A 55,288-nucleotide genomic window follows, 5' to 3' on the forward strand; every position below is an offset into this window, starting at 1 on the left:
ATGAACGAACACCTCAAGGTCGAAGTCGTGGTTCGCGCTCACAACCGCGAGTCTTCCGTGCTCCAGGGCTGGATCAGCCAGGGGGATTACCACGCGCTGTGCGACGGCGCGGCGCCATTCGTGGTGCGCATGAATGCCTGCCAGTCCGACATGGCGCAGCTCGAGCGTCCGGAAGACATCTACGTGCGCAGTACCTACATCCTCAGCGTCGAGGTACTCGATCGCCTGCCCGCGCATCAGTCGGCCATGCCGCGGTAGACGTAGGTCATCGGCCGCGGGCCCGGCAGGTAGTCCTGAATCAGCTCGCGCAACTGGAAACCGCCGGATTCGATCAGCGCCGGCATGTCGCGGTCCAGGTGGCAGCCGCCGGCCAGCGGCTTCCACACCGGCGTCAACCGATGCTGCCACGCGCGCACGCCGGCGTCCGGCGCCAGGCCATGTTCACAGAACAGCAACTCGCCACCGGGCTTGAGCACCCGGCGCATCTCCTTCAACGCCGCCACCGCATCGGGGATGCTGCACAGGGTGAAGGTGCAGACGATGCTGTCGAAGCTGCCGGCGTCGGCACGAATCTGACCCAGCTCCAGCGCCACCATCTCCACCGGAATGCCAATCGCCTCGGCGCGGCTGCGGGCGAGCGTCTGCATCTGCGCCGCCGGGTCGACGCCAACGATTGTCGACACTTTCGCCGGGTCGTAGAAGGACAGGTTCAGGCCGGTGCCCATGCCGATCTCCAGCACGCGGCCATGTGCACGGGGGACCAGCAGCGAGCGCTGCTTCATCACATCGCCCATACCGCAGGCGAAGTCGATCAGTCGGGGCAGTGCGTGACGGTCATACCAGCCTCGAATCATGGTTCGCTCTCCAGCGCAGCAGGACCGCGCCTGCCCAATAAAGTAGCGTCGCCGACAGCAGCGGCAGCCAGCTCTGCCAGGCCACTTCCAGCGCCAGTTCCGCCGTCGTGTAGGTACTCCAACTGGCCACGCGGCTGTCGTAAAGACAAAGGTCTACCCAGAACCAGCCCAGCAGGGCAATTCCCGACGAAAGCGCGGTTTGCCAGGGCCATCCCGGCCGGCGTGGAAGTGCCGCCAGCGCAACGAGAATGCTGAAGAACAGCAACAACGGCAGCATTTCCGCCGACAGCGATTGGGAGCGGACATCCGCAGTCAGGTTGTCACGATAAGGGTGCATCGCCCACAGCCCCTGCGCCCAGCCGAGCAGCAGAAAGGCCGATACGCTGAACGCCCCGCGTCGTGCACGTCCTTGTAACACCATGACGGGATCATCCTAATTGCCGGTGTGTCCGGGCATTGTCACAGCAACGCCCTGGCCTGTCGCTCAGACATCGCCTTGGCGGCATAAGAATTCCGCCCCATTAGACGATTGTCGACAATTCATCAGGTTGCGATTGACCCAGGCGGTTTCCAGGGGTAGCTTTCGCCGCACATCAAGAAGATTGTCGACACCATGAGCGATAGCCTGATTCTGCCCACCCCTGCCAGCGACGACGGCGAGACCCTGTCGGAACACGTGTTCCGCAAGATCCAGTCGGCCATCGTCAAGGGCGAGATCGCCCCCGGCAGCAAGATTTCCGAGCCGGAGCTGGCGCGCACCTACGGCATCAGCCGGGGCCCGCTGCGCGAGGCGATCCACCGCCTGGAAGGCCAAAAACTGCTGGTGCGCGTACCGCACGTCGGTGCGCGGGTCGTTTCGCTCAGCCACGAGGAGCTGCTGGAGCTCTACGAGATCCGCGAATCGCTCGAAGGCATGGCCTGCCGCCTGGCCGCCGAACGCATGAGCCAGGCCGAGATCGACGAGCTGCGCCGGGTGCTCGACACCCACGAGCGCGACGAGGCCTTCCAGGCCGGCCGTGGCTACTACCAGCAGGAAGGCGACTACGACTTCCACTACCGAATCATCCAGGGCAGCGGCAACCGCACCCTCACCCGCATGCTCTGCGGCGAGCTGTACCAGCTCGTGCGCATGTACCGCCTGCAGTTCTCGGCGACGCCCAACCGCCCGCGCCAGGCCTTCTCCGAGCACCACCGGATTCTCGATGCCATCGCCGATCGTGACGGCGAGCTGGCCGAGTTGCTGATGCGCCGTCACATCGGCGCCTCGAAACGCAATATGGAGCGCCATTACCTGGACGCCCAAGCCAAGACAGCCAACGAACGAGGTGAACAATGAGCTACAAGACCGCCGGCCAACGTTTCCGTGAAGCCCTTGCCGAAGAAAAGCCGCTGCAGGTGATCGGCGCGATCAACGCCAACCACGCCCTGCTGGCCAAGCGCGCCGGCTTCAAGGCCATCTACCTCTCCGGTGGCGGCGTGGCGGCGGGCTCCCTCGGCCTTCCGGACCTGGGCATCAACACCCTGGACGACGTACTCACCGACGTGCGCCGCATCACCGACGTCTGCGACCTGCCGCTGCTGGTGGACATCGACACCGGCTTCGGCCCCAGCGCCTTCAACATCGAGCGCACCGTGAAGAGCCTGATCAAGGCCGGCGCCGCTGCTGCCCACATCGAGGACCAGGTCGGCGCCAAGCGCTGCGGCCACCGTCCGGGCAAGGAAATCGTCTCCGTCGACGAAATGGCTGACCGCGTGAAAGCCGCCGCCGATGCCAAGACCGACCCGAACTTCTTCCTGATCGCCCGCACCGACGCCATCCAGGCCGAAGGCGTGGACGCCGCCATCGAGCGCTGCCTGCGCTACGTCGAGGCCGGTGCCGATGCGATCTTCGCCGAAGCCGCCTACGACCTGCCGACCTACAAGCGCTTCGTCGATGCGCTGAACGTGCCGATCCTGGCCAACATCACCGAGTTCGGCGCCACCCCGCTGTTCACCCGCGACGAGCTGGCCTCGGTCGGCGTGGCCATCCAGCTGTATCCGCTGTCCGCCTTCCGCGCCGCCAACAAGGCCGCCGAAGCCGTTTACACCGCGATCCGCCAGGAAGGCCACCAGCAGAACGTGATCGAACTCATGCAGACCCGTGCCGAGCTGTACGACCGCATCGGTTACCACGCCTTCGAGCAGAAGCTCGACGCGCTGTTCGCTGCCGGCAAGAAGTGACCCGAGGCGAAAGCGGCGGATAACGCTTCGCGTTATTCGCCCTACGCCAGACCTGATACACCGTAGGGCGCATAACGCCACAGGCGTTATCCGCCAACCAGATTCGAACCGAAATCCCGGCCCGTGCCGGGGGACAAGAACAAGCAACCGGATTTGATGAGGAGACACGCGATGAGCGCTACCGCAGAAACCACCACCGCCTTCAAACCCAAGAAGTCCGTGGCCCTGAGTGGCACCGCCGCTGGCAACACCGCCCTGTGCACCGTCGGCCGTACCGGCAACGACCTGCACTACCGTGGCTATGACGTCCTGGACTTCGCCAACCGCTGCGAATTCGAGGAAATCGCCCACCTGCTGGTGCACGGCAAGCTGCCCAACGTCGCCGAGCTGGCCGGCTACAAGGCCAAGCTGAAAGCCCTGCGCGGCCTGCCGGCCGGCGTCAAGGCCGCCCTGGAAACCCTGCCGCCGTCGGCCCACCCGATGGACGTGATGCGCACCGCCGTGTCCGTGCTCGGCTGCCTGTCGCCGGAGAAGGACGACCACAACCACCCGGGCGCCCGTGACATCGCCGACAAGCTGATGGCCTCCCTGGGTTCCGCGCTGCTCTACTGGTACCACTTCAGCCACAACGGCAAGCGCATCGACGTCGAGACCGACGACGACTCCATCGGCGGCCACTTCCTGCACCTGCTGCACGGTCAGAAGCCGCGCGAGTCCTGGGTGCGCGCCATGCATACCTCGCTGAACCTGTACGCCGAGCACGAGTTCAACGCCTCGACCTTCACCTCCCGCGTGATCGCCGGCACCGGATCGGACATCTACTCCTGCATCGCCGGCGCCATCGGCGCGCTGCGCGGCCCGAAACACGGCGGCGCCAACGAGGTGGCCTTCGAGATTCAGAAGCGCTACGACAATCCGGACGAAGCCGAGGCCGACATCCGTGCCCGCGTTGAACGCAAGGAAGTGGTGATCGGCTTCGGCCACCCGGTCTACACCGTGTCCGACCCGCGCAACAAGGTCATCAAGGAAGTCGCCCACCAGCTGTCGAACGAGCAGTCCAACACCAAGATGTATGACATCGCCGAGCGCCTGGAAACCATCATGTGGGACATCAAGAAGATGTTCCCCAACCTCGATTGGTTCAGCGCCGTGAGCTACCACATGATGGGCGTGCCCACCGCGATGTTCACCCCGCTGTTCGTCATCGCCCGCACCGCCGGCTGGTCCGCCCACGTCATCGAACAACGCATCGACGGCAAGATCATCCGCCCGAGCGCCAACTACACAGGCCCTGAAGACCTGAAGTTCGTGCCGCTCAAGGACCGCAAATAGCCTTCCTGGATAACAAAATGACTACTTCCGTGAACAGCCAATACCGCAAGCGCCTGCCCGGCACCGCGCTGGATTACTTCGACGCCCGCGAGGCAGTCGAAGCGATCCAGGCCGGCGCCTGGGACAAGCTCCCCTACACCTCCCGCGTGCTGGCCGAACAGCTGGTGCGCCGCTGCGAGCCGGCGGACCTGACCGCTTCGCTGGAGCAACTGGTCTACCGCAAGCGCGACCTCGACTTCCCCTGGTACCCGGCGCGCGTGGTCTGCCACGACATCCTCGGCCAGACCGCGCTGGTCGACCTCGCCGGCCTGCGTGACGCCATCGCCGAGAAAGGCGGCGACCCGTCCAAGGTCAACCCGGTGGTGCCGACCCAGCTGATCGTCGACCACTCGCTGGCCGTGGAAGCGCCGGGCTTCGACCCGGACGCCTTCGAGAAGAACCGCGCCATCGAAGATCGCCGCAACGAGGATCGCTTCCACTTCATCGACTGGACCAAGACCGCGTTCAAGAACGTCGATGTGATCCCGGCCGGCAACGGCATCATGCACCAGATCAACCTGGAGAAAATGAGCCCGGTGATCCAGGCGCGCGGCGGCATCGCGTTCCCCGACACCTGCGTCGGAACCGACTCGCACACCCCGCACGTGGACGCCCTGGGCGTGATCGCCATCGGCGTCGGCGGCCTCGAGGCCGAGACCGTGATGCTCGGCCACCCGTCGATGATGCGCCTGCCCGACATTGTCGGCGTCGAGCTGACCGGCAAGCGCAAACCGGGTATCACTGCCACCGACATCGTCCTGGCGATCACCGAGTTCCTGCGCAAGGAACGCGTGGTCGGCGCCTACGTCGAGTTCTTCGGCGAGGGTGCGGACAGCCTGTCCATCGGCGACCGCGCGACCATCTCCAACATGTGCCCGGAATACGGCGCCACCGCCTCGATGTTCTACATCGACGGCCAGACCATCGACTACCTCAAGCTCACCGGCCGCGAGCCCGAGCAGGTGGAACTGGTGGAGAACTACGCCAAAACCCTCGGCCTGTGGAGCGATGCGCTCAAGACCGCCGAGTACGAGCGTGTACTGAGCTTCGACCTGGGCAGCGTGGTCCGCAACATGGCTGGCCCGTCCAACCCGCACCGCCGCCTGCCGACCTCGGCACTGGCTGAGCGCGGCATCGCCGACGAAGCCAAGCTGGAGTCCGGCCGCGTCGAAGAAGCCGAAGGACTGATGCCCGATGGCGCGGTGATCATCGCCGCCATCACCAGCTGCACCAACACCTCCAACCCGCGCAACGTCATCGCCGCCGGCCTGGTGGCGAAGAAGGCCAACGCGCTGGGCATGATCCGCAAGCCGTGGGTGAAGACCTCGTTCGCGCCCGGATCGAAAGTCGCCAAGCTGTACCTGGAAGAAGCCGGCCTGCTGCCGGAGCTGGAGAAGCTCGGCTTCGGCATCGTCGCCTACGCCTGCACTACCTGTAACGGCATGTCCGGCGCGCTGGACCCGGTGATCCAGAAAGAGATCATCGACCGCGACCTGTACGCCACCGCCGTACTCTCGGGCAACCGCAACTTCGACGGCCGTATCCACCCCTACGCCAAGCAGGCCTTCCTCGCCTCGCCGCCGCTGGTGGTCGCCTATGCCATCGCCGGCACCGTGCGCTTCGACATCGAGCAGGACCCGCTGGGCACCGACAGTCAAGGCAACCCGGTCACCCTGAAGGACCTCTGGCCGTCGGACGAAGAGATCGACGCCATCGTCGCCGCCAGCGTCAAGCCCGAGCAGTTCAAGCAGGTCTACATCCCGATGTTCGACCTGGGCAGCGTGCAGGAAGCGGAAAGCCCGCTGTACGACTGGCGCCCGATGTCCACCTACATCCGTCGTCCGCCGTACTGGGAAGGTGCCCTCGCTGGCGAGCGCACGCTCAAGGGCATGCTCCCGCTGGCGATCCTGCCGGACAACATCACCACCGATCACCTGTCGCCGTCCAACGCCATCCTGCTGGACAGCGCGGCCGGCGAATACCTGGCGAAAATGGGCCTGCCGGAGGAGGACTTCAACTCCTACGCCACCCACCGCGGCGACCACCTGACCGCCCAGCGCGCCACGTTCGCCAACCCGCAGCTGGTCAACGAAATGGCCGTGGTCAACGGCGAGGTGAAGAAGGGTTCGCTGGCTCGCGTGGAACCCGAAGGCAAGGTCATGCGCATGTGGGAAGCCATCGAAACCTACATGAACCGCAAGCAGAACCTGATCATCGTCGCCGGCGCCGACTACGGCCAGGGCTCGTCCCGCGACTGGGCGGCCAAGGGCGTTCGCCTGGCAGGCGTGGAAGTGATCGTCGCCGAAGGCTTCGAGCGCATCCACCGCACCAACCTGGTGGGCATGGGCGTACTGCCGGTGGAGTTCAAGCCAGGCACCACCCGCCTCACCCTGGGCCTGGACGGCACCGAGACCTACGACATCAAGGGCGACGTCTCGCCGCGCTGCGACCTGACCCTGTTGGTCAATCGCCGCAACGGTGACGTGGTCGAAGTCCCGGTCACCTGCCGCCTCGACACCGCCGCCGAAGTGAAGGTGTACAAGGCCGGTGGCGTGCTGCAGCGCTTCGCCAAGGACTTCCTGGAAGGCGCGGTAGCGTGATGTAACAGCCGGCCCGCCTGCATGGCGGGTCGGCACTAATCCTGTAGGAGCGAGCTTGCTCGCGAACAGCCTCGCAGCGGGGATGGGTTCGCGAGCAAGCTCGCTCCTACAAACAGCACTCAGGAACGTACCCCATGCCCCACGTACCCCAAGTGAAGATCCCCGCCACCTACATCCGCGGCGGCACCAGCAAGGGCGTGTTCTTCCGCCTGCAGGACCTGCCCGAGCGCTGCCAGGTGCCCGGCGCGGCTCGTGACCAGCTGTTCATGCGCGTGATCGGCAGCCCCGATCCGTACAGCGCGCACATCGACGGCATGGGCGGCGCAACCTCCAGCACCAGCAAGTGCGTGATCCTGTCGAAAAGCACCCAGCCCGAGCACGACGTCGACTACCTCTACGGGCAGATTTCCATCGACAAGGCCTTCGTCGACTGGAGCGGCAACTGCGGCAACCTCTCCACCGCCGCCGGCTCCTTCGCCATCCACGCCGGCCTGGTCGATCCCTCGCGCATTCCGGACAACGGCACCTGCGTGGTGCGCATCTGGCAGGCGAACATCCAGAAGACCATCATCGCCCACGTGCCGATCACCAACGGCCAGGTGCAGGAAACCGGTGACTTCGAACTGGACGGCGTGACCTTCCCCGCCGCCGAGATCGTGCTGGAGTTCCTCGACCCGTCCGACGATGGCGAAGATGGCGGCTCGATGTTCCCCACCGGCAACCTGGTGGACGATCTGGAAGTCCCCGGCATTGGCACCTTCAAGGCGACCATGATCACCGCCGGCATCCCGACCATCTTCGTCAACGCCCAGGACATCGGCTACACCGGCGCCGAGCTGCGCGACGCGATCAATGGCGACCCGGAGCAACTGGCGCGCTTCGAGAAGTTCCGCATCGCCGGCGCCCTGCGCATGGGCCTGATCAAGACCCCGGAAGAGGCCGCGACCCGCCAGCACACGCCGAAGATCGCCTTCGTCGCGCCGGCCAAGGACTACGTCACTTCCAGCGGCAAACAGGTGCAGGCCGGCGACATCGACCTGCTGGTGCGCGCGCTGTCCATGGGCAAGCTGCACCACGCCATGATGGGCACCGCCGCCGTGGCCATCGGCACCGCCGCCGCCATCCCCGGCACCCTGGTGAACCTCGCCGCCGGCGGTGGCGAACGCAGCGCCGTGCGCTTCGGCCACCCCTCCGGCACCCTGCGCGTGGGCGCCGAGGCCAAGCAGGTGAACGGCGAATGGACCGTGACCAAGGCCATCATGAGCCGCAGCTCACGCATCCTCATGGAAGGCTGGGTACGGGTGCCGGGCGATTCGTTCTGATCCTTCGCTGACGCCGTCAAAACACAAGGCCCGCGGATGCGGGCCTTGTCGTTTCCGATCACGCAGGAGCGGCTTCATCCGCGATAGTTTCGCGCAGCGGCGGGGCCAATCGTGGACGGAGTCCGCTCCCGCCGCACCGAAAGGCAATCCCTGTAGGAGCGAGCTTGCTCGCGAACAGAGTCAACCGGCGGTGACAAAGCTGGGCGGGTTCGCGAGCAAGCTCGCTCCTACAAAAAGCCGCTGCGTCAGGCGACGAAGTCGCCCTGGAGCTGCTCCAGCAGCACCTGGATGCGCGCCAGGCGCACGGTCGGGTCGTCCATCTCCAGCAGCACCTGCTTCTGGTCGCGCTCGAATGGCAGCAGGTAGGCGAGCTGGCAGGCCAGCGCCTGCTGGCCGTTGACCTCACCGCCCATTTCCAATGCGGAAACCATCGGGTGCATGGACAGCGCCTCCAGCAGAGCCGCCAGGTCGTCGTGTTCCTTGGTCAGCGGCTGGTCGGGCTGTTCGTCCAGCCACTCCACCTCAGCCACGGTCAGTTGATCCGGTTGCACATTGGCGGAGAGCACGCGGAAGCGCCGCCCGCCCTCGACACGAATGCCCAGCAGACCGTTGGGCCGCTGCTGCCAGTCACGGATGTACGCTTCGCAGCCGACCAGGCTGTAGCGCTCCGGCGCATCGCCGACTTCCTCACCCTCGACGATGGCCACCACGCCGAACCCGCCGTTCTGCTTCATGCAGCGGCCGATCATGTCCAGGTAGCGCGCCTCGAAGATCTGCAGGTCGAGACGGCAACCGGGGAACAGCACGGTATTGAGGGGGAAGAGCGGAAAACTCATGGGTACTCCCATTTTCGATCAGAGCCTGTTTACGATCGTGCGAGCTAGAGCCGTAGTAGGCGGCAAGCGCCCGAAGAGCGGAGTTTACTGCTGTAAATGAGCATCTGAGGGCGTTTGCCAACGCCCTACGGTCGACGCGCAGCAGATCGTCAACAGGCGGTCAGGCGATCAGTGCTACCGCCAACGGTAGCAGCACAGCGGTGGCCACGCCCATCAGGCTCATCGCCAGGGCGGCGAAGGCGCCGCATTCCTCGCCCTCCTGCAGGGCGCGGGAAGTGCCCACCGCGTGGGCGGTCATGCCCAGCGCCATACCTTGCGCGGCCGGGTGATGTACACCGAAGCGGCGCAACAGTTCCGGGCCGAGGATGGCGCCGAGCACGCCGGTGATCAGCACGAACACTGCCGCCAGCGCGGCGACGCCGCCAACCTGGCTTGCCACCAGCATGGCAATCGGCGAGGTCACCGACTTGGGCGCCAGGCTCATGAGAATCTCGTGATCGACGCCGAACAGCCAACCCAGGCCAATTCCCAGGGCCGTGGCGAAGAACCCGGCCACCACCAGCGTGATCAGCGTCGGCCAGAACAGCTGGCGGATCCGCTTGAGGTTGAGAAACAGCGGCACCGCCAGCGCGACGGTGGCGGGGCCGAGAAGGATGGTCAGTACCTTGGCGCTGTTGCTGTATTCGGCGTAGTCGATGCCGCACACCAGCAGCACCGCGATGACGATCAGCATCGACACCAGCACCGGCTGCAGGAACACCCAGCGGGTGCGCTCGTAGGCGGCCAGCGCCAACTGATAGGCACCCAGGGTGACGCCGACGCAGAACAGCGGATGGTGGATGACGGAGTCCAGCGCGCCTTGCCAGTCGAACATCACGCGCCCTCCTTCTGCCTGCGCTGGCGGTCGATGAGCTTCTGCATCAGCCAGCCGGCGAACACGAAGGACACCAGCAGCGACAGCGCCAGCGCCCCGGCGATTGCCCAGAAGTCCGCAGCGATCTGCTTCGCATAGGCCATCACCCCGACCGCTGCCGGCACCAGCAGCAACGGCAGGTAGCGCAGCAGCGAGGCGGCGGCCTCGTTCACCGGCTTGCTCACCTCACCGTTCCACACCAGGAAGGCGAACAGCAGCACCAGCCCAATGATGGGGCCGGGAATCATGTGCAGGATGAGAGCATTCAGGCCCGTGCCGAGCAGTTGGAACAGCACCAGCCAGGTCAGGCCGCGTAGCAACATCAGAAACATCTCCAGCGCAATATGCCGACATTATGCCCGCCCGGCGCCCGCTATGGCGCGGCATTCGCCCAAAGCATGAATGCTTGACCGCTCCAGGGCGCCATGCTGATCTACAGGCGGATTTCACGTAGGCCGTACTAGAAGAACAACGATATCCCCGGAGGAAACATGGCATTCGTACCCGTAAGCGCACTGAAGGACTACATCGGCAAGGACCTGGGCCATTCGCAGTGGATCACCGTCGATCAACAGCGCATCAACCAGTTCGCCGAGTGCACCGAGGACCACCAGTTCATCCACGTCGACCCGGAGAAGGCGAAGAAGACGCCCTTCGGCGGCACCATCGCCCACGGCTTCCTGTCGCTGTCGCTGATCCCCAAACTCTGCGAGGGCCTGCTGGTCCTGCCGGAGAACCCCAAGATGGTGGTCAACTACGGCCTGGACAGCGTGCGCTTCATTCAGCCGGTACCGGTGGATTCGCGCGTGCGCCTGCAGGTGACCATCACCGACATCACCGAGAAGAACCCCGGCCAGTGGCTGATCAAGGCGCGTTGCACCCTGGAGATCGAGGGCCTGCCCAAACCGGCCTACATCGCCGAATCCCTGAGCCTGTGCTTCGTCTGACGGCTCTGCCTCAGCGCTGAGAAAAAAGCCCGCGTCCGCGGGCTTTTTTACGTCACACTCACTCTGCGCCCCACCGCCGATTCGAGAGTCCAATGCCACGCCACCTCCTGCCCTTGAGCCTCGCCCTGCTGCTCGCCGCCTGTGGCGAAGGCGAACCGTTGACGCCCCCGGACGCCCGCCTGCCTGACGGCGCGCGCTACCGCGGCGAGGTGGTGAACGGCCAACTGCAGGGCCCCGGGCGACTGGATTACAGCAACGGCGCCTGGTACGAGGGCGGCTTCGACAAGGGCCTGCAGAGCGGCCAGGGCAAATGGAGCGACGGCAACGGCACGCGCTATGAAGGCGAGTTCCGCGACGGTCTGTTCGAAGGACGCGGCCGCCTGCAGTACGCCGACGGCAGCGTGTACGAGGGCCAGTTCAAGCGCGGCGAATTCGACGGCGAAGGCCGTCTTTCCCAGGGCGGCACTACCTACAGCGGCGGCTTCCGCAAGGGCCGCTACGAGGGCCTGGGCAGCCTCGAGCAGGCCGATGGCACCCGCCACCAGGGGGCCTTCGCCAAGGGCGAGGCCAACGGCGAGGGCGCCCGCCGGGACAGCCTCGGCAACCAATACAGCGGCACGTTCAAGAATGGCGTGCTCGAGGGCAAGGGCATCTTCCGCGATGACGCGGGGGACCAGTACAGCGGCGAATTCCGCAATGACCAGTTCGACGGCACCGGACGCTTCCAGAACGCTGACGGCGACGTCTGGTTCGGTCGCTTCAAGGCCGGCGCGCTGAGCGGGCCGGGCGAGTTCATTGGCGCCGATGGCAGCCGCTACAAAGGCGACTTCCGCTTCTGGCGCTTCGATGGCAAGGGCACGCTGAGCAAGTCTGACGGCCAGACCTACAGCGGCGGCTTCGCCCGCGGGGAATACTCGGGCGAAGGTACTCTCACCCGCCACGACGGCAGCGTGCAGAAGGGCATCTGGAGCGCTGGCCAGCTACGCCAGGACGCCGCCGGCAAACTGCTGCCCAATCCACTGGAAGTAGGCCTGCTGGAACAGGGGGCGATGCTGGAGAAGACGCTGGCGGCCATCCCGCAGTCCACCCCGGGGATCGAACTCTACGGCGTCAGCCTGGGCGGCGATGGCAAGCAGAGCGTGTTCCTGCGCGAAGCCGACTATGTCGCCAACCTGCTCGCCGAGCGCTTCGGCGCGCGCGGTGTGGTGCGCCTGGTGAACCACCGCGACCACCTCGCCGACCGCCCCATGGCCACCCGCGAAACCCTCGCCCGCACCCTGCGCACCATCGCCGAGCGCAGCGGCCCGGAAGACCTGGTGTTCATCTACCTGACCAGCCACGGCTCCCACGACCACCAGTTGGTGCTGGACATGCCAGGCCTGAAGCTCGACGACCTGCCGGCCAGCGAACTGGCCAGCCTGCTCGCCCCGCTCAAGGACCGCACCAAGGTGCTGGTGATCTCCGCCTGCTACAGCGGCGGCTTCATCCCCGCGCTCAAGGATGACAAGACCCTGATCATGACCGCCGCACGCAGCGACCGGGTGTCCTTCGGCTGTTCCGAGGAGGCGGACTTCACCTACTTCGGCGATGCACTGTTCGCCAAGGCCTTCCAGCAGACCGACGACCTGAAGCAGGCTTTCAAGCTGGCCAGCGACACGGTCGCCAAGCGCGAGAAGGAAGAGGAGTTCGAGCCATCGGAGCCGCAACTCTGGGCGCCGGAGGCGGTCATTACTCGCTGGCAGGCCCTGCGCGCGCAGCAGTCGCACGCGGAGCTGGCGCTCGGGAATGGCGACGCGCAGGCAAAACGACAGGGCGCCAACTAAGCTGGAAAGTGTGTCAGAGGGGAAACACAGATGTACTCGAAACCGACGAATATCCTGCTAGCTGGCGCCACCGGCCTGACCGGTGAGCATCTGCTCGACCGCATGCTCAACGAGCCCACGGTCAAGCGCGTCATCGCTCCGGCCCGAAGGAAGCTGGCGGAGCATCCACGCCTGGAAAACCCCATCGGCCCGCTGGCCGAGCTCATCCCGCACCTGGTCCAGCCGGTGGACACGGTGTTCTGCTGCCTGGGCACTACGCTCAAGGAGGCCGGCTCCGAGGAGGCTTTTCGCAGTGTCGACTACGACCTGCCGCTGGCCCTGGGCGAGCGCGGCCTGGCCCTGGGCGCACGGCACTACATCGTGGTCAGCGCGCTGGGCGCCGACAGCAAATCATCGATCTTCTACAGCCGGGTGAAGGGCGAGCTTGAGGATGCCCTGCGCCAGCAAGGCTGGCAGCAATTGACCATCGCCCGGCCGTCGCTGCTGCTGGGCCAGCGTGAGGAAGTCCGCCTCGCCGAACTGCTCGCCGCGCCCTTCTCGCGCATCCTGCCGGGCAAGCTGCACGGCATCGAAGCCATCGCCCTGGCCCGCGCGCTCTGGCGCCTGGCATTGGAAACCGGCAAGGGCACCCGCGTCGTCGAATCGGACGAGTTGCGCAAACTGGGCAAGTGACCGTCCGCTGAGCGACGCGGATAGCGGATGAATCCGCTCTTACCAGAGCAGCCCCGCCGGCGTATCCACGTCACGCAGCACGCCGGCGTCGGCAACGTCCAGGGTAATGCAGCGATCACGCTGCGCCTGCACCACCGTGCGCGCGCCTTCGTCGCCGCTCAGCTGCGTCAGCGCCGGCCAGAACTCGCGGCCGAATAGCACCGGATGGCCGCGCTGGCCATCGTGAATCGGGAACAGAATGGTCGAGGCGCCGGCGGCATCGGCCAGCACACGCAGTGTTGCGGGGGCAATCCAGGGCATGTCGCCGAGCAGGATGGCGACGGCCTTGGCGTCGGAACCCTGCAGCGAGGCCGCACCGGCAGCCAGGCTGTGACCCATGCCCAACGCCGCATCCGGGCTGTGGATAACGTGGCAGCCAGGCGGCAGACCGAAATCCTCTGCCCGCTCGCCATCGCGCAGTACCACCCGCACTTCATCGAACACCGCCAGCGCACGCTCGACACTATGGGCCAGCAGGCTGCGCCCGTCTGGCAGGGTCGCGCGGCGCTTGTCCGCGCCGAAGCGCGAGCCCTGGCCGGCGGCCAGCACCAGCGCCACGACCGTCACAGTGCCTCGCGGGCGATGCCGCTGCGGGTGCGCAGGATGTCGGCAAGTACGGCGAGGGCGATTTCCGCGGGGGTCTTGCTGCCCAGGTTGAGGCCGATGGGCGCATGCACGCGCGCCAGGTCCGCCTCGTTCAGGCCACCAATGCGGTGCAGGCGTTCGCGGCGCTTGTCGGAGGTGGTGCGCGAGCCCATCACGCCGATGTAGAAGGCTTCGGTGCGTACGGCTTCGAGCATCGCCAGATCGTCGATTTTCGGATCGTGGGTCAGGGCGACCACGGCGGTGTCCGCGTGGCAGCCGCCGTTGGCGATGAAGATCGACGGCAGTTCGCGACGGATTTCGATGCCGTCCAGCACCACGCCGTCCAGCGCCTCTTCGCGGGGATCACAGAGAATCACCTCGAAGCCCAGGCCCTTGCCGAACTCCGCGCAGAAATGCGCAACGCTGGAGTAGCCCGCCAGCAGCAAGCGCTGCGCAGCGCCGACGCGCAGACGCGCGTGGGCCTCGTCGCGCTCGACCCGTGGGCCGTGCTCGTGGTCGTCGCTCAGGCGGCGGCTGCCGTCCTGCAGGTTCACTTCGCGCAGCAGGCGGCGCTGGCCGAGCAGCGCCGATTCCAGTTCGCGCAGGTGGGCCTGCACATCGCAATCGGGCGCGAGGTTTTCCACCAGCACATCAAGGATGCCACCGCAGGGCAGGCGAATATTCGAGCGTGTGTCGCTGCCATCGCCGTAGCGCACGACAACTACCGGCTCGCTGAACTCGCCCGCGGCAACGCGTTCGAGGAAGTCATCCTCGACGCAACCGCCGGACAACGAGCCCACCCACTGGCCGCTGGCGTTGACCGCCAGCAGCGAGCCCGGCGCGCGGGGCGCCGAGCCATAGGTGAAAAGCACGCTGCACAGCCATACGCGCTGGCCAGCGGAGGACCACTGGAGCGCCTGGCGGACCACTTGCAGATCGAGATGCTGCACGAATCACTCCGACTTCAGCTGAGCAACCTGTTGTACGCCCAGATCGCCCGGCAGACCACCCCAGGCCTGACGCAGGTAGTTGATCAGATCCGTGAGTTGCTCGTCACTGAGCTTGTCGGCAAAGCCCGGCATCGGCTGCATGCGCTCGAAACCGGTGAACTGCTGCTCGCGGATGCCTTCGACGATGACCTTGGCCAGGTTGCGCGAATCGGCCAGGCGCAGGGTGGTGTTGCCCTGCATCGCCACGGCGATGTGCGGCTTGCCCTCGCCGTCGTTGCCGTGGCAGCCGGCGCAGACGTTGAGGTACTGCTGGCGGCCGCGCTTGGCGCTGTCGCTGAGCTTGTCCTCGGCCACCGCCTGCACGACCTTGGCCTGCGGCGGCTGCTCGCCGAGCAGGTAGGTGGACATGGCAGCCAGGTCCTCGTCACCCAGGTGCTGGGTGCTCAGGTGCATCACCGGGAACATCTCGTTGAACATGCTGCCCTGCGGGCTCATGCCGTGCTTGAGGAAGCCGGTGAGGTCAGCGGTGGTCCAGCCGCGCTCAGCCAGGTCCTGGGCCAGCAGGCTCGGCGCGCTGTAGCCGTTGAGCAGGCCGCCGGTGAGGCGCTTGTCCTGCTCCAGGGCACCGATCTGGTTGCGCGGGGTGTGGCACTCGCCGCAGTGGCCGAGCACTTCCACCAGGTACTGGCCGCGCTTGTAAGGCTCGCTCTTGCCCTCGGTGCTTTCCAGCTGGACGCTCTTGCCGTAGAGCATGTTCCAGCCGGTCAGGCCCAGGCGCACGTTGAACGGGAAGCTCAGGCTGGTTTCGGGAGCTGCGCGGTGCACCGGCGTCTGGCTCATCAGGTAGGCATAAAGGGCATCGCTGTCCTCGCGCTTGATGAGGTGGTACGAGGTGTAGGGCATGGCCGGGTAGAGATTGGCGCCGTCCTTGCGCTTGCCCTGCGTGAGGGCGGCGAAGAACTCGTCGGCGCTGTAGTTGCCGATGCCGAAGTCCTTGTCTGGGGTGATGTTGCTGCCGTAGATGGTGCCGAACGGCGAGTGGATCGGCAGGCCACCGGCGAACGGCGCGCCGCCCTCGGCGGTGTGGCAGGCCATGCAGTCGGCGGCGCGGGAAACGTACTCGCCGCGCTTGATCAGGTCCTGGTCAGCGGCATGTGCGCTGAGCGCTAGACCAAGGCCGACAGCCAGCGCGAGGCCGGAAAGAATGCGCTGCATGCTCAACCCTCCTTGACCAGGCCGAGATCGGTCAGCACTTCGCGGGTGGCGTCGTAGTAACGCACGTACCCGGTGCAGCGACAGATGTGGTGGCCGAGGCTCGCCTCGATGGTCGATTCCAGTTCGCTCTTCTTCAGCGGCTGGCGCTGGGCCTTTTCCACCAGCACGGTGGCGGCGTTGACGAAGCCCGGTGCGCAGTAGCTGCACTGGAAGGCGAAGCGGTCGACGAACTTCTGCTGGATCGGGTTCAGTTCCTTCACCGAACCGTCTTCCTCACGCTTGGCGTGGCCCTCGATGGTGCGCACCTTCTTGCCTTCGAAGTAGTGCGCGCCGGTGATGCAGGTGCGCACTTCCTCGCTGGTGCCGTCGGGGTTGTCGACGATCACCACGCAGGCATGGCAGATGCCCTGGCCGCAGCCCAGGCGCGAGCCGGTGAGGTTCTGGTATTCGTGCAGGTAGTCGATCATCGGCAGGTCCTCGGGAACCTCGACCGGACCGACGGTTTGACCATTGAGGGTCAGGTTGAGCGGACGGTTAGCCATTGAGGGCCTCCTTGATGCGAGCGGGGGTGATGGGCAGGTCGCGGACGCGCTTGCCGATGGCGTGGGCCACGGCGTTGCTGATGGCGCCGACCACCGGGATCATCACCACTTCGGCGATGCCCTTGGACGGGTCGCTGGGCGAGAGTGGCGGAAGGATTTCCGAGCTCTGCTGCCAGACGGCCACGTCTTTCGCCTTCGGGAGACGGTAGCGGTTGAAGTTCCAGTCGCCCTCCCCCGGGCCACCCTCGTACAGCGGCATGTCTTCCAGCAGAGCATGGCCGATGCCCATCGCGGTGCCGCCCTCGATCTGGCCTTTCACCAGTTCCGGCACCAGCACGCGGCCGCACTCGATCCAGCTGTGGTGGTTGAGCACGCTGACTTCACCGTTGCCCTTGTTCACCTTCAGCTCGACGATGGTCGCTACCGGGCTGTAGTAGGTCACGGCGGCGTTGTTCAGTTGCACCGGCGGATAGGCCACGTTCTGGCGATCCAGCAGGTGGAAGCCGGCGCTGTTCATCTGCGCCTTCTTCACGCCCGGCGCGCCCTCTCCGTATTTCACGGCCAGGGCGTCCAGCGGCAGGCGATCGCGCACGCCGTCGATGACGTAGTCGCACTCCGCCCAGCTCCAGCGGTTGAAGCCGTGGACGGTGGCACCGGTGACCAGGCCTTTTTCGTGAGCGACCTGCGCCAGCTCGGCGAACGACAGCGGCTGCAGGCCATTGGCGGTCAGCTTGCCGTCCACCCAGTGGGCGTCTTCGCGGCGCACCACCAGCGGGTTGGCCGCACCGTTGAACGGACCACGGCGCCAGATTTCCAGGGCCGCCGGCCACAGGCCGTGGTTGAACAGCACACGGGCCGCTTCACGGGTGGCGTGGCTGAAGTAGTAGGCCGAGTTGGTCGCCGACGACGCCGAGGCGTACTTGCCGACCCAGCGCGGGTTGCGCAGCTTCTCGTCCTGGGTCGGCTGGCTCATGGTGTAGGGGTCTTCGCCGCTGAGCAGCTGAAGTTCCGGCCACTCGGTTTCGGCGGTCTTCATTTCATCCGCCGGCTTGCCGAGGAAGTCGGCCACCACCAGTGCCTGGGAAGTGGACATGCCGGTGCCGATCTCGATGCCGATATGGCGCATATGCACCTTGCCGGTGGCATCGAATTCGATGCTCGCCATCGGCGCTTCGGAGCCAGTGCCGAAGTCCTTCTGGCAGATGGCGAAGCCAACGCCGTACCAGTGGTCCGGGTCCTTGGCGTCCATCTCTTTCTTGCGCGCGTCGCGGGTCTTCCACCACTCGTGGGCGGCGGCCTTGTCGAGGATCTCGTGCAGGCGCAGCGCGCCAGCGGGGATCGCGCCCTGGGTGTTCTTCATGCCCGATTTCAGCGCGTTGACGCGGCGCAGCTCGATGGCGTCGACGCCCAGGCGACCGGCGATCTCGTCCACCATCATCTCGGTGGCGGCCATGCTCTGCAGGGTGCCGTAGCCACGCATGGAACCGGCCTCGACGGCGCGGGAATGGTAGGCCGTCACCTGCAGGTCATTCTGCGGCATGTAGTAGATCGACTGCGCGGCGGTGGCGCCCACGGCAGCCACGGACGGGCTGTAGTTGATGCGGCCGCCGCCGTCCACGCTCATCTCGGTGCGGAAGATCTTGAAGGTCATGTCCTTCTTGTCCACCGCCAGTTGGTAACGGATGTCGAACGGGTGGCGCTTGATGCCGCTCTGGAACTGCTCGTAGCGGTCATTGGCCAGGCGCACCGGTACACCGTTGCCGTACAGCGCAGCCAGGGCCGCGTAGTAGACGAAGATGTTGTGGTCCTTGGAACCGTAACCCACGGTGTAGCCGGGGTGCATGTTCAGCTTGGCCAGGCCGAAGCGCGACGGGGCGATCATGTGCGCCGTCTCGTAGGCCGCTTCGAACGGGCACTGGGTGGCGACCACGAAGTGCAGGGTCTTGCTTGCCGGGTCGTACCAGCCGTTGCCGTTGTCCGGCTCCAGGGCGGCCGGCTCGATGGACGGAGTCTTGTAGCGCTCGTCGAAGACCAGCCAGTTCTCCGGCGGGTTTTCGATCTGCTCCTTGATCTTCTGCGCGTAGAACAGGCCCTGCTCGGTGAGGTCGCCGTGCTGGTTGGGCTGCTGGTTCCACACCGGTTTGCGCTCGCGGATCATCGGGAACAGGATCGAGTCCTTGAGGCTGGAGAACTCGTCCGGATCGGCCGAAGTCGCGCCGCCGACGCGCACGTAGCGGAAGCTGCCGTAGGGATCGCCCTGGTACAGCGGCGCCTGCGCGCCATAGCGGATCGCCTTGTCGTTGAACTTCATCTTCAGCTTGGCCTGACGGAAGCGCTCGAAGTCGTTCCAGATCAGGATGGCCACCGGGTGGCCGATGAACATCGGCACCTTGCCGCGCGGCAGCAGCGGGTCCGGGGCGTGGGCTTCGGGGAAGACGATGCCGTCCTTGTCCAGGTCCTCGGCGGTGACGATACGATCGGGCTGCAGCTCGGCGCCCAGCCAGGCGAGGTCGATGCCGTCGAAGATGCGGTCGGCCTTGATGGTCTTGAGCAGCATGGCGTGGCCCTGCTGCTGCGGCCAGCCGGGCATGTCCTTGGAGCGGATGTCGCGGGCGAACACCTTGTTGCCGCAGACCTTGGACAGCGCGTCGTTACGGAAACGCGCCTTGCCGTCATGGCCCATCCACTGCTGGGGGGAGACGGTGACGGAGTTTTCCATCAGGGCAGCGAAGGCCCGGCTGCCAAGCGGCGCCATGGTCACGCTGACACCGGCAATCAGCCCGCCTTGCAGGAAGGCGCGCCGGGAAATATCACGGTTGGACATGGTTCATCCTCTGGACGGTGGAGGCCCGCCCATGTGGTTTTTTTCGGTGCTGGAGAGAGTTCGGAGGCCGCGGAATCGCGGGCGTCTCGGGGATGGCGCCGGAGGAAAGATCCTGCAGGAAAACCTGACTCTTCTGTCAACTTTAACGCACCTCAATAGTGCGAAGCAAAGTCAATCGGGCAGCTTGTCGCGCCAGCGCAAATTTTAGTCGACGGGTCGCGACTATTCGCCAATTGCGGAATCCACTGGCGACAAGCGGAAAAGTGTTACACCGTGCTACGCTGCCCAGCCCTTGCTTAGCCTCCTAACAAAGTCCCTTTCATGACCGCCGAAGCCACGTCCCTGCTGCGTCACCGCCCCTTCCTCGCCTTCTGGCTGGCCCGTGTCTGCACCGCCAGCGCCTTCCAGATGATTACCGTGGCCATCGGCTGGCATATCTACGAGCTGACCCACAACGTGCTCGACCTCGGCCTGGTGGGTTTGGTGGAATTCACCCCGCGCGTGCTGTTCATGCTGCACACCGGCCACGTCGCCGACCGCTACGACCGCCGGCGCATCGCCTCGCTGTGCCAAGTCGCCCAGGGCCTGATCGCCGTCGCGCTGGTGGTGGGCGCCAGTACCGACAACGTGACCCGCGAGATGATCTTCGTGATGGCCTTCCTGCTCGGTACCGCGCGGGCCTTCGAGATGCCGACCACCCAGGCGCTGCTGCCGAACATCGTGCCTACCGCGCTATTCCCCCGTGCCGTGGCGGCCTCCGCCTCGGCGATGCAGGCGGCGACCATCGCGGCGCCGGCCTTCGGCGGCTTCCTCTATGCCTTCGGCGCCTTCTGGGTCTACACGCCCACCGCGGTGCTGTATTTCATTGCCTGCATCCTGGTGCTCACCCTGCCCTCGCGCCAGGCGCCGGCTGCGCAAGGCAAGGCCACGCTGGAATCGCTGCTGGCCGGCATCCGCTTCATCCGTAGCCGTCCGGACATCTTCGGCGCCATCTCGCTGGACCTGTTCGCCGTGCTGCTGGGCGGTGCCACTGCGCTGCTGCCGGTGTTCGCCAAGGACATCCTGCTCACTGGCCCCTGGGGCCTGGGCCTGCTGCGCTCAGCCCCGGCAGTGGGCGCGCTGCTGATGTCGTTCTGGCTGGCGCGCTTCCCCATCGAGCGCAATGTCGGGCGGATCATGTTCACTGCCGTGGGCGTGTTCGGCGTCACCACCATCGCCTTCGGCCTGTCGACGTCCTTCTGGTTCTCCCTGGCGGTGCTGGTGGTACTGGGTGCGGCGGACATGATCAGCATGGTGATCCGCGGCGCCTTCGTGCAGCTGGAAACCCCGGACGAGATGCGCGGCCGGGTCAGCGCGGTGAACGGCCTGTTCATCGGCGCCTCGAACCAGCTGGGCGAGTTCGAATCCGGCGTCACCGCCCACTGGCTCGGCACCGTGCCGGCGGTGGTGCTCGGCGGTGTCGGCACGTTGGTCGTGACTGGTGTGTGGATGAAGCTGTTCCCCACCCTGGCCAAGCGCGACAAGCTGCACTGAGTTCGCCGTTTCTGTAGGAGCGAGCTTGCTCGCGAACGAGGTCACCGGAAACTTCGGCGTCAGGCAGGTTCGCGAGCATGCTCGCTCCTACAAAAAGCTCTCCCCTGCATGCCCAGGCAAAAAAATCCCCCGCTGGAAGCACCAGCGAGGGATGTGGGAACGGACGCTGCGAACAGCGCCCGGATGGGATCGTTTACCGTGCGGCTAGTGCGGCGTGCCCAGCCCCGCCGCGCTCATGAACAGGCGCATCAGCCATGCCGCGACGCCCAGGCCGGCCACGCTCAGCGCCCAGATCAGCACCAGCCAGCCCAGCCGCTTGCGCAGCGGCGCCTTTTCCTGCTCCTCATGGGTCATGGTCCGCACCTCTAGTGGTAGCCGTCGCCGTGCTTCACCTTGCCGCGGAACACGTAATAGCTCCACGCGGTGTAGACGAGGATGAAGGGGATGATGAACAGTGCGCCCACCAGCATGAAGCCCAGGCTCTGTGGCGGCGCCGCGGCGTCCCAGATCGACATCGACGGCGGGATGATGTTCGGCCACAGGCTGATGCCCAGCCCGCTGTAGCCGAGGAAGATCAGCGCCAGGGTGAGCAGGAACGGCTTCACGTGGTCATTACGCGCCACCGAGCGCAGCAGGCCGTAGAAGGTCAGCAGCACCAGCAGTGGCACCGGCAGGAACCAGAACAGGTTCGGCAGGCTGAACCAGCGCTGGGCGATTTCCTCGTGGGCCAGCGGCGTCCACAGGCTGACGATGCCGATCACCGCCAGCAGTACCAGCGCCAGCGGACGCGCCAGGTCGTGCATGCGCTGCTGCAGCTTGCCCTCGGTTTTCATGATCAGCCAGGTGCAGCCCAGCAGTGTGTAAGCCACCACCAGGCCGACGCCGCAGAACAGCGGGAACGGCGCCAGCCAGTCCAGCGCGCCGCCGGCGAAGGCGCGGTTTTCCACCGGGATGCCCTCGATGAACGCACCCAACGCCACACCCTGGAAGAAGGTCGCCACCAGCGAGCCGACGATGAACGACTTGTCCCACAGGTGCCGCTTGTTGGCCCGCGCCTTGAAGCGGAACTCGAAAGCTACGCCACGGAAGATCAGCCCGACGAGCATCAGCATCAGCGGCAGGTAAAGCGCCGAGAGCACGGCGGAATAAGCCACCGGGAAGGCACCGAACAACGCCGCGCCGCCCAGCACCAGCCAGGTCTCGTTGCCGTCCCAGACCGGCGCCACGGTGTTCATCATCACGTCACGGTCGCCCTCGTCCTGGCAGAACGGATAGAGCATGCCGATCCCCAGGTCGAAGCCGTCCATCACCACATACATCATCACGCCGAAGATGATGATGATCGCCCAGATCAGCGGAAGGTCGATGCCCATGCTCAGTTCCTCCCTGCCGGACTGTCGGTTTCATCGTCGTCGAGGCCCTCGGCGGTAGCCGACAGCGGCCGCGCCGCTGTGCGCTGCTGACCGGCGCCACCCTGGCTGGTTTCACGCCCTTCATGGGTGATCGGGCCCTTGCGTACCAGGCGCATCATGTAGCCGATGCCCACGCCGAACAGCGAGAAGTACACCACCACGAACATCACCAGGGTGATGCTCATCTGCGTCACGCTGTGGTTGGACACCGCATCGGCGGTACGCATCAGGCCGTAGACGACCCAGGGCTGGCGGCCGATTTCGGTGGTGAACCAGCCGGCGAGGATCGCGATCAGGCCGGACGGTCCCATCCACAACACCAGATGGAGGAAGGCGCGGCTCTCGAACAGGCGCTTGCGCCAGCGCAGCCAGGCACTCCACAGGCCGACGAAGATCATCAGCATGCCCAGGCCGGCCATGATGCGGAACGACCAGAAGACCACGGTGGAATTGGGCCTGTCAGCTTTCGGGAAGTCCTTCAGTGCCGGGATCGGTTCCGTGGTGCTGTGATTCAGGATCAGGCTGCCGAGCACCGGGATCTCGATCTTGAAGCGGGTTTCCTCACGCTCCATGTCCGGCCAGCCGAACAGGATCAACGGAGTCGGGCCGCCCTCGCTGTTGTCCCAGTGGCCCTCCATCGCGGCGATCTTCGCCGGCTGGTGCTTGAGGGTATTCAAGCCATGGGCATCACCCACCATGGCCTGGATCGGCGCGACGATCAGCGCCATCCACATGGCCATCGAGAGCATCTTGCGAATCGCCGCGTTGTCGCGGCCACGCAGCAGGTGCCAGGCCGCCGAGGCGCCAACGAAGAAGGCGGTGGCAACGAACGAGGCGATCGCCATGTGCAGCAGGCGATAGGGGAAGGACGGGTTGAAGATGATCGCCAGCCAGTCCACCGGCACCACGACGCCATTGACGATCTCGTGGCCCTGCGGAGTCTGCATCCAGCTGTTGGACGCGAGGATCCAGAAGGTGGAGATCAGCGTGCCGATGGCCACCATCACCGTGGCGAAGAAGTGCAGGCCCGGGCCGACGCGGTGCCAGCCGAAGAGCATGACGCCGAGGAAGCCGGCTTCAAGGAAGAAGGCAGTCAGTACCTCATAGGTCAGCAACGGGCCGGTGATACTGCCGGCGAAGGCCGAGAAGGCGCTCCAGTTGGTGCCGAACTGATAGGCCATGACGAGGCCGGAGACCACGCCCATGCCGAAATTGACGGCGAATATCTTTGACCAGAAGTGATAGAGGTCGCGGTAGACCTCCTCGTTGGTCTTCAGCCACAGACCTTCGAGCACGGCCAGGTAACTGGCGAGACCAATGGTGATGGCGGGGAAGATGATGTGGAAGGACACGGTAAAGGCGAACTGGATCCGGGCCAGGTCGAGCGCCTCTAATCCGAACATGACGATTCCTCTTCAGGCTGACGCCAACCCCACGGAAGGGCCGGGCACCGTACCTTGCGCATGCGCAGGGCGTTCTTGCGTGATATCTGACTTTTCTGACTCAGTTTCGAGCCACCGATCTGACGTCGGTTCGGGTTCTTTTAGCCGCTCAATCAGAATGGACCACCATCTGCATTGACGCCGCTCAAGAAACTGCACCGATCTTACGCGCCCCGGGGGCCTGGCCTGGAGTGGTGGGTTGCCGCGCGACGGCGTGTCGCGCGACAGCTTGTCTCAGGGCACGACCTGCCCTTTCATATGAACAAAATCGAATATGAAAATGAAAAATTAATATTTTATTGGAATAAAAAAGGCGGGTAACTTTCGCTGCAACCGCTGCCGAGTGAGCCGCGGAAAAAGAATCCACCGCCCGTACGAAGGCCCCATCCCGGCCGGCCCGGACGCCAGCGGTCATCTGCCCCACAAGGACATCGCAATGAAAAAGCTGCTGCTTCTGACCGCCCTCGCCGCTGCCTTCACCACCTCCGCCTTCGCCAACGAGAAGCTTGTCGTTGCCGCCACCCCGATCCCCCATGCCGAGATCCTCGAGCTGATCAAGCCGACCCTGGCCAAGGAAGGCGTGGACCTGGAGATCAAGGTCTTCACCGACTACGTGCAGCCCAATGTGCAGGTCGCCGAGAAGCGCCTGGACGCCAACTACTTCCAGACCAAGCCGTACCTGGACAACTTCAACTCCGGCAAGGGCACCAACCTGGTCACCGTGACCGGCGTGCACGTCGAGCCCTTCGGCGGCTACTCGAAGAAGTACAAGTCCATCGACCAGCTGCCTGACGGCGCCACCGTCGCCATCCCCAACGAAGGCAGCAACAGCGGCCGCGCCCTGCTCCTGCTGCAGAAGGCCGGTGTGATCAAGCTCAAGGACCCGAGCAACGCCCTGGCCACCCCGAAAGACATCGCCGAGAACCCCAAGCACCTGAAGTTCAAGGAACTGGAATCGGCACTGCTGCCGCGCGTGCTGGACCAGGTCGACCTGGACCTGATCAACACCAACTACGCGCTGGAAGCCAAGCTCAACCCGGTGAAGGACGCACTGATCCTCGAAGACCGCAACTCGCCCTACGTGAACTACCTGGTGGCGCGCCCGGACAACAAGGACAGCGATGCGCTGAAGAAACTCTCCGCCGCCCTGACCAGCCCAGAAGTCAAAGCCTTCATCGAGAAGAAGTACAACGGCGCCGTGGTGCCGGCCTTCTGATCCGTCGCCCGGCCGAGCGCCGGGCGCAACGACTCCCACGCTGGGCGCGCTTTCGGCGCACCCGCTTTGACGCCGGTGGGCAGGTTCCACCGGCGTTTTTCTTTCCCAAGGACTTGCCATGAGCGACCACGCCAAAGGCCCCTCCACCCGCGCCGTCCATGCCGGCCACGATGTCGACCGGCGCATGGTCACCCGCGCCAAGAGCCTGCCGATCTACCAGAGTTCGGTGTTCGTCTACGACTCCCTGGAGCAGGTCGACGACTTCCTCGCCGGCAACCCCGACAACTACATGTACACGCGCATCGGCAACCCCAACCACAGCGCCGTGGAAGAGTTGCTGCGCGAACTGGAAGGCGGCGAGGACGCGCTGTTCTCCGCCTCCGGCATGGCAGCCATCTCCGCCGCGCTGCTGGGCGTGCTGGGTGCCGGTGATCACCTGATCGCCAGTCGCGAGCTGTACGGCACCACCCAGAGCCTGATCGAGAAGGAACTGACGCGCTTCGGCATCGCCTCCACCCTGCTCGACCTCAACGACCTGGCAGCGGTGGAAGCGGCGATCACCCCGACCACCCGGCTGATCTACACCGAGACCGCCTCCAATCCGCTGGTGCGCGTCAGCAACATTCCGGCGCTGGCTGACCTCGCCCATCGCCACGACCTCAAGCTGCTGGTGGACAACACCTTCCTCTCGCCGGTGCTCTACCAGCCGCTACGCGATGGCGCCGACCTGGTGATCCACAGCACCACCAAGTACCTCAATGGCCACAGCGATGCCATGGGTGGCGCGCTGGTCGGTGATGCACGGTGGATCGCCGCTGCGCGGCGCTTCCAGATCAATGCCGGTGGCAGCGCCAGCCCCTTCGAGAGCTGGCTGAATTTCCGCGGCGCCAAGACCCTGGCCCTGCGCATGCGCGCGCATTCGCAGAACGCCCAGGCGCTGGCCGAAGCCCTCGAAGCGCATCCGCAGGTGGCCCGCGTGTTCTACCCCGGTCTGCCCTCGCACCCGGACCACGAGCTGGCGCAGCGGCTGTTCCGCAAGGGGCATTCGGGCATGTTGAGCTTCACCCTGAAGGGTGGCCTCGATCAGGTCGACACGCTGATCGGCGAGCTGCAATTGGCCGCCTTCGCGCCGTCGCTGGCGGGCGTCGCCAGCAGCATCACCCACCCCGGCAAGACCTCGCACCGCGCGCTGTCCGCCGAGGCCCTGACCGCGCTGGACATCCACGATGGCACCATCCGTGTCTCGGTGGGCATCGAGGACAGCGAGGACATCGTCCGCGACTTCCTGCAGGCGCTGGACGCGCTGTAAGAGCAGAAGGAGATTCCCCATGAACGCACCCCACGCGCCGCTACCGCTGCTGACCTTCCCCGACGCCGACAAGAGCCCGCTGAGCATCCGCGCCAAGGCGCTGGTGTTCTTCGACCCGCGCTCCCATGAAGTGCGTGACGAGGTGGAGCGCCTGGCGCCGTTGCCGCAGCCGGTGCTGATCCACGGCGAGACCGGTACCGGCAAGGAGCTGCTGGCCCGCCACATCCACCGCGCCAGTGAACGCCCCGGCCTGTTCGTCGCGGTCAGTTGCAGCGCGCTGAGCCGCAACTATGCCGATGCCGAGCTGTTCGGCTACGCACCCGGCGCGCACAACGGCCCGGTGGGCAGCCGTGCAGGCTGGTTCGGCTCGGCCAATGGCGGCACCCTGTACCTGGACGAGATCGCCGACCTGCCGCTGTCGCTGCAGCAGAAGCTGCTGCGCGTGCTACAGGAGCGCGAGGTACTGCGCGTCGGCGCACGCGAACCGGTGCCGGTGGATGTGCGACTGGTCGCCGCCACCAGCATCGATCTGGGGCAGGCGGTGAAAGCGGGGAAATTCCTCGAAGGGCTGCAGCAATACCTGCACGACGGCAACCTCACGCTGCCGCCGCTGCGTGAACGCATCGGCGATATCCAGCCGCTGGCCGAGTACTTCCTCGGCGTGCATGCGCAACGCCTGGAACTGCCGGTGCCGCAGATCGCCACGGATACGCAGCGTGCGCTGGAGGGCTATTCGTGGCCGGGCAATATCCGCGAGCTGGAAAACGTCATCCACTTCGCCCTGCTGGTCAGCCCGGGCGAGGAGATTCGCCCGGAGCACCTGAACTTTTCAGGGGGTGTAGCCGGGTCTGCGAGCGCGACCGGGCCAGGCCTCCTGGCGGGATCAGGCGGCGAAACGGACATTAGCGATGAGACGCTTGAGCGCCTGGTTCGCCAGCCCGGCGTCGAGGCGCAGTTGCGTGCGCTGCTGCAACGCCTGGAGCACGAGCGCGGCTGATGCCGCGCCGTAGTCGCCAGCGCGACCCGAAGGGCCGCGCACGGGCGACAGAGCAGTCTTACTTGGTAGCGGTGTTCGAGTGAGCGACCACCGGAGTGCAAGACGGGTTGGTCAGCTTGGCCGGATCGGTCAGCAGGCCCGGCATCATGCGCGAGGTGCAGTTGAACACGCGGCCTTTGGTAGTGGTGGCGACGTAGGAGAGTTCCTGGCCACCCAGGGCGTCCGGCTGACCGGCTTTGACGTCGCTGACGACCAGCTCGTCGGAAGAAGCCAGACCAATCATCTGGGCGGTAGCGGCTTGCAGCGGAACGATGGCCTGGTTGGTGGTCATGGTCTGGCAGCCGGCGAGCGAAGCGAAGAATGCAGCGGCAATTGCGGTACGAACGGCGGTACGTTTGAAGTCCATCTCGTGATGCTCCCTAATTGGTGGTTTTTTGTCCTGCCGGGGGAGACTAACGGAATCGGCAAGTCAATCGCCATAGCCGTTTCACAAGTTTTTCACGAAATATTGCACACCCGTTCAAATTTCCAGGCTCGGATACGCTCTAGTGCGGGAACTGTGCTAAGGGAAAAACTGTTTCTTGCCGGTAACAGCCGTTTATCGCTTCAAAGCCAGAGCCGGCGCTGAAACGCTTCACCTTTGGCGACGAATGGTCGCAGTGAAAGGCCGTGCCGACTCACAGGTCGGCAGGAGGGAATCCTGAGCAGGAAGTCAAAATCAGGACTATTTACCGCCGATACCAAACAAAGCAGTCCCATCGACCAGATCAATACCGCTCATCAAGACCATTCACTTCTTTTTGTCACAATCTTCAGGGAAAATGGCTATCAGGCGGTCGGGACCCATTTTCCCCGGCGCCATTGGAGACTACCGTGACCAGCTTTGCCGCTCTTGCCAACTTCTTCGCCGCCACCGCTTTCCTGACTGCGCCCGCAAAGGCCGACCCGGAACGCCGTGAGATCCGTGAGGCGAAAAAGAACCGCCGCAAGTAAGCAGTACCCGCTCCGCTCGGCCCTTTTGACAGGGCCGGCGGCGGGACCATCGGTCCCGCCGATTGGCTTTCCAGGGCCTTCCCGTGTTTTCATTGAATGCTTGTTCAAGGAAAATTTCGAGGGACCCCGCCCGTTTTGTCCGCTGCACAATCGCCCCCGTCCGTAACACCCTCCTCCGCCATGCGCATGAACCCACCGGTCTTCTACGGTGCGGCCGCGCTGATTCTTCTCTTCTCCCTGATCGTCATCAGCCAGCCCCAACGGGCCGGTGAATGGCTGCTCGCCGCGCAGTCCTGGGCCGCCGATACCGTCGGTTGGTACTACCTGCTGGCGATGACGCTGTACCTGATCTTCGTGGTGGTCACCGCGCTTTCCGGCTATGGAAAGATCAAGCTCGGTGCCGACCACGACGAGCCGGAATTCAGCTACCTGTCCTGGGCCGGCATGCTGTTCGCCGCCGGTATCAGCATCACCCTGTTCTTCTTCTGCGTCTCCGAACCGCTGACCCACTTTGCCCAGCCGCCGCAAGGCGAGGCCGGCACTCCGGAAGCGGCGCGCCAGGCCATGCAGCTGCTGTTCCTGCACTGGGGCCTGCACGGCTGGGGCGTGTTCGCCCTGGTAGCGATGGCGCTGGCCTACTTCGCCTACCGTCACAACCTGCCGCTGGCGCTGCGCTCGGCGCTCTACCCGCTGATCGGCAAGCGCATCAACGGCCCGATCGGCTACACCGTGGACTGCTTCGGCATCATCGCCACGGTGTTCGGCCTGGGCGCGGACATGGGCTTCGGCGTGCTGCAACTCAATGCCGGGCTGGATTTCCTGTTCGGCATCGCCCACAGCCATCCGGTGCAGATGACGTTGATCGCGCTGATGATGGGTGCGGCGATCCTGGTCGCCGTGTCCGGCGTCGACAAGGGCATCCGCCTGCTCTCGGACATCAACATGCTGCTGGCCTGCGCACTGCTGCTTTTCGTGCTCTTCGCCGGCCCCACCCAGCATCTGCTCAACACCCTGGTGCAGAACATCGGCGATTACCTCGGCAGCCTGCCGACCAAGAGCTTCGACCTCTACGCCTATGGCAAGGACGGCAGCGACTGGCTGGGCGGCTGGACAGTGTTCTACTGGGCCTGGTGGATCGCCTGGGCACCCTTCGTCGGGCTGTTCATCGCGCGCATCTCGCGCGGGCGGACGATCCGCGAGTTCGTCTTCGGTGTGCTGTTCATCCCACTGGGCTTCACCCTGGCGTGGATGTCGATCTTCGGCAACAGCGCCCTGGACCAGGTGCTCAATCATGGTTTCAGCGAGCTGGGCCGCGTGGCCATCGCCGATCCGTCCATGGCGCTCTACCAGATGCTGCAGAACTACCCGGCCAGCCGCGTGGTGATCACGGTGACAGTGCTGGTCAGCTTCGTCTTCTTCGTCACCTCGGCGGACTCCGGCACCGTGGTGCTCTCCACCCTCTCCGCCCACGGCGGCAGCGCCGATGACGACGGCCCGAAGTGGCTGCGTGTGTTCTGGGGCGCAGCCACCGCGCTGGTGACCGGCGGCCTGCTGTTCGCCGGCAGCATCGATGCGCTGAAATCAGCGGTGGTGCTGACCTCGCTGCCGTTCTCGCTGATCCTGCTGCTGATGATGTGGGGCCTGCACAAGGCGTTCTACCTCGAATCCCAGCGTCAGCGTGCGCGCACTCACTCGCTGGCGCCGCCGCCCTCGGCCAAGCCTGGCGGCTGGAAGCGACGCATCTCCCAGGCCGTGCACTTCCCCACGCGGGATGAGGTGTACCGCTACATGGTCGACGTGGTCAGCCCGGCGATCGCCGAGGTCTCCGAGGTGTTCCGCGAGAAGGGTCTGCAGGTGGATTCCGACCTGGACCTGAGCAACCTGGAGATCGGCCTGGAGATCGGCCACGGCGCGCAGCATCCGTTCCTCTACCAGGTCTCGATGCGCGGCTACTTCACCCCCTCCTTCGCCCGTGCCGGCATGGGCGGCCTGCACCTGAAGAACCGCCGTTACTTCCGCGCCGAGGTGCACCTTTCCGAAGGCAGCCAGGACTACGACCTGATGGGCTACAGCAAGGAGCAGATCATCAACGACATGCTCGACCAGTACGAACGGCACCTGCAGTTCCTGCATCTGGTGCGCTAGGTTCAGACTTGCGCATGCCCTTGTCGGAGCGAGGGGGACACCTGGTTCTTGCTCGCGAACCGCCCAACACGGGCGCTGCCGGTGAATCCGTTCGCGAGCAAGCTCGCTCCTACAGACTGCGCATCTCACGGTACGAGGAGCAGATAATGAAAAAGGCGCCCGAAGGCGCCTTTTTCACATCGCGGCGAAGGATCAGCCGCGGGTGCCGCTCAGCACCTTGCGATAGAACAGCACGCAGATCGCCACGAAGACCACCAATCCCAGCCACTGCGCGGTGTCCTCGAAACTCCCCCCGACCAGGGCCAGGGGCGAGGCAGAACCAGTGGCGCCGATGATGGCGGCGAGCAGGATGCCCATCAGGCTCTCGCCGACGATCAGGCCGGAAGCCAGCAGCACGCCCCGGCGCCTGGGCTCGTCGGAGAATTTCTCCGCGTCGACACCGGCTGCTGCAGCGCGCTTGGCCAGCGCGGTCTCCAGCAGCCAGCCGATCACCGCGCCGACCACCAGGGTCATGCCGATGGTCGGTGGCAGGTAGATGCCCAGACCTACGGCGAGCACCGGCAGGCTGGCCTTGCCGGTGCGGCGCAGCAGCACGTCCACCAGAATCAGCGCAATGCCCAGCGCCACGCCGATCAGGATCATGTTCCAGTTCAGCGCATTGTGGAAAATCCCACTGGCGATGGCCGTCATCAACGTCGCCTGCGGTGCCGCCAGCGCGGCGTTCGGGTCCATCGCTTCACGCGGCAGCGCGCCGGTGAAGCCGTAGGCGTTGTACAGCAGCTCCAGCACCGGCGGGATCACCAGCGCACCGACCAGGCAGCCGACGATCAGCGCGACCTGCTGGCGCCAAGGCGTCGCGCCGACCAGATAGCCGGTCTTCAGGTCCTGCAGGTTGTCATTGGAAATCGCCGCAATGGCGATCACCACGGAGGTGGTGAACAACGCCAGGGCGATGGCCAGTTTGCCGCCCTGCTGGTCGAGGAAGCCGGTTTCCAGCGAACCGATGCCGAGGATCAGCAGCGACACCAGGATCACTGCGATGATGCCGATACCGGAAATCGGGCTGCTCGAGGAGCCCACCAGGCCGGCCATGTAGCCGCAGGCAGCGGCGATCAGGAAGCCGAAGAAGAAGGCGAAGATCACGCAGACCGCCACCAGGCCCCAGAAGCCGAAGCCCTTCAGGTCCGGCGCGGCGTCGCCGACGAAGTAGGAGAACACCACGAACAGCGCCACCAGCAGGAAGCCGGCAATGGCGACGATCCACTTGGCGGAGAGGTCCTGCTCGGTGCGCAGGTCGCTCACTTCGCCACGACCACGCACCGCGCTGAGCGACGACCAGACGCCCTGGACCATGGGCTTGAACAGGGTCGCCAGGGTCCACAACGCGGCGATGCCAATGGTGCCGGCGCCGAGGAAGCGCACCTGGCTGCTCCACAGCTTGGTGGCCAGCTCCGGCAGGCTCTGCCCGGCCGCCAGCACGCTGTTCACCGAGAGCAGCGGCACGGCCACGCCCCAGGCGATGACCACACCGATCAGGATGGCGATGCCGGCGGTAATGCCCATCAGGTAGCCGGCGCCGACCAGCGCCAGGGAGAAGCCGGTGGACAGGCGGAACGCCGCCTGCCCGGCGGTGATCCAGAAGCTGAAGCCCTCGGCGAGCACCTTGAAGCCGCTGCTGAGCAGGCTGAACGCAGCGGCGACCACACCACCGGCGAGGATATCGCGCAGGCCCGGAGCGCCGGCTTTCGCGGGCTTGCCGGCCTTTTCCTGTTCCTCGTCCTGGCTGCCGACACGGAGGATTTCCGCGGCCGCCACGCCTTCGGGGTATGGCAGGCTGCTCTGTACGACCATCACGCGGCGCAGCGGGATGGTGTAGAGCACGCCGAGAATGCCGCCGATGGAGCAGATGGCCGCCGTCTGCCAGAACGGAAAACCGCTCCAGTAGCCGATCATCAAGAGGCCGGGAAGGATGAAGATGATCGAGGACAAGGTGCCGGCCGCTGAGGCCTGGGTCTGCACCATGTTGTTCTCGAGGATGTTGGAGCCGGAGAAGTAGCGCAGCACGGCCATGGAAATGACCGCCGCGGGGATCGACGAGGCGAAGGTCAGGCCGACCTTCAGGCCGAGGTAGACGTTGGAAGCGGTGAACACCACGGTGATCAGCGCGCCGAGAATCAGGCCGCGAACCGTCAGCTCGGCGAGGTTGGACTCGTCGGGAATCCGTTCTTGCATGTAGGCAGTCTCTTCATAAAGCGGAACTGCCAAAGCGTAGGACAGTGAGCCAGCCACCGCGACCCAGAATGGCGACGAATGCGGTCTGCGGTGCGGCTTTGTTGCCGCAAGTCATGGGGATGACGGTAATTTCCGAGTCACCGCGCCGTCTGTAGGAGCGAGCTTGCTCGCGAACGGATTCCAGGATGACTCCGGAGTTATGCGGTTCGCGAGCAAGCTCGCTCCTACGAACAGCCTGTCAGTCCCGTAGGGCGCAGGATTTGGACGCTGGAGAAGTCAGAACGGCTTGTCCCCCAGAATCGTCGCACGGTGCATCACGCGGCGCTGCGGACGGTAATCGTCCACCGCGTAGTGCTGGGTCACGCGGTTGTCCCAGAAGGCCACGTCGTTCTCCTTCCAGCGCCAGCGCACGGTGAATTCCGGGCGTGCGAAGTGGGCAAACAGCAGGTCGAGGATGGCACGGCTTTCCGCCGGCTCCAGCTCGTTGATGCGGGTGGTGAAGCCGTCGCTGACGAACAGCGCCTTGCGCCCGGTGACCGGGTGCGTACGGATCACCGGATGGCTGCGCGGTGGGTTCTTCCTGCGCGCTTCTTCCAGCCGCGCCAGGTCCGCGTCGGTGGCGCCGAAGCGCTCCTGGGGGAAGGACTTGCTGATGTCGTGGGTCGCGGTGAGTCCGTCGAGCAACTGCTGCAATGGTTTCGACAGCGCCTCGAACGCCGCGATGCCACTGGCCCACAGCGTGTCGCCGCCGTAGGGCGGCAGTTGCTTGGCGGCCAGCACGGCGCCGAGGGCCGGGGTTTCCAGGAAGGTCACGTCGGTGTGCCAGATGGCGTTGTCGCGCACGTCGGTAACGGCGGTATCGAGGACGATGACTTCGCGTTGCTCCGGCGAGCTGGGGTAGATCGGGTGGATATGCAGGTCGCCGAAGCGCGCGGCGAAGGTCGCCTGCTGGTTCGGCGTCAGCGGCTGGTCGCGGAAGAACAGCACGTGGTGATCGAGCAGGGCCTGTTCGATCTGGCGCTGCGCCACGTCGTCCAGCGGGTCGGCCAGGCGCACGCCGGAAACGATGGCGCCCAGGGCAGGGCTGATGGGTTCGATGCTCAGGGTGGTCATGTTCGTGTTCTCTCGTGAGGTTCACCGGAAGAGCCGTGCTCTCCCCTGCCCTCGCCGGCTTGGCGAGGGTGTCGAATCGGTAGGGTCATTCCCAGGAAGCGAAGCGCTTCTGCAGCCAGCGCAGCCCCAGCTCGAAGCTCAGCGCGATGGCCGCGATCAGCAGGATCCCCAGCACCACCACGTCGGTGGCGAGGAACTGCGCGGCAGACTGCACCATGAAACCCAGGCCGCGGTTGGCGGCGATCAGCTCGGCGGCGACCAGGGTCGACCAGCCCACGCCCAGGGCGATGCGCAGGCCGGTCAGGACTTCCGGCAGCGCGCTGGGCAGGATCACATGGCGCACCACCTGCAGGCGGCTGGCACCCAGGCAGCGCACGGCCTGGATGCGCGATTTGTCCACACGGCGCACGCCGGCGGCGGTGGCGATCAACAACGGGGCGAACAGCGCGAGGTAGATCAGCAGCACCTTGGACAACTCGCCGATGCCGAACCAGATGACGATCAGCGGCAGATAGGCCAGCGGCGGTACCGGGCGGTAGAACTCCACCAGCGGATCGAAGGCGGCGCTGACCAGCGGATTAAGGCCCATCAGGATGCCCAGCGGAATGGCGGTCAGTACCGCAGCGCCCAGCGCCAGCAGCACGCGCAGCAGGCTGGTACCGACGTGTTGCCACAACGACGCATCGACGTAGCCCTCGGCGAGCAGACGCTGGAAAGCTTCCACCAGTTGTTCCGGTGCCGGCAGGAACAGCGTGTCGACCCAGCCCAGGTGCGTGGCCAGCCACCAGAGCACGAAGACGCCACCGATGCTGCCGGCGGCGGCCCAGCGGCGGTAATCGCCCGGCACGCTGCGGGCTTTCGGCGCAGCGGCGGGTAGTTTGGCGGCGAGGGTTTCAGTGGGCATGCTCGGCCTCCGGTTCTTCGAGGAACTCATCGAGAAGCAGTTGGCGCAAACGCGCGAATTCCGGGTCGGACTTGATGCTGCGCACCGGCTCGCCTGCGGCGTAGCGGCGGGCGAAGTCCAGCGGCAAGCGCTTGACGATGCGCGCCGGCGGGCCGTCCATTACCACCAGGTCGGTGGCAAGGAACAACGCTTCATCGACGCTGTGGGTAATCAGGAACAGGCCCTTGCCGGTCTTGCGCCACAGGTCGAGGGTCAGCACTTGCATGCGCTCACGGGTCAGTGCGTCGAGGGCGCCGAAGGGTTCGTCGAGCAGCAGGAAATCCGGTTCCACCGCCAGCGCGCGGGCCAGCCCCAGGCGTTGCCGTTGCCCGCCAGAGAGTTGCGAAACACGGTAGTCGGCGTGTTCGCCCAGGCCTACCAGCTTGAGCACTTCATGGGCACGAGCGTTGCGCTCGGCAGCGCCAACGCCGCGGATGCGCAGGCCCAGCGCGACGTTGTCCAGGGCGTTGAGCCAGGGCATCAGCGCGTCATCCTGGAACACCACACCGCGTTCGCCACCGGGGCCCTCAAGGGTCCGGCCATCGATCTGTACACGGCCGCTATCCGGTGCCTGGAAGCCCGCCAGCACGTTGAGCAGGCTGGACTTGCCGCAGCCCGACGGGCCGAGCACCACCAGGGATTCGCCCTTGGCCAGGCTGAGAGTGAGGTCCTGCAGCACGACGCGCTCGCGTCCGCGCTGCTGGAATGTGAGGCTGACTGCCTCGGCCGTCAGACGGCTCATGTTCTGCCCTCCGTAGGGTAAGAAGAAATGCGTGGCGCTTTTCTGTAGGAGCGAGCTTGCTCGCGAACCCGCTGAGCTTCAGAGCAAGCTGGGGTTCGCGAGCAAGCTCGCTCCTACGAAGAGCAGGTACTCAGCGCTGCCCGACCTGCACGCTCTCCGCCTGGCGCACGTATTCGGCGCTGACGTAGGGCGAGTAGTCCTTGAGTACCGACGGCACACGCTTCTGCTCTTTCAGGAAGGCAGCGGTACCGGCGATGTCCTTGGCGGTGCCGCCGCCCAGCAGCGCGGAAGAGAGCTGCGCCTGGGACTCGGGGAACGCCGAACCGGCGAGCAGCTCGGGCACGTCCTGCGGATCGGCGCCGGTCAGCTTGGCGATCTTTTTCACCTGCTCGGAATCGGCGGTCCACTGCGCCTTGTGGGCGTTGTAGTCGGCGAAGGAATCCAGGCTCACCCTGGCGAACTTGGCGATGATTTCCGGGTGCTTCTCGGCGAAGTCCTTGCGAGCCACCCAGACCTCGAAGGTCGGTGCGCCCCACTGGCCAACTTCTGCGGCGTCGGTCAGTACCTTGCCGGACTTCTTGATCTCGCCCAGGGCGGGCGACCAGACAAAAGCGCCATCGATGTCGCCACGGCGCCAGGCGGCGGCGATCTCGGTGGGGTTGAGGTTGACGATCTTCACCTTGGTGGGGTCGATCTTCCAGTGCTTGAGCGCGCCCAGCAGGCTGTAGTGCGAGGTCGACACGAAGGGCGTGGCGATGGTCTTGCCGATCAGATCCTCGGGCTTCTCGATCTTGCTGCCGTTACGCACCACCAGGGCCTCGGCGGCGTTGATCTGCGCGGAGACGATGAAGGCAACGATCGGCAGACCGCGCGAAGTGGCAGCGGCCAGCGGGCTGGAACCGAGGTTGCCCAGTTGCACGTCGCCCGAGGCGATGGCGGTGACGACTTCCGGGCCACTGTTGAAGCGGCGCCAGTCGAGCTTCTCGCCGATGACTTTTTCGTAGGTGCCGTCGGCCTGCGGGACCTTGGTCGGGTCGATGCCGGTCTGGTAGCCGAGGACGATGTCGGCCTGGGCGGCGCCTGCGACGCCGGCCAGGGCGAGCGCGGCCAGCAGGCGGCGCGTTGCACTGATGTGTTTCATGTGAAGCTCCTGGAAATGCGTACAGAGGCGGCCGGCCGGGCCGTGACGGGCCGCTCCAGGGGAGCGGCGGGAACGATTGATCAGTTGCTCGCCACATCCGGCTGCCAGACCGGCACCGCGCGGGCGTCCACCGGTTTGGGCAGCAGGCCCTGGGCATAGAACGCATCGGCGATGCGCTGCTGCTCGTCGAGGCCGTCCTTGCGCACCGGCTGCACGTCATAGCTGCGGCGGGCGTTGGCCTGTTCGACGGTGGCGACATCGAGGTTGCCCCACAGCGGGCCGAGCACCTTGGCGGCGTCAGTGGGGTGTTCCTTCACCCAGCGACCGGTCTTCTGCAGTTCGGCAAAGACCTGCTTGAGCACTTCCGGGTGGGCCTTGGCGTACGCGGTGGACGCCAGGTAGTAGCGCTGGTAACTGGCCAGGCCCTTGCCATCGACAAGCACGCGGGCGTTCTGCTGGCGCTGGGCGCTGGCGACGTACGGGTCCCAGGTCACCCAGGCATCGATCTTGTGGTTTTCGAAGGCGGCGCGACCGTCGGCGGGGGTCAGGTACGCCGGCTGGATATCGGAGAACTTCAGGCCGGCCTTCTGCAGGGCAGCGATCAGCAGGTAATGGCTGCCGGCGGCTTTGGTCACGGCCACGCGCTTGCCCTTGAGGTCAGCCAGCGAATTGAGCGGCGAGTCCTGGGGCACCAGGATCGACTGCGCCGTGGGCGACGGGGTTTCGCGGGCGAAGTAGGTCAGTTGCGCCGGCGGCCTGGGCGAAGACCGGCACGGTATCGGCCACGTCAGCGGACAGGTCGACATTGCCGACGTTGAGCGATTCGAGCAGCGGAAGACCGCTGGGGAACTCATGCCAAGTCACCTTGATGCCTTGCTTGCCCAGTTCGCGCTCCAGGCTGCCTTGCGCCTTGACGATGGTCAGCAGGGTGGAAGACTTCTGGAAGCCGATGCGCAGGGTCTCTTCGGCGTGCGCGGTCAGCGCGCCGAGCAGTGCGACCGAGGCGCTCAGGCCAACGGCGAAACGGCGCAGGAAAAGGCTGCGGGACATGGGTACGGCTCCTCGGGTACGGGTTGGCCGCCCGCAGAGCGAGGGCGGACCACTGGACAGGTCAGGTGGTGCTGGATGAGTCCGGTGGTCCGGTAGAGCGAAGATTACAGGTATAAAAAATCCAAAATAAATAATTTTTAGTTCTTAACTAATGCCGGACGGATTTAGCGCAGATCAGTGCGCAGCCCCCAGCAGCCGGGCCCTCAGGCCCTCCGCACGGAGACTCGATTGCGCCGCCTCGCGGGCGACCGCCAGCGCCTGGATCGCCAGGTTGGAAAAGTAGCTGCTGCGGCTGAAACTCAGGGCCGCGCCCGCTTCGATGTCCTCGTCCAGCTGTGCGGCAGCCTGCTCGCTGAGCACCAGGGCGAGCCCCAGCAGCCGAGACAGCGCCGAGCTCTCGGATAACTCCAGGCGCTGCGCCGCATGCAGCGCCAGTCCCAGGGCGACGTTGGCCTCCAGCAGCAGAGCCAGGCCATCGCACAGCGATCGACGAGGTGTGATCGCCAGGCCGGGAGGCAGAAGGATGTCTTCGGGGTGCAGACGCAGTTCGTGGCATTGCGCACCCGCGCGCAACACCAGCCCCGCGCGGGTCGCGGGCAGAGCGGCAAGCAGGTAGTCACGGCCCGGCTCGTACCAGGCACGCAGCACCAGCCAGTCGGCAGCCTCGACGGTAAAGACATCCAGTTCCAGGCCATTGACGCGAAAGCCACCGCGCACATGCTCGGCCGCCTGCAGCGACGGGCCGTCCCCCAGCGCGCCCCACAGCGGTTCACGCAGCAGCGTCAGGTTCAGCAGACGCTGCACCTGCTCCCGGCTGCCCAACAGGCTAACGCGAGCAAGTTGCAGGTGATGCACGGCGAACAGCCGAGCCAGGCCGCCATCGAGCTCGCAGAGGTCGCGCAACGTCTGCAGGATGTCGCGCCAGGGGCTGCCACTGCCGCCCAGTTGAGCAGGCAGGGACAGCCGCAGCAGGCCGGACTCGCGCAAAGCGCGGGCCCAGATGCCGGCAGTGCTGGGAACAGGTGGAGCGACCGGCCGGGCCGCGGCCAGCCGGAACGGAACAACGCTCATGAACACCTCTGGAAAGACGGGAGGATCAGTAGCCTGGGCGTTGCGCGCGCGGGTGGACTAAAGCGGAAACAGAGCTGGTAACGGCCCGTTGCACGTCGGAAGAGAGCCGGCGGCCGGGGCGGCACTTAGAACCATATCCAAGCACCGCCGCGAGGTTAAATAACCTTTTTGCCTTAGCTGAGAACCCGACAATCAGTGGAATGAGGTGGCGAAGGACGTATCGATCACGCTGGAGGTATCAAAAGCCTTGGGCAATGCGCCGGTCTGCAAGAGGAAATCGGCGGTGCCCTGGTAATCGGCGGCGGCCTGTTTATCCACCGGGCCAACGCTCATGGCGGCCTGGCCGATCCAGTGGCGCGAGACGGACTGATCGAGGTTGGCCTTCTTCGCCCAGATGTCTGCGTACTGCTCCTTGTGCGCTTCGACCCAGGCGCGGGCCTTCTGCAGACGGCCGAGGAAGTCGGCGATCTGCTCGCGCTTGGGATCGATGGAGTTGGCGTTGGCAGCGATGCTCGACAGCCCCGGCATCAGGTCACGGGCGGTGAGGATCGGGCGCGCGCCGGAGAACACGATCTGCTGCGAGATGTACGGCTCCCATACCGGGAAGGCATCGATGCTGCCACGCGGCAGGGCAGCGGCGGCGTCGATGGGCATCAGTTTGACGAATTCCACGTAGTCGCTGGGCAGGCCGGCCTTTTCCAGCGCGCGCAGGGTCAATTGCTGACTCCAGGCGCCGGGCCAGTAGGCGACCTTCTTGCCCTTGAGGTCGGCGATGGTCTTCACCGGCGAGTCCTTGGGTACCAGCAGCGCGATGGTGTCGGGATTCTGCCGGGAGATGCCGATCAGCTTCACCGGCGCGCCCTTGGCGGCGAGGAAGATGAAGCCCGAATCACCGAGGAAACCCAGGTCCAGCGCGCCGGCCTGCAGTCCTTCCGCCACCGGCGCTGCGGACTGGAAGTGCTTCCAGTCAACGGTGTAGGGCGCGCCTTCAAGCACGCCGGACGCTTCCATCGATGCGCGCACGTTGTAGTAGTTCTGGTCGCCCACCCGCAAGGTCGGCAGGTCGGCGGCCTGGGCCAGGGGCGCCCCCAGGATCAGCGCGGCGAACGTGGCGCGCAGGCGTTGCTTCAGGTTCATCGAAAAGCTCCTCAGCCGACGCGCCGCAATTGCGGCAGGCGGGCGATATGGTCATGGATGGCAGGAATCAGGCCCTGGCCGTAGCGCACGGCATCGCCGAGCGGGTCGAAGCCACGGATCAGGAAGGTGGAAACACCCAGGCGGTAGTACTCACCCAGCGCAGCGGCAACCTGCTCGGGCGTGCCGACCAGTGCGGTGGAGTTCCAGCGCGCACCGGTGAGCCGGGCCACACCGGTCCACAAGCGGGTATCGAGCACTTCGCCCTGCTGCGCGGCAGCCAACAGGCGCTGCGAGCCGACGTTCTCCGGCTGGTGATCATTGAGCGGCAGGCCCAGGCGGGTGCGGTTCTCGCGCACCTGCTCGAGTACTTCGGCGGCACGCTTCCACGCAGCCTCCTCGGTGTCGGCGACGATGGGACGGAAGGACACCGAGAAGCGCGGATCGCGTCCCTGCGCGTTGGCGACGGCCCGCACGCGGCGGATGTGCCCGTCGACGGCGGCCAACGGCTCCCCCCAGAGCATGTAGGTATCGGCGTACTTCGCCGCGACCTCGATGGCAGCATCGGAGGAGCCGCTGAAGTAGATCGGAATATGCGGCTGTTGCCGCGGGCGCACGGCGGGCGAGGCGCCCTGGAAGCGGTAGAACTCGCCGTCGAAATCCACCGGGCCGTTGGCGGTCCATATCTCGCGCAGGGCCTGCAGGTATTCGTCAGTGCGGGCGTAGCGGCGATCGTGTTCGAGGTAGTCGCCGTCGCGCGCGAGGTCCTCATCGTTGCCGCCGCTGACCACATTGAGAGCCAGGCGACCGTCGCTGAACTGGTCGAGGGTGGCAAGTTGGCGAGCAGCCAGGGGCGGCGCGATCACGCCGGGCCGGTAGGCCAGCAGGATGCCCAGCCGGCGGGTGGCGGCGGCGACGAAGGAACTGACCACCGCACCCTCGGCGGCATTGCTGAAGTAACCCACCAGTACGCGGTCAAAACCGGCGTCCTCATGGGCCTGGGCGAATCGCCGGACGAAGCCGGCGTCTACCGCGTCCCCCAGCGGCTGATCCACCTCGGAACTCGGGGTGGCGGTGATCATGCCGAGAATTTCCACGCTCACTGTGTTGCCCTCGCCTGGGCCGCTGCATAAGGTCGGCGGCTTTCGTTATAAGAAAAACATCGGTTTCGATGTTGTTCTTAGAAGCTATAGGCAAGAACTTCATGATGGAAATTCATTTTTGTCATATTCTAATATGCGAATTGAGCATATTCAGCCACACCCAAGTTGCGCGCTGAGCTTTTCGCTCTTCGTAGGAGCGAGCTTGCTCGCGAACGGTGCCGCACGGCGCCATTCGGCTGAACCAATGAGCGAAGGGGGTTCGCGAGCAAGCTCGCTCCTACACGGGGGGCCGAGTGGCGGCAGGACCGTAGGGCGCATAACGCGCCAGGCGTTATCCGCCGCGAGGTAAATCGGCTCATAACTTTCGCTCTTTGTAGGAGCGAGCTTGCTCGCGAACGCTGCCGCACGGCGCCATTCGGCTGAACCAATGAGCGAAGGGGGTTCGCGAGCAAGCTCGCTCCTACAAGGGGGGCCGAGCGGCGGTAGGACCGTAGGGCGCATAGCGCGCCAGCGTTATCCGCCGCTAGGTAAATCGGCGCATAACTTTCGCTCTTCGTAGGAGCGAGCTTGCTCGCGAACGGTGCCGCACGGCGCCATTCGGCTGAACCAATGAGCGAAGGGGCTTCGCGAGCAAGCTCGCTCCTACAAGGGCGGGCCGAGGGGCGTGCAGGCCGGATTCAGTCCGGCGAAATATCCAGCCCCCGGGCCACCGCCGCGCCGAACAGCCGCGCCGGCGTTTCCAGGTTGCCCAGCAGGCGAGGCCGAACCAGCCACAGCTGGATCAACGGCTGGAAGTCCTCCAGCTCCAATATCCGCAGCTGGTCACGGTAGCGGCTACGTGCAAGGGCTGGCGCGGGCACCAGCCCCAGGCCACGGCCTTCGGCCACGAGGCCGAGCTGCAGCTCGCTGCCGAAGGTTTCCAGGTTCAATTGCAGCGCCAGCCCCTGATCGGCCAGGGCCCGCTGCAGGCCGGCACGGAAGCCACAGCCATCCGGGTTGAGCACCCAGCCATGCTGGTAGCAATCGAGCAAACGACGGGCCCGCACGTCGCTGTCTTTCGACGCGACTACGCAGAGTTCGACCCGGCCCAGTGGCGTAGCGCCGAGGTCATCGGGGAATACCTTGCTGGGCGGGAACAGCACCACCGCCGCGTCGAGATCGGCGTTCTCCAGCCGCGCGAGCAGATGGCTGCCCCAGCCGCTGCTGACCTGCGCGCGCAATTCCGGGTATTCACCGGCCAGTTGCCGCAGGGCTTCCAGCAACACCACTTCGCCGATGCTCTGCGGCACTCCGAGGCGCAGTATGCCGCTAGGCGTCGTGTCGCTGGCCACCAGCTCCCGCAGGCCATCCACCTCGCGCAGCACCCGCAGGCACTGCTCGAACACCCGGCGGCCAGCGGCGGTGGGCTTGAGCGGCTTGGTGTTGCGGTCCAGCAGCTCCACCCCGAGGGACTCCTCCAGGCTCTGCACCCGCCGGGTGATGGCTGACTGGGTCAGGCCAAGGCTCTCGGCGGCCTGGCTGAGGGAGGCATTGCGGATCACTGCGACGAAGGCATCGATGTCGTCGATCTTCATGAGGCTGGCACCAATTGCGTTTCTCGCATATTAGCTTAGATTCAAAATGCATTTCAGGAATAAAAATGCGTTTGCTACCGTAGCGCCAGAACCTTCCGGAGTGAATCCCCCGCATGTCAGCTCCCCTTCGCCTCGACCGCCTGCGCCAGTTCATCGGTGACCTCGCGGCGCTGATCGACACGGCTCCCGACGAAGCCACGCTGCTCGCCAAAGCCAGCCCGCTGCTGGCCGAACTGGTGCGCCATGACGATTGGCTGCCCGAGGACTACGCCCGTCCCGATCCCCAGCGCTACCAGCAATACCTGCTGCACGCCGATTCGCGACAGCGCTTCTCGGTGGTCAGCTTCGTCTGGGGGCCGGGCCAGCGCACGCCGGTTCATGACCACCGAGTCTGGGGCCTGATCGGCATGCTGCGCGGCGCCGAGTATTCGCAGCCGTTCGCCTTCGCCGCCGACGGTAGCCTGCAGCCCGAGGGCGACCCGCATCGTCTGGAGCCGGGAGAAGTCGAAGCCGTATCGCCACGCATCGGCGACATCCACCAGGTCAGTAACGCCTTCGCCGACCAGCCCTCCATCAGCATCCACGTCTACGGCGCCAACATCGGCGCGGTGCGACGTGCCGTCTTCAGTGCCGAAGGTGAAGAGAAGCTCTTCATCTCCGGCTATTCCAACAGCCAGTTGCCCAACATCTGGGACCTGTCGAAAGAGAACCTTGCATGAGCCAGATCAGCCGCCGCTCCTTCCACGACATCCGCGCCGCCCTCCTCGCCCGTCAGGAGCTGGCCCTGCTGGACGTGCGCGAGGAAGACCCATTCGCCCAGGAACACCCGCTGTTCGCCGCCAACGTCCCGCTGTCCAAGCTGGAGCTGGAGATCTACGCCCGCGTGCCGCGCCGCGACACGCCCGTCACCGTCTATGACGACGGCGAAGGCCTGGCGCAGAGTGCAGCGCAGCGCCTGCTGGAGCTGGGTTACAGCGACGTGGCCGTGCTCGACGGCGGGCTCGCCGGCTGGCGTGAAGCTGGCGGCGAGCTGTTCAAGGACGTCAACGTGCCGAGCAAGTCGTTCGGCGAACTGGTGGAGGCCGAGCGCCACACCCCATCGCTGGCCGCCGAGGAAGTGAAGGCGCTGCTCGATTCCCGGGCCGACGTGGTGGTGCTCGACGCCCGCCGCTTCGACGAATACCAGACCATGAGCATTCCCAGTGGCGTCAGCGTGCCCGGCGCCGAACTGGTGCTGCGCGTCGCCGAGCTGGCGCCGAACCCGGCCACCCGCGTCATCGTCAACTGCGCCGGGCGCACCCGCAGCATCATCGGCACCCAATCGCTGGTGAACGCCGGCATCCCCAACCCGGTGTCGGCACTGCGCAACGGCACCATCGGCTGGACCCTGGCCGGCCAGCAACTGGAGCACGGGCAGGCACGACGCTTCGCCGAAGTATCCGCGGCCACCCGCGAGTCCGCCGCCCAGCGCGCCCGCGCCGTGGCCGACCGCGCGAAGGTCGCGCGCATCGACCTCGCCGGCCTGCGCCAGTGGCAGGCCGAAGCCGAGCGCACCACCTACCTGTTCGACGTACGCACCCCCGAAGAGTACGAAGCCGGCCATCTGCCAGGCTCGCGCTCCACCCCCGGTGGCCAGCTGGTGCAGGAAACCGACCACGTCGCCAGCGTGCGTGGCGCGCGCCTGGTACTGGTTGATAGCGACGGCGTGCGCGCCAACATGAGCGCTTCCTGGCTGGCCCAGATGGGCTGGCAGGTGGCCGTGCTCGACGGGCTCTCCGCTGCCGACTTCAGCGAACAGGGCGCGTGGAATGCGCCGCTGCCGCCCAAACCACAGGCCGAAACCATCAGCCCGCAGACCCTGGCCGACTGGCTGCGCGAACCAGGCACTGCCGTGCTCGACTTCACCGCCAGCGCCAACTACGTGAAGCGCCACATACCCGGCGCCGCCTGGGCCCTGCGCAGCCAGCTCCAGCAGGCAGTGGCGCAACTGGGTAATGCCCAGCGCTATGTGCTCACTTGCGGCAGCAGCCTGCTGGCGCGCTTTGCCGTGGCGGAAGTGGAAGCCCTGAGCGGCAAGCCGGTGTTCCTGCTCGATGGCGGCACCGGCGCCTGGGTCGCCGCCGGGCTGCCCACCGAGGAAGGCGAAAGCCTCCTGGCGGCGCCGCGCATCGACCGCTACCGCCGCCCGTACGAAGGAACCGACAACCCACGCGAAGCCATGCAAGGCTACCTTGACTGGGAGTTCGGTCTGGTCGAGCAACTGGGCCGCGACGGCACACACGGCTTCTTCGTGATCTGACCTGAGCCGGAAAAGACAGCGCCTGCCGACAGTCTCCTGTGGGCGGGCGCTTTTCGTTCCAGGATCAGTTCGCGGGGCTGCGCCGCCACTGCGGCAGGCCGATCAGCACCACCGCACTGATGATCACCGCCATCGCCAGGGACTCCGCCAGGCCGATGTGCTCGCCGGCGAACACCACGCCGAGCATCACCGCCACCGCCGGGTTGACGTAGGCGTAGCTGGTGGCCGCCGCCGGGCGCACATTGGCCAGCAGGTACATGTAGGCGCTGAAGGCGATGATCGAACCGAACACCACCAGGTAGGCCAGCGCGCCCCAGCCGGCGGCGGTCGGCATTTGCTCCATGCGCTCGCCACTGAGCAGGCTGCCCAACAGCAGCACGCCACCGCCCACCAGCATTTCCACCGCACTGGCCATGGCGCCGGCGGGCAGGTCCAGGCGCCGGCTCCACACCGAACCGAAGGCCCAGGTCGCCGCCGCAAAGAGAATCAGCGCCGCGCCTGCCGGGCTGCCCTGCAGGTTCGAGCCGAGGTTGAGCAGCACGATGCCGAACAGGCCCAAAGCGATGCCCGCCCATTCCAGGGCATTGGTGCGGTTACCGAAAAAGCGCCCGAACACCAGGGTGAACAGCGGCACGGTTGCCACCGCCAGCGCCGCCACACCCGAGGCCACGCCCCAGTGCTCGGCCACCGTCACCCCGCCATTTCCGCAGCTGAGCAGGAGGATGCCAATGGCGCCTGCCGACAGGCATTGCTTGAACGTGGGCAGCGGCGCGCCGCGCCAGAGCATCCAGGCGAACAGAAGAGTGCCGGCGATGATGAAACGGCACCCGGCCATCAGCATCGGCGGCCAGGATTCGACACCGATGCGGATCACCAGGTAAGTCGAGCCCCAGATGAAGTAGAGGGCGAAAAAGGCGGCGATCAGGGTCAGGGAGACGCGGGCTCTGGGCATGGGCATCGTAGTCATGGGAGGGCTCGACAAGGCAGGCGGGGCGATTCATTTTATGCAGGCAACCCCGTGCCGATAAGGCACAGACAACGCCAATAGCGGCGTAACACTTTTCAATCGATGGATTTTCCGGTTTTTCTCCGTTGAATCTGTTTTGACCAGAATGCCAAGGTGGAACCGATGGACAAATACGACCGTGCCCTGCTCGCTGCCCTGCTGGAAGACGGCCGCCTGTCCTTCGCCGAACTGGCCCGTCGCATCAATCTCTCCCCGCCGGCGGTGGCTGATCGCGTGGCGCGCCTGGAGGCAGACGGCGTCATCACCGGCTACCACGCCAGCGTAGACCTGTCGAAGATGGGGCGTTCCATCCAGTGCCTGATCGAGATGCGCCTGAACGACCATCGCAGCAAGAGCATGCTCGACCCGCTGCTGGAAATTCCGCAGATCATCGACTGCTACCGCATCACCGGCGAGGCCTGCGTGATGCTCAAGGTGGCGGTCAGTTGCACCCAGGAACTGGAAGAGCTGATCGACCGCCTCGCCCAGTTCGGCACCAGCAAGACCTCGCTGGTGCTCTCCACGCCGTTCTCGCGGCGCGTGCATCCGGCGATGTTGCAGGGCGGCTGAGGGCCTTTTCTAGAAGGGAATTGCAGGGGGAAGACTCTCTCCTACGGAAGCGACCTGGCGAGGCCCGCTCGCCGGCTTTCTGTAGGAGCGAGCTTGCTCGCGAACAGCCCGAACTTCGGCGTAACCGGTGTTCGCGAGCAAGCTCGCTCCTACAGCCCCCTCGCAGTTTCGTAGGATAAAAAAAGGCGGCGCCGCTCGCGCGGTGCCGCCTGAAGTCACGGAGTTGCTACATCGCGGGGCGGCGAAGAGGGCCGCCCCGTTGTATTGGATTACCGTTCGACGATTGCGGTCACACCCTGACCACCTGCCGCGCAAATCGAAATCAGTCCACGCCCCTTTCCAGCACCATCCAGCAGCTTGGCCAGGTTGGCGACAATGCGCCCGCCAGTGGCGGCGAATGGGTGGCCGGCGGCCAGCGAGCTGCCCTTGACGTTGAGCTTGCTGCGGTCGATGGAGCCCAGCGGCGCGTCGAGGCCGAGGCGGGTCTTGCAGTAGTCTGCGTCCTCCCAGGCCTTGAGCGTGCACAGCACCTGGGCGGCGAAGGCTTCGTGGATCTCGTAGAAATCGAAGTCCTGCAGGGTCAGGCCGTTGCGCGCCAGCAGGCGCGGCACCGCGTAGACCGGCGCCATCAGCAGGCCCTCGTGGCCACCGACGAAATCCACTGCCGCCGCTTCGCCGTCCTTGAAGTACGCCAGGATCGGCAGGCCGCGCTCCTTCGCCCACTCCTCACTGGTCAGCAGCACCACCGAGGCGCCGTCGGTCAGCGGTGTGGAGTTGGCCGCCGTCAGAGTGCCGCGCGAGCCGCGCTCGAACACCGGCTTGAGGGTGCCGATCTTCTCCAGGTTGATGTCCGGGCGCAGGTTCTGGTCGCGCACCAGGCCACGGAACGGCGTCATCAGGTCGTTCTGCCAACCCTCGTCGTAGGCGGCGGCCAACTTGTGGTGGCTCTCGAAAGCCAGCTTGTCCTGCTCATCGCGCGGGATGGCCCAGGTCTGCGCCATCAGCTCGCAGTGCTCGCCCATCGACAGCCCGGTGCGAGGCTCGCCGTTCTTCGGGATGTGCGGCATCAGGTGGCGCGGGCGAATCTTCAGCAGGCTCTTGATCTTCTCGCCGTTGGACTTGCCGCGGTTGGCCTCCAGCAGGATCTTGCGCAGCCCTTCGTTGACGCCGATGGGCGCGTCGGAGGTGGTGTCCACGCCGCCGGCGATGCCGCAGTCGATCTGCCCGAGGGCGATCTTGTTGGCCACCAGGATCGCCGCCTCCAGGCCGGTGCCGCAGGCCTGCTGGATGTCATAGGCCGGGGTTTCCGGTGCCAGGCGCGTGCCCAGCACGCATTCGCGGGTCAGGTTGAAGTCGCGCGAATGCTTGAGCACGGCGCCTGCGACCACTTCGCCCAGGCGTAAACCGTGCAGCTTGTAGCGCTCGATCAGGCCGTCCAGCGCGGAGGTCAGCATCTCCTGGTTGCTCGCCGTCGCGTACACGGTATTGGAGCGGGCGAAGGGAATACGGTTGCCGCCGACGATGGCGACCCGGCGCAATTGGGTCATGCAAGGCTCCTGGGTGGATGGGCGTTAAAGTGCGGTCAAGGCTAACCTTAGCCGCTTGTGTCGCATTGGCCGCCCCGCCGTTGCGCAGGTCAGCGCGGTCAATTGCGTCGAACCCGTGCCTGCGTAGAGTGGTCAGCACTTTAGAGAATCCGTTCAGGAGCCCGTTCCATGACCGATCGCTACATCGCCTTCGCCAACTCCAACGTCGGCCGCCGCCTGGTCGGCGCCCTCGGCCTGCCCGCGCCGGTTCGCCTGGAGCGCTGGAGCGCCGGGCGCACGCGGCCGGTGGACGGAGCGTTGCTGCTCGGTGGCGAGGGCAACCTGAACGAGGCCGTGCTGCCGTTCGCCGAGCGTCTGACCGACTCCATCTTCGCCTTCGCCTTCGCCGACGGCCAGTATGGCCTGCCGCGCTGGACCGCCGAGCACGGCCCAAAGCTCAAGGCGATCGTCTTCGACGCCAGCGGCCTGACCCGTTTCGAGCAGACCCTGGAGCTGCGCACCTTCTTCCAGGGCGCACTCAAGGGTCTGGATAAATGCCCGCACGTGGTGATCCTCGGCCGCGCGCCGGAGTCGATCAAAGACCCCATCGCTGCCAGCGTGCAGCGCAGCCTGGAAGGCTTCAGCCGCTCCCTGGGCAAGGAAATCCGCCGGGGCGGCAACGTGCAGTTGGTGTATGTCGGCAAGGGTGCGGAAGACCAGCTCGAAGGCGCGCTGCGCTTCTTCCTCTCGCCCAAGAGCGCGTATGTGTCCGGGCAGGTCGTGCGCCTGTCCGCCTACGCCCAGCAGGTGCAGGACTGGAGCCGTCCGCTGGTAGGCAAGCGCGCGCTGGTGACCGGCGCCGCCCGCGGCATTGGCGCGGCGATTGCCGAAACCCTTGCCCGTGACGGCGCCGAGGTAGTCCTGCTGGACGTGCCGCCGGCCAAGGAGGCTCTCGACGCGCTCGCCGCGCGCCTGGGTGGCCGTGGCGTGGCGCTGGACATCTGCGCCACCGACGCCGGTGCGCAGTTGGTCGAGGCGCTACCCGATGGCGTCGACATCGTGGTGCACAACGCCGGCATCACTCGCGACAAGACCGTCGCCAAGATGAGCGAGGTGTTCTGGAACTCGGTGATCGACGTGAATCTGAAAGCCCCGCAGGTGCTGACCCAGGCGCTGCTGGACGCCGGCAAGCTGCACGACGACGGCCGCGTGGTGCTGCTTGCCTCCATCAGTGGCATCGCCGGCAACATGGGCCAGACCAACTACGCGGTGAGCAAGGCCGGCCTGATCGGCCTGGCGCAGGCCTGGGCGCCAGCGCTGGGCAAGAAAGGCATCAGCATCAACGCGGTTGCGCCGGGCTTCATCGAGACGCAGATGACCGCTGCCATCCCGCTGACAATCCGTGAAGCCGGTCGGCGCATGAACTCCATGGGCCAGGGCGGCCTGCCGCAGGACGTCGCCGAAGCGGTGGCCTGGTTCTCCCAGCCGGGCTCCGGCGCGGTGAGCGGGCAGGTGCTGCGGGTGTGTGGGCAGAGCCTGCTGGGGGCCTGATCGCGTTTCCCCTGCAGTAGCAACGGTATTTCTCTGACAGGCTGTGCCTGGGAGTCCCCTCTCCCTAACCCTCTCCCTGAAGGGAGAGGGGACTGTGCAGTGCCAGGCGAACTTCCGTGCTAACCGAAAACGCCGAACGGCTCCCTCTCCCTTCGGGGAGAGGGCGGGGGAGAGGGTTAACGGGCGCAGAGAAACACCTCGGAGGGAATGGACTTTATCCGCACTCTGGCCGACAAGCCGTTGAACGAGCCAGGGCAAAAGGTCAGCCCCGCGCCGCCACCAATTCACGAAACTCCTGCGCACTCACCCGATGATCGCCATCGCGATCGGCACGCACGATCAGCGCCGGTTCCTGGGTCATGAATTCCGCCTGGCTGACCTTGCCGTCACCGTCACGGTCCGGCCAGGCGATGGCGTTGGGAGAAACCTGCACGCTGGGGTTGGGCGGCGTCACTTCCTCACGCGTCAGCAGGCCGTCCTGGTTGCGGTCCAGCCGATGGAACATGCGCACGCGCATGGCAGACAGGTCTTCGGCCTCGATGAAGCCGCTGCCATCGCGGTCCAGACGAGCGAAGGCCGTCTCGCCCATTTCTCCCGCCCCTGCGTGCTGAGCAATCAGCAGCAGGACGGAGGACAGCAGCAGGGTCTGGCGGATTCGGCTTTGCATCGGACATACCTTGGCGGAAATTGACCGGCAAAGCCTAGCCAGAGGCGAGCTCGAAAGGGTTCGATCACTCCGCTGGCGGCTGCGGCCGGCCGCGGCGGCGGAATTCCACCGGCGTCTCGCCAACCCAGCGCTTGAAGGCGCGGTAGAAGGTGCTCGGCTCGGAGAAGCCGGTACGCTCGACAATCACTTCGATGCGCTCGTCAGTCTTGAGCAGCAGCTCCTTGGCCAGGCGGCAGCGGTAGTCGGTCACCAGATCGTTGAAGCGCACCCCAGCCATGGCCAGGCGTTCGCGCAGGCGGCGGGCCGGCATGTCCAGACGGGCAGCGACCTGCTCCAGCGTCGCGCCGCCATCCACCAGCAGTACACCGATCAGCTCGCGCACCTTGCGCACCAGGTCCAGCCGTTCGACTTCCGCCAGTTGCCGGCGCGCCAGTGATTCGTGCATGCGCAGCAGCTCGGGGGCGGCATGTCGCGAGGCCTTGTCCAGCACGGCGGCGTCGAAGATCAGCGCATAGCGCTCGGCGCCCAGCACGGCCGGGCAGCCGTAGACCTCGCGGTAGCGCGCGGCGGGCGCCCCCTCTTCGTGCATCAGTTGTACTTCGTGGGGCTTGAAATCGCCCTCGGTCAGCGCGTGGAACAGGCGAACCACTGCGCCGGCCAGCATCTCGGGGAAGTGCCGGTTGGTTCCGGCGGTATGGCCAAGCAGCAGGACGGCTTTCTCACCCTCCACTTCCAGACGGGCATTGAGCGTGTCGGAGAGCAGGCGCACGTAGCGCAGGGCATGGCGCAGGCCTTCCCCGAAGGTGGCGCTGGACAGGAACAGGTATTCCAGCAGCAGGCCATGGAACGCGGGCAGGTGGCCGGCCAGGTAAAGGCCGACGTGCTCTTCGCCGCACTCTTCGGCGGCCGCTTTCCAGAACAGGTTCTGTGCGCTGTGGGGGAATCGTCCGGCAGGCAGGCTGCCGGCTGGCAGGCCGACGCGGGCCAGCACGCGGTCGGGGTCGGTACCGCTGGCGCGCAGGGCGTCGATCACCGGGCGCATCAGCGCCACATCGTCGGTCAGATCACGCATGGTGTTTTTTTCTAGTTATCCATGAGGCGGGCCCATCTTAGGCAGCTTTTCCATCGCCCCTCAAGAGAATCAGAAAGCAGGTTGAGGGAAATATCCGAGCAATTGGACGGTCACATTGACTTGCCTGCCGCGCGCCGAGTTGCCACGGCCAATGCCCACGCCTGAGCGGCGGCTAAGCTGATAAGGGGCTGCTGACGCTTCGGCACGGCCGCGACGGCGCCGCATTTTGCGCAGGGCTAGGCGCGAGGAGTGTGGTTCATCCCAAATGAACGACGAGTAACGACGCTCTGCGCAAAATGCGGCCCGTCCCTTCGGGTTGCGCGGCAAATCACGCCATGCGTCGTTGCGGGGCTAGGCAAGGGAACGCCATTACCGTCGCCCCGCGTCTAGCCTGGCGTGATTTGACGCAGCAACGCGGCTCGCGCCGAAACGTCAGCAGCCCCTTTTGCCCCTCAGGAGATACCCGATGCCCCGCGATTGGCTTGACCTGTCCGCTCCACCCGCCCTCACCGGCCTCTTCGCCCGCGCCGCCGTGCGCCGCGGCGTGCGTGGTCGCAGCCTGCCGACCCGCGGCCTGCGCTGTCCGGTCACGGTCGATCCGAAGCATCTGGAGCGCTATCGCAAGGTCTGCGGCTTCGCCGACAACCACCTGCTGCCGCCGACTTATCCACACATCCTCGCCTTCGGCCTGCAGATGGGACTGCTGACCGACGCGAACTTCCCCTTCCCGCTGCTGGGCCTGGTCCACCTGGAAAACCGTATCAGCGTGTTGCGGCCCCTGGGCGGGCTGGGGCCGTTCAACGTCAGCGTGCGCGTGGCCGATCTGCAGCCCCACGAGAAAGGCGTGACCTTCAGCATCATCACCCAGCTCCACGACCAGCTCGGGCTGCTCTGGGAAGGCGACAGCCGCATCCTGTTCCGCGGGATGCGCCTGGACGGCACACCGCCGGCGCGCGAAGAACTGGCCGAGTTGCCACTGGAGCAGATCGACGCCTGGAACTGCCCGGCGGATATCGGCCGACGCTACGCCCGTGTAGCCGGCGACTACAACCCGATCCACCTGTCTGCCGCCAGCGCCAAACTGTTCGGCTTCCCCCGCGCCATCGCCCACGGCCTGTGGAACAAGGCGCGCAGCCTGGCTGCCCTGGGCGAGCGCCTGCCGATGGCCGGCTATCGGGTCGACGTGCGCTTCCAGAAGCCGGTGCTGCTGCCGTCGCAGGTCAACCTGCTGGCCAGTGAGCCAGCGCCCTCCGGGCAATTCAGCCTGCGCGGCAAGGACGACCTGCCGCACATGGCCGGCAGCTGGAGCCCGCTGGACGTTTGACGCGCCAGGCTTGAAGCTATGGGGCTCACGTTGGAGCCCCATCTGCATGAACCTCGAAGCCATCACCGCGCGCCTGCACGCCATCCGCGACCACAACGACTGGAGTCGCTTCCACAGCCCGAAGAACCTGGCCATGGCGGCCAGTGTGGAAATGGCCGAGCTGGTGGAAATCTTCCAGTGGCTGCGCGAGGACGAATCGCGGCAGCTGCCAGCGGAAAAACTCGCCCACGCCGGGCAGGAAGTCGGTGACATCGTCCTTTACCTGCTGCTGATGTGCGCGGAACTGGGCATCGACATGGAGCAGGCGGTGCTCGCCAAACTGGCCGACAGCGAACGGCGCTTCATCGAAGGAGGCGCCAAGTGAGCGACTCCCCGAAGACCGGCGACCGCCATTTCGACGAACTGGCCACGCGCTTTGCCGAAAAGATCTACGGCGGCGCCAAGGGCGCGATCCGCCTCGCGGTGCTCCAGGCCGACCTCGCCGAAGCCCTGCCTGACCGCCCGCTGCGCGTGCTGGATATCGGCGCGGGCCTGGGCCACATGTCGCTGTGGCTGGCCGGGCGCGGTCACGACGTCACCCTCGCCGAACCCGCCGCGCCGATGCTCGAAGGCGCGCGCCAGCGCTTCGAGGAAGCCGGCCTGCAAGCTACCTTCATCGAGGCACCCTGGCAGGACCTGCTCGGTCAGCTCAACGAGCCCTACGACCTGGTGATCTGCCACGCCGTGCTGGAATGGCTGGCCGAGCCGCTCGCCATCCTCCCCGTGCTGCACCAGCTGACCCGTGCCGATGGCTGGCTGTCCCTGGCCTTCTACAACCGCGATGCACTGATCTACCGCAACCTGCTCAAGGGCCACTTCCGCAAGCTGCGCAAGAATCGTTTTTCCGGCGAAGGGCAGAGCCTTACCCCGCAGGAGCCGCTCGACCCGCGCATGCTCGAAGCTGCCATGGCAGACCACTGGAGCATCGAGGCGCGCAGCGGCGTGCGGGTATTCCACGACTACATGCCGGTGGAGTTCCAGCACAAGGCCGAACCGCTGGACCTGGTGGAGATGGAACTGCAATACCGTCGACATCCTGCTTTCGCCGGCCTCGGCCGCTACCTGCACTGGCTGTGCCGGCCGCAGGATTAGGTGCATAGTTGCCACTGCGCACGCCCGTTGAAGTGAGCGTGCGGGAGTCCGTCATGCCGCGTTATCTGTTGATCCTGCCGCTGTTCGCCGCCCTGGCCGCGTGCCAGAGCCCGAATCCCTACAGCAATACTTCGCTGCCGATCCCGCCCGCCCCCGCGCAGGCTGCCAACCCGGGACTCGACCCTGGCAGCTATCCCGCGCCGCCACTGGACTACGGCCAGTACCGCTCGTGGAGCTGGGCCAACGGCGCCAGTTTCGGCGGCCCCTTGCAGGACGCCGTCAGTGAAGCCCTCGATCAGCGCGGCCTGCGCCCGGCACGCTCGAATGCCCCAGCGGACCTGACCGTCAGTGCACAGCTCTCCAGCGAACAGCGCACACGACAAACCACCGATTACTACAACGGCGGCTACAGCCGTTGGAACGATCCCTGGTACGGCGGCTACGGCGCGTCCTACCCGGTTACTCGTACCTACGTCGTCACCGTCAGCGTGGTGCACATCACCCTGTTCGACGCGCGCAGTAACCAGCAGGTCTGGAGCGGCAGCGCCGAGTATGAGGGTGGCAGCAACCAGAGCGACCAGGCCCGCGCACTGCGCGAAGCCACGCGCAAGGCCATGGACGGTTACCCGCCGGGTTGACTGCCGGCTGGCCGGAAAAGTTGCCGCCCGGACATCTCCTGCGACCACGCGCAGCCCCTCTGCCGCTTGCCTTTGCGCGGACTCTGCGCTTGGATGAAAGCTCTGTCAGGAGTAATCCAACCATGATCCGCCGTTTACTGTTACTGGGCCTGATGCTTGGCCTCGCTGCCTGCGAAACCACCAGCGTCAGTCGCGACTACGACACCACCCGCGACTTCTCCCGCTACCTGACCTGGAGCTGGGCGCAACCGGCTTTCGAATACCGCCCGGATGACCCGCGCATCAAGAGCGACCTCACCGAACAACGCATCAGCGACGCCGTGACCGGCGAGTTCGACCAGCGCGGTCTGCGCCAGGCGCAGGGCGGCAACCCTGGCGACGTCAAGCTGCGCGCCTATCTGATCGTCGACCAGCGCCAGGACCAGGTCACCACCTACAGCGGCGGCTACTGGGGCGGTTACTGGGGAGGCTACTGGGGCCCACCGCCCATGGCCGAGAGCCGCACCGTGACCTACAAGGTCGCGACCATCCAGGTCGACATGTTCGACGGCAAGGACGGCAAGCTGGTCTGGCGCGGCAGCGGCGAGCAGATCATGCGCAGCAGTCCGCCTACGCCCGCCGAGCGCGAAGCGGCGATCCGC

At 65.9% G+C, this 55,288-nt stretch carries 50 protein-coding genes and 1 pseudogene (1 of these 51 only partly in view); 23 read left to right on the forward strand and 28 right to left on the reverse strand.

Features of this window, described 5'->3' with window-relative positions; all coding sequences use genetic code 11:
- Positions 1-258, forward strand: a complete 258-nt coding sequence (locus ACNFH5_RS11035; protein WP_416745906.1) for a hypothetical protein — start codon at positions 1-3, stop codon at positions 256-258.
- Here ACNFH5_RS11035 and ACNFH5_RS11040 read toward each other — a convergent pair.
- Both ACNFH5_RS11040 and ACNFH5_RS11045 read right to left on the reverse strand, forming a co-directional pair.
- Complete coding sequence (locus tag ACNFH5_RS11040; RefSeq protein ID WP_416745908.1) at positions 237-854, reverse strand: class I SAM-dependent methyltransferase; 618 nt, start codon at positions 852-854, stop codon at positions 237-239. The two genes, ACNFH5_RS11035 and ACNFH5_RS11040, sit on opposite strands and share 22 nt — an antisense overlap.
- Complete coding sequence (locus ACNFH5_RS11045) at positions 835-1,275, reverse strand: hypothetical protein (protein WP_416745910.1); 441 nt, start codon at positions 1,273-1,275, stop codon at positions 835-837. Before ACNFH5_RS11045 ends, ACNFH5_RS11040 begins: the two co-directional genes overlap by 20 nt.
- 192 nt (positions 1,276-1,467) lie before the next feature.
- Between ACNFH5_RS11045 and ACNFH5_RS11050 the strand changes: the two genes are divergently transcribed.
- From ACNFH5_RS11050 to prpF, 5 genes are all read left to right on the forward strand, one after another.
- Positions 1,468-2,190 (forward strand): GntR family transcriptional regulator, encoded by a 723-nt coding sequence (locus ACNFH5_RS11050; protein ID WP_081517269.1) that lies wholly within the window; start codon positions 1,468-1,470, stop codon positions 2,188-2,190.
- On the forward strand, positions 2,187-3,074 hold the full coding sequence (prpB, locus tag ACNFH5_RS11055; protein ID WP_416745912.1) for a methylisocitrate lyase: 888 nt from the start codon (positions 2,187-2,189) through the stop codon (positions 3,072-3,074). The genes ACNFH5_RS11050 and prpB overlap by 4 nt, the downstream gene beginning before the upstream one ends.
- A gap of 171 nt (positions 3,075-3,245) precedes the next feature.
- Positions 3,246-4,406 carry a bifunctional 2-methylcitrate synthase/citrate synthase gene (gene prpC, locus ACNFH5_RS11060; protein WP_416745914.1) on the forward strand — a complete coding sequence of 387 codons (1,161 nt, stop codon included), beginning with the start codon at positions 3,246-3,248 and terminating at the stop codon, positions 4,404-4,406.
- A 29-nt stretch (positions 4,407-4,435) separates the two neighbouring features.
- Positions 4,436-7,045, forward strand: coding sequence for a Fe/S-dependent 2-methylisocitrate dehydratase AcnD (acnD, locus tag ACNFH5_RS11065; protein ID WP_416746443.1), 2,610 nt, complete (start codon positions 4,436-4,438; stop codon positions 7,043-7,045).
- 134 nt (positions 7,046-7,179) lie between these two features.
- On the forward strand, positions 7,180-8,367 hold the full coding sequence (gene prpF / locus ACNFH5_RS11070; RefSeq protein ID WP_416745916.1) for a 2-methylaconitate cis-trans isomerase PrpF: 1,188 nt from the start codon (positions 7,180-7,182) through the stop codon (positions 8,365-8,367).
- Positions 8,368-8,612: 245 nt separating this feature from the next.
- On the opposite strand, the gene ACNFH5_RS11075 is transcribed toward prpF, so the two are convergent.
- The 3 genes from ACNFH5_RS11075 to ACNFH5_RS11085 all read right to left on the reverse strand — a co-directional run bounded on the left by ACNFH5_RS11075 (position 8,613) and on the right by ACNFH5_RS11085 (position 10,439).
- Positions 8,613-9,203, reverse strand: a complete 591-nt coding sequence (locus tag ACNFH5_RS11075; RefSeq protein WP_416745918.1) for an LON peptidase substrate-binding domain-containing protein — start codon at positions 9,201-9,203, stop codon at positions 8,613-8,615.
- Between the two features lie 160 nt (positions 9,204-9,363).
- The gene (locus ACNFH5_RS11080; protein ID WP_416745920.1) at positions 9,364-10,077 is read right to left on the reverse strand and encodes an LrgB family protein; all 714 of its coding nucleotides are present in this window, start codon (positions 10,075-10,077) and stop codon (positions 9,364-9,366) included.
- The gene (locus ACNFH5_RS11085) at positions 10,077-10,439 is read right to left on the reverse strand and encodes a CidA/LrgA family protein (protein ID WP_416745922.1); all 363 of its coding nucleotides are present in this window, start codon (positions 10,437-10,439) and stop codon (positions 10,077-10,079) included. The genes ACNFH5_RS11080 and ACNFH5_RS11085 overlap by 1 nt, the downstream gene beginning before the upstream one ends.
- 168 nt (positions 10,440-10,607) lie before the next feature.
- Here ACNFH5_RS11085 and ACNFH5_RS11090 point away from each other — a divergent pair, with 168 nt between their 5' ends.
- From ACNFH5_RS11090 to ACNFH5_RS11100, 3 genes are all read left to right on the forward strand, one after another.
- On the forward strand, positions 10,608-11,063 hold the full coding sequence (locus ACNFH5_RS11090) for a MaoC family dehydratase (protein WP_045217066.1): 456 nt from the start codon (positions 10,608-10,610) through the stop codon (positions 11,061-11,063).
- A 92-nt stretch (positions 11,064-11,155) separates the two neighbouring features.
- Positions 11,156-12,886: a C13 family peptidase gene (locus ACNFH5_RS11095; RefSeq protein ID WP_416745925.1), complete on the forward strand. Its 1,731-nt coding sequence runs from the start codon at positions 11,156-11,158 to the stop codon at positions 12,884-12,886.
- 30 nt (positions 12,887-12,916) lie between these two features.
- Positions 12,917-13,558 (forward strand): oxidoreductase, encoded by a 642-nt coding sequence (locus tag ACNFH5_RS11100; protein ID WP_416745927.1) that lies wholly within the window; start codon positions 12,917-12,919, stop codon positions 13,556-13,558.
- A gap of 39 nt (positions 13,559-13,597) precedes the next feature.
- On the opposite strand, the gene ACNFH5_RS11105 is transcribed toward ACNFH5_RS11100, so the two are convergent.
- Genes ACNFH5_RS11105 through ACNFH5_RS11125 form a run of 5 tightly spaced genes read right to left on the reverse strand, consistent with a single transcriptional unit; the run spans position 13,598 to position 19,713 of the window.
- On the reverse strand, positions 13,598-14,164 hold the full coding sequence (locus ACNFH5_RS11105; protein ID WP_416745929.1) for a nucleotidyltransferase family protein: 567 nt from the start codon (positions 14,162-14,164) through the stop codon (positions 13,598-13,600).
- On the reverse strand, positions 14,161-15,132 hold the full coding sequence (locus ACNFH5_RS11110; RefSeq protein WP_416745931.1) for an XdhC family protein: 972 nt from the start codon (positions 15,130-15,132) through the stop codon (positions 14,161-14,163). The genes ACNFH5_RS11105 and ACNFH5_RS11110 overlap by 4 nt, the downstream gene beginning before the upstream one ends.
- 3 nt (positions 15,133-15,135) lie before the next feature.
- Positions 15,136-16,347, reverse strand: a complete 1,212-nt coding sequence (locus tag ACNFH5_RS11115; RefSeq protein ID WP_416745933.1) for a c-type cytochrome — start codon at positions 16,345-16,347, stop codon at positions 15,136-15,138.
- Between the two features lie 2 nt (positions 16,348-16,349).
- Positions 16,350-16,889 (reverse strand): (2Fe-2S)-binding protein, encoded by a 540-nt coding sequence (locus tag ACNFH5_RS11120; protein ID WP_024764769.1) that lies wholly within the window; start codon positions 16,887-16,889, stop codon positions 16,350-16,352.
- Positions 16,882-19,713: a xanthine dehydrogenase family protein molybdopterin-binding subunit gene (locus tag ACNFH5_RS11125; RefSeq protein ID WP_416745935.1), complete on the reverse strand. Its 2,832-nt coding sequence runs from the start codon at positions 19,711-19,713 to the stop codon at positions 16,882-16,884. The genes ACNFH5_RS11120 and ACNFH5_RS11125 overlap by 8 nt, the downstream gene beginning before the upstream one ends.
- 321 nt (positions 19,714-20,034) lie before the next feature.
- On the opposite strand from ACNFH5_RS11125, the gene ACNFH5_RS11130 reads away from it, so the two are divergent.
- Complete coding sequence (locus tag ACNFH5_RS11130) at positions 20,035-21,246, forward strand: MFS transporter (RefSeq protein ID WP_416745937.1); 1,212 nt, start codon at positions 20,035-20,037, stop codon at positions 21,244-21,246.
- Between the two features lie 204 nt (positions 21,247-21,450).
- On the opposite strand, the gene ACNFH5_RS11135 is transcribed toward ACNFH5_RS11130, so the two are convergent.
- Genes ACNFH5_RS11135 through ACNFH5_RS11145 form a run of 3 tightly spaced genes read right to left on the reverse strand, consistent with a single transcriptional unit; the run spans position 21,451 to position 24,061 of the window.
- A complete protein-coding gene (locus ACNFH5_RS11135) occupies positions 21,451-21,600 on the reverse strand; it encodes a DUF2474 domain-containing protein (protein ID WP_037007166.1) in 150 nt (49 codons plus the stop codon).
- An 11-nt stretch (positions 21,601-21,611) separates the two neighbouring features.
- Positions 21,612-22,619 (reverse strand): cytochrome d ubiquinol oxidase subunit II, encoded by a 1,008-nt coding sequence (gene cydB / locus ACNFH5_RS11140; RefSeq protein ID WP_416745940.1) that lies wholly within the window; start codon positions 22,617-22,619, stop codon positions 21,612-21,614.
- 2 nt (positions 22,620-22,621) lie between these two features.
- The gene (locus ACNFH5_RS11145) at positions 22,622-24,061 is read right to left on the reverse strand and encodes a cytochrome ubiquinol oxidase subunit I (RefSeq protein ID WP_416745941.1); all 1,440 of its coding nucleotides are present in this window, start codon (positions 24,059-24,061) and stop codon (positions 22,622-22,624) included.
- A 475-nt stretch (positions 24,062-24,536) separates the two neighbouring features.
- Here ACNFH5_RS11145 and ACNFH5_RS11150 point away from each other — a divergent pair, with 475 nt between their 5' ends.
- The 3 genes from ACNFH5_RS11150 to ACNFH5_RS11160 all read left to right on the forward strand — a co-directional run bounded on the left by ACNFH5_RS11150 (position 24,537) and on the right by ACNFH5_RS11160 (position 27,622).
- Positions 24,537-25,316, forward strand: a complete 780-nt coding sequence (locus ACNFH5_RS11150) for a MetQ/NlpA family ABC transporter substrate-binding protein (RefSeq protein WP_192436257.1) — start codon at positions 24,537-24,539, stop codon at positions 25,314-25,316.
- 118 nt (positions 25,317-25,434) lie between these two features.
- Complete coding sequence (locus ACNFH5_RS11155; RefSeq protein WP_416745944.1) at positions 25,435-26,625, forward strand: trans-sulfuration enzyme family protein; 1,191 nt, start codon at positions 25,435-25,437, stop codon at positions 26,623-26,625.
- A 19-nt stretch (positions 26,626-26,644) separates the two neighbouring features.
- A complete protein-coding gene (locus ACNFH5_RS11160) occupies positions 26,645-27,622 on the forward strand; it encodes a sigma 54-interacting transcriptional regulator (RefSeq protein WP_416745946.1) in 978 nt (325 codons plus the stop codon).
- Positions 27,623-27,680: 58 nt separating this feature from the next.
- Here the strand turns inward: ACNFH5_RS11160 and ACNFH5_RS11165 are convergent, their stop codons facing one another.
- On the reverse strand, positions 27,681-28,028 hold the full coding sequence (locus ACNFH5_RS11165; protein ID WP_416745948.1) for a hypothetical protein: 348 nt from the start codon (positions 28,026-28,028) through the stop codon (positions 27,681-27,683).
- A gap of 773 nt (positions 28,029-28,801) precedes the next feature.
- On the opposite strand from ACNFH5_RS11165, the gene betT reads away from it, so the two are divergent.
- Positions 28,802-30,760, forward strand: coding sequence for a choline BCCT transporter BetT (betT, locus tag ACNFH5_RS11170; RefSeq protein WP_416745950.1), 1,959 nt, complete (start codon positions 28,802-28,804; stop codon positions 30,758-30,760).
- 192 nt (positions 30,761-30,952) lie between these two features.
- Here betT and ACNFH5_RS11175 read toward each other — a convergent pair whose 3' ends face one another.
- The 10 genes and pseudogenes from ACNFH5_RS11175 to ACNFH5_RS11220 form a co-directional block, all read right to left on the reverse strand.
- The gene (locus ACNFH5_RS11175) at positions 30,953-32,992 is read right to left on the reverse strand and encodes an OPT family oligopeptide transporter (RefSeq protein ID WP_416745952.1); all 2,040 of its coding nucleotides are present in this window, start codon (positions 32,990-32,992) and stop codon (positions 30,953-30,955) included.
- A gap of 276 nt (positions 32,993-33,268) precedes the next feature.
- Positions 33,269-34,105 (reverse strand): taurine dioxygenase, encoded by an 837-nt coding sequence (tauD, locus tag ACNFH5_RS11180; protein WP_416745954.1) that lies wholly within the window; start codon positions 34,103-34,105, stop codon positions 33,269-33,271.
- Between the two features lie 85 nt (positions 34,106-34,190).
- A complete protein-coding gene (locus ACNFH5_RS11185) occupies positions 34,191-35,009 on the reverse strand; it encodes an ABC transporter permease subunit (RefSeq protein ID WP_416745956.1) in 819 nt (272 codons plus the stop codon).
- Positions 34,999-35,790, reverse strand: a complete 792-nt coding sequence (locus tag ACNFH5_RS11190; RefSeq protein ID WP_416745958.1) for a taurine ABC transporter ATP-binding protein — start codon at positions 35,788-35,790, stop codon at positions 34,999-35,001. The genes ACNFH5_RS11185 and ACNFH5_RS11190 overlap by 11 nt, the downstream gene beginning before the upstream one ends.
- 130 nt (positions 35,791-35,920) lie before the next feature.
- Entirely contained in the window at positions 35,921-36,931 is a 1,011-nt protein-coding gene (tauA, locus tag ACNFH5_RS11195) for a taurine ABC transporter substrate-binding protein (protein WP_416745960.1), read from the reverse strand.
- Positions 36,932-37,011: 80 nt separating this feature from the next.
- Positions 37,012-37,981: pseudogene (locus ACNFH5_RS11200) on the reverse strand (aliphatic sulfonate ABC transporter substrate-binding protein).
- Between the two features lie 174 nt (positions 37,982-38,155).
- On the reverse strand, positions 38,156-39,052 hold the full coding sequence (locus ACNFH5_RS11205) for an acyl-CoA dehydrogenase family protein (protein WP_416745962.1): 897 nt from the start codon (positions 39,050-39,052) through the stop codon (positions 38,156-38,158).
- 192 nt (positions 39,053-39,244) lie between these two features.
- The gene (locus tag ACNFH5_RS11210; protein ID WP_416745963.1) at positions 39,245-40,189 is read right to left on the reverse strand and encodes an ABC transporter substrate-binding protein; all 945 of its coding nucleotides are present in this window, start codon (positions 40,187-40,189) and stop codon (positions 39,245-39,247) included.
- Between the two features lie 11 nt (positions 40,190-40,200).
- Positions 40,201-41,268 carry an LLM class flavin-dependent oxidoreductase gene (locus ACNFH5_RS11215; RefSeq protein ID WP_416745965.1) on the reverse strand — a complete coding sequence of 356 codons (1,068 nt, stop codon included), beginning with the start codon at positions 41,266-41,268 and terminating at the stop codon, positions 40,201-40,203.
- A 698-nt stretch (positions 41,269-41,966) separates the two neighbouring features.
- Positions 41,967-42,863: a LysR family transcriptional regulator gene (locus tag ACNFH5_RS11220; RefSeq protein WP_416745967.1), complete on the reverse strand. Its 897-nt coding sequence runs from the start codon at positions 42,861-42,863 to the stop codon at positions 41,967-41,969.
- A 113-nt stretch (positions 42,864-42,976) separates the two neighbouring features.
- On the opposite strand from ACNFH5_RS11220, the gene ACNFH5_RS11225 reads away from it, so the two are divergent.
- Both ACNFH5_RS11225 and ACNFH5_RS11230 read left to right on the forward strand, forming a co-directional pair.
- Positions 42,977-43,582, forward strand: coding sequence for a 3-mercaptopropionate dioxygenase (locus ACNFH5_RS11225; protein ID WP_416745969.1), 606 nt, complete (start codon positions 42,977-42,979; stop codon positions 43,580-43,582).
- Positions 43,579-45,162, forward strand: coding sequence for a rhodanese-related sulfurtransferase (locus ACNFH5_RS11230; protein WP_416745971.1), 1,584 nt, complete (start codon positions 43,579-43,581; stop codon positions 45,160-45,162). The genes ACNFH5_RS11225 and ACNFH5_RS11230 overlap by 4 nt, the downstream gene beginning before the upstream one ends.
- 64 nt (positions 45,163-45,226) lie before the next feature.
- Here the strand turns inward: ACNFH5_RS11230 and yedA are convergent, their stop codons facing one another.
- Positions 45,227-46,120, reverse strand: coding sequence for a drug/metabolite exporter YedA (yedA, locus tag ACNFH5_RS11235; RefSeq protein ID WP_416746445.1), 894 nt, complete (start codon positions 46,118-46,120; stop codon positions 45,227-45,229).
- Positions 46,121-46,291: 171 nt separating this feature from the next.
- On the opposite strand from yedA, the gene ACNFH5_RS11240 reads away from it, so the two are divergent.
- Positions 46,292-46,738: an Lrp/AsnC family transcriptional regulator gene (locus tag ACNFH5_RS11240; RefSeq protein ID WP_416745973.1), complete on the forward strand. Its 447-nt coding sequence runs from the start codon at positions 46,292-46,294 to the stop codon at positions 46,736-46,738.
- A gap of 269 nt (positions 46,739-47,007) precedes the next feature.
- Here the strand turns inward: ACNFH5_RS11240 and ACNFH5_RS11245 are convergent, their stop codons facing one another.
- Entirely contained in the window at positions 47,008-48,285 is a 1,278-nt protein-coding gene (locus tag ACNFH5_RS11245; RefSeq protein ID WP_416745975.1) for an acetyl-CoA C-acetyltransferase, read from the reverse strand.
- A 168-nt stretch (positions 48,286-48,453) separates the two neighbouring features.
- On the opposite strand from ACNFH5_RS11245, the gene ACNFH5_RS11250 reads away from it, so the two are divergent.
- Complete coding sequence (locus ACNFH5_RS11250; protein ID WP_416745977.1) at positions 48,454-49,815, forward strand: 3-oxoacyl-ACP reductase; 1,362 nt, start codon at positions 48,454-48,456, stop codon at positions 49,813-49,815.
- Positions 49,816-50,077: 262 nt separating this feature from the next.
- Here ACNFH5_RS11250 and ACNFH5_RS11255 read toward each other — a convergent pair whose 3' ends face one another.
- A complete protein-coding gene (locus tag ACNFH5_RS11255) occupies positions 50,078-50,482 on the reverse strand; it encodes an EF-hand domain-containing protein (protein ID WP_416745979.1) in 405 nt (134 codons plus the stop codon).
- A 64-nt stretch (positions 50,483-50,546) separates the two neighbouring features.
- Positions 50,547-51,554, reverse strand: a complete 1,008-nt coding sequence (locus tag ACNFH5_RS11260) for an AraC family transcriptional regulator (RefSeq protein ID WP_416745981.1) — start codon at positions 51,552-51,554, stop codon at positions 50,547-50,549.
- Between the two features lie 466 nt (positions 51,555-52,020).
- On the opposite strand from ACNFH5_RS11260, the gene ACNFH5_RS11265 reads away from it, so the two are divergent.
- From ACNFH5_RS11265 to ACNFH5_RS11285, 5 genes are all read left to right on the forward strand, one after another.
- Positions 52,021-52,878 carry a MaoC family dehydratase gene (locus tag ACNFH5_RS11265; protein ID WP_416745983.1) on the forward strand — a complete coding sequence of 286 codons (858 nt, stop codon included), beginning with the start codon at positions 52,021-52,023 and terminating at the stop codon, positions 52,876-52,878.
- Positions 52,879-52,924: 46 nt separating this feature from the next.
- Positions 52,925-53,242, forward strand: coding sequence for a nucleotide pyrophosphohydrolase (locus ACNFH5_RS11270; protein ID WP_416745985.1), 318 nt, complete (start codon positions 52,925-52,927; stop codon positions 53,240-53,242).
- On the forward strand, positions 53,239-54,009 hold the full coding sequence (locus tag ACNFH5_RS11275; RefSeq protein ID WP_416745987.1) for a methyltransferase domain-containing protein: 771 nt from the start codon (positions 53,239-53,241) through the stop codon (positions 54,007-54,009). Before ACNFH5_RS11270 ends, ACNFH5_RS11275 begins: the two co-directional genes overlap by 4 nt.
- Before the next feature lie 53 nt (positions 54,010-54,062).
- Complete coding sequence (locus tag ACNFH5_RS11280; protein ID WP_416745989.1) at positions 54,063-54,647, forward strand: DUF4136 domain-containing protein; 585 nt, start codon at positions 54,063-54,065, stop codon at positions 54,645-54,647.
- Positions 54,648-54,769: 122 nt separating this feature from the next.
- On the forward strand, positions 54,770-55,288 hold the 5' portion of the coding sequence (locus ACNFH5_RS11285; protein WP_416745991.1) for a DUF4136 domain-containing protein. It continues 42 nt past the right edge of the window; only the first 519 of its 561 coding nucleotides appear in the window; the start codon lies at positions 54,770-54,772; the stop codon falls past the right edge of the window.

Origin of the sequence: Pseudomonas sp. NY15435 (assembly GCF_048068295.1) — a bacterium.
In the GTDB taxonomy this organism is placed as follows: Bacteria; Pseudomonadota; Gammaproteobacteria; order Pseudomonadales; family Pseudomonadaceae; genus Pseudomonas.

Excerpts from the sequence above, each read along its gene's own strand:
- ACNFH5_RS11205 (WP_416745962.1), bottom strand. The coding sequence starts at position 39,052 with ATGAGCGTTGTTCCGTTCCGGCTGGCCGCGGCCCGGCCGGTCGCTCCA.
- ACNFH5_RS11175 (WP_416745952.1), bottom strand. The coding sequence starts at position 32,992 with ATGCAAGAACGGATTCCCGACGAGTCCAACCTCGCCGAGCTGACGGTT.
- prpF (WP_416745916.1), top strand. The coding sequence starts at position 7,180 with ATGCCCCACGTACCCCAAGTGAAGATCCCCGCCACCTACATCCGCGGC.
- ACNFH5_RS11040 (WP_416745908.1), bottom strand. The coding sequence starts at position 854 with ATGATTCGAGGCTGGTATGACCGTCACGCACTGCCCCGACTGATCGAC.
- ACNFH5_RS11215 (WP_416745965.1), bottom strand. The coding sequence starts at position 41,268 with ATGATCACCGCCACCCCGAGTTCCGAGGTGGATCAGCCGCTGGGGGAC.
- ACNFH5_RS11210 (WP_416745963.1), bottom strand. The coding sequence starts at position 40,189 with ATGAACCTGAAGCAACGCCTGCGCGCCACGTTCGCCGCGCTGATCCTG.
- ACNFH5_RS11145 (WP_416745941.1), bottom strand. The coding sequence starts at position 24,061 with ATGTTCGGATTAGAGGCGCTCGACCTGGCCCGGATCCAGTTCGCCTTT.
- ACNFH5_RS11050 (WP_081517269.1), top strand. The coding sequence starts at position 1,468 with ATGAGCGATAGCCTGATTCTGCCCACCCCTGCCAGCGACGACGGCGAG.
- ACNFH5_RS11240 (WP_416745973.1), top strand. The coding sequence starts at position 46,292 with ATGGACAAATACGACCGTGCCCTGCTCGCTGCCCTGCTGGAAGACGGC.
- yedA (WP_416746445.1), bottom strand. The coding sequence starts at position 46,120 with ATGCCCATGCCCAGAGCCCGCGTCTCCCTGACCCTGATCGCCGCCTTT.
- prpC (WP_416745914.1), top strand. The coding sequence starts at position 3,246 with ATGAGCGCTACCGCAGAAACCACCACCGCCTTCAAACCCAAGAAGTCC.
- ACNFH5_RS11125 (WP_416745935.1), bottom strand. The coding sequence starts at position 19,713 with ATGTCCAACCGTGATATTTCCCGGCGCGCCTTCCTGCAAGGCGGGCTG.
- ACNFH5_RS11035 (WP_416745906.1), top strand. The coding sequence starts at position 1 with ATGAACGAACACCTCAAGGTCGAAGTCGTGGTTCGCGCTCACAACCGC.
- tauA (WP_416745960.1), bottom strand. The coding sequence starts at position 36,931 with ATGAAACACATCAGTGCAACGCGCCGCCTGCTGGCCGCGCTCGCCCTG.
- ACNFH5_RS11130 (WP_416745937.1), top strand. The coding sequence starts at position 20,035 with ATGACCGCCGAAGCCACGTCCCTGCTGCGTCACCGCCCCTTCCTCGCC.
- ACNFH5_RS11115 (WP_416745933.1), bottom strand. The coding sequence starts at position 16,347 with ATGCAGCGCATTCTTTCCGGCCTCGCGCTGGCTGTCGGCCTTGGTCTA.
- ACNFH5_RS11270 (WP_416745985.1), top strand. The coding sequence starts at position 52,925 with ATGAACCTCGAAGCCATCACCGCGCGCCTGCACGCCATCCGCGACCAC.
- prpB (WP_416745912.1), top strand. The coding sequence starts at position 2,187 with ATGAGCTACAAGACCGCCGGCCAACGTTTCCGTGAAGCCCTTGCCGAA.
- ACNFH5_RS11230 (WP_416745971.1), top strand. The coding sequence starts at position 43,579 with ATGAGCCAGATCAGCCGCCGCTCCTTCCACGACATCCGCGCCGCCCTC.
- ACNFH5_RS11225 (WP_416745969.1), top strand. The coding sequence starts at position 42,977 with ATGTCAGCTCCCCTTCGCCTCGACCGCCTGCGCCAGTTCATCGGTGAC.
- cydB (WP_416745940.1), bottom strand. The coding sequence starts at position 22,619 with ATGGGCATCGACCTTCCGCTGATCTGGGCGATCATCATCATCTTCGGC.
- betT (WP_416745950.1), top strand. The coding sequence starts at position 28,802 with ATGAACCCACCGGTCTTCTACGGTGCGGCCGCGCTGATTCTTCTCTTC.
- ACNFH5_RS11150 (WP_192436257.1), top strand. The coding sequence starts at position 24,537 with ATGAAAAAGCTGCTGCTTCTGACCGCCCTCGCCGCTGCCTTCACCACC.
- ACNFH5_RS11095 (WP_416745925.1), top strand. The coding sequence starts at position 11,156 with ATGCCACGCCACCTCCTGCCCTTGAGCCTCGCCCTGCTGCTCGCCGCC.
- ACNFH5_RS11100 (WP_416745927.1), top strand. The coding sequence starts at position 12,917 with ATGTACTCGAAACCGACGAATATCCTGCTAGCTGGCGCCACCGGCCTG.
- tauD (WP_416745954.1), bottom strand. The coding sequence starts at position 34,105 with ATGACCACCCTGAGCATCGAACCCATCAGCCCTGCCCTGGGCGCCATC.
- ACNFH5_RS11090 (WP_045217066.1), top strand. The coding sequence starts at position 10,608 with ATGGCATTCGTACCCGTAAGCGCACTGAAGGACTACATCGGCAAGGAC.
- ACNFH5_RS11255 (WP_416745979.1), bottom strand. The coding sequence starts at position 50,482 with ATGCAAAGCCGAATCCGCCAGACCCTGCTGCTGTCCTCCGTCCTGCTG.
- ACNFH5_RS11160 (WP_416745946.1), top strand. The coding sequence starts at position 26,645 with ATGAACGCACCCCACGCGCCGCTACCGCTGCTGACCTTCCCCGACGCC.
- ACNFH5_RS11245 (WP_416745975.1), bottom strand. The coding sequence starts at position 48,285 with ATGACCCAATTGCGCCGGGTCGCCATCGTCGGCGGCAACCGTATTCCC.
- ACNFH5_RS11190 (WP_416745958.1), bottom strand. The coding sequence starts at position 35,790 with ATGAGCCGTCTGACGGCCGAGGCAGTCAGCCTCACATTCCAGCAGCGC.
- ACNFH5_RS11080 (WP_416745920.1), bottom strand. The coding sequence starts at position 10,077 with ATGTTCGACTGGCAAGGCGCGCTGGACTCCGTCATCCACCATCCGCTG.
- ACNFH5_RS11085 (WP_416745922.1), bottom strand. The coding sequence starts at position 10,439 with ATGTTGCTACGCGGCCTGACCTGGCTGGTGCTGTTCCAACTGCTCGGC.
- ACNFH5_RS11165 (WP_416745948.1), bottom strand. The coding sequence starts at position 28,028 with ATGGACTTCAAACGTACCGCCGTTCGTACCGCAATTGCCGCTGCATTC.
- ACNFH5_RS11075 (WP_416745918.1), bottom strand. The coding sequence starts at position 9,203 with ATGAGTTTTCCGCTCTTCCCCCTCAATACCGTGCTGTTCCCCGGTTGC.
- ACNFH5_RS11135 (WP_037007166.1), bottom strand. The coding sequence starts at position 21,600 with ATGACCCATGAGGAGCAGGAAAAGGCGCCGCTGCGCAAGCGGCTGGGC.
- ACNFH5_RS11185 (WP_416745956.1), bottom strand. The coding sequence starts at position 35,009 with ATGCCCACTGAAACCCTCGCCGCCAAACTACCCGCCGCTGCGCCGAAA.
- ACNFH5_RS11250 (WP_416745977.1), top strand. The coding sequence starts at position 48,454 with ATGACCGATCGCTACATCGCCTTCGCCAACTCCAACGTCGGCCGCCGC.
- ACNFH5_RS11045 (WP_416745910.1), bottom strand. The coding sequence starts at position 1,275 with ATGGTGTTACAAGGACGTGCACGACGCGGGGCGTTCAGCGTATCGGCC.
- ACNFH5_RS11220 (WP_416745967.1), bottom strand. The coding sequence starts at position 42,863 with ATGAAGATCGACGACATCGATGCCTTCGTCGCAGTGATCCGCAATGCC.
- ACNFH5_RS11265 (WP_416745983.1), top strand. The coding sequence starts at position 52,021 with ATGCCCCGCGATTGGCTTGACCTGTCCGCTCCACCCGCCCTCACCGGC.
- ACNFH5_RS11260 (WP_416745981.1), bottom strand. The coding sequence starts at position 51,554 with ATGCGTGATCTGACCGACGATGTGGCGCTGATGCGCCCGGTGATCGAC.
- ACNFH5_RS11280 (WP_416745989.1), top strand. The coding sequence starts at position 54,063 with ATGCCGCGTTATCTGTTGATCCTGCCGCTGTTCGCCGCCCTGGCCGCG.
- ACNFH5_RS11120 (WP_024764769.1), bottom strand. The coding sequence starts at position 16,889 with ATGGCTAACCGTCCGCTCAACCTGACCCTCAATGGTCAAACCGTCGGT.
- ACNFH5_RS11155 (WP_416745944.1), top strand. The coding sequence starts at position 25,435 with ATGAGCGACCACGCCAAAGGCCCCTCCACCCGCGCCGTCCATGCCGGC.